The sequence below is a fragment of the Rossellomorea sp. ABR4_004 genome (genome assembly GCF_056159585.1).
In genome coordinates, this window is the sequence record NZ_JBSWVM010000008.1 from 1 (window position 1) to 45,678 (window position 45,678).

Annotated in this window: 45 protein-coding genes and 1 riboswitch; of the genes, 28 read left to right on the plus strand and 17 right to left on the minus strand. The window is 40.1% G+C overall.

The genetic code is table 11. The features are described from left to right. Window positions 1-657 precede the first annotated feature (657 nt). Entirely contained in the window at window positions 658-1,476 is an 819-nt protein-coding gene (locus tag ACXAF2_RS22510) for a hypothetical protein (RefSeq protein ID WP_475141962.1), read from the plus strand. A 47-nt stretch (window positions 1,477-1,523) separates the two neighbouring features. Further along, window positions 1,524-8,216 (plus strand): carboxypeptidase regulatory-like domain-containing protein, encoded by a 6,693-nt coding sequence (locus ACXAF2_RS22515; RefSeq protein WP_475141963.1) that lies wholly within the window; start codon window positions 1,524-1,526, stop codon window positions 8,214-8,216. A 73-nt stretch (window positions 8,217-8,289) separates the two neighbouring features. Here the strand turns inward: ACXAF2_RS22515 and ACXAF2_RS22520 are convergent, their stop codons facing one another. Next, complete coding sequence (locus tag ACXAF2_RS22520) at window positions 8,290-8,724, minus strand: VOC family protein (protein ID WP_475141965.1); 435 nt, start codon at window positions 8,722-8,724, stop codon at window positions 8,290-8,292. Window positions 8,725-8,808: 84 nt separating this feature from the next. Between ACXAF2_RS22520 and ACXAF2_RS22525 the strand changes: the two genes are divergently transcribed. The 8 genes from ACXAF2_RS22525 to ACXAF2_RS22560 all read left to right on the plus strand — a co-directional run bounded on the left by ACXAF2_RS22525 (window position 8,809) and on the right by ACXAF2_RS22560 (window position 14,616). After that, window positions 8,809-9,444, plus strand: coding sequence for an RNA polymerase sigma factor (locus tag ACXAF2_RS22525; protein ID WP_475141966.1), 636 nt, complete (start codon window positions 8,809-8,811; stop codon window positions 9,442-9,444). A 15-nt stretch (window positions 9,445-9,459) separates the two neighbouring features. Further along, window positions 9,460-9,930 carry a GyrI-like domain-containing protein gene (locus tag ACXAF2_RS22530; protein WP_475141967.1) on the plus strand — a complete coding sequence of 157 codons (471 nt, stop codon included), beginning with the start codon at window positions 9,460-9,462 and terminating at the stop codon, window positions 9,928-9,930. Between the two features lie 259 nt (window positions 9,931-10,189). Beyond that, entirely contained in the window at window positions 10,190-10,840 is a 651-nt protein-coding gene (locus ACXAF2_RS22535) for an ABC transporter permease (protein WP_324748334.1), read from the plus strand. Between the two features lie 18 nt (window positions 10,841-10,858). Next, a complete protein-coding gene (locus ACXAF2_RS22540; protein WP_475141969.1) occupies window positions 10,859-11,851 on the plus strand; it encodes an ABC transporter ATP-binding protein in 993 nt (330 codons plus the stop codon). Between the two features lie 5 nt (window positions 11,852-11,856). Then, a complete protein-coding gene (locus ACXAF2_RS22545) occupies window positions 11,857-12,594 on the plus strand; it encodes an ABC transporter permease (RefSeq protein ID WP_475141970.1) in 738 nt (245 codons plus the stop codon). Between the two features lie 24 nt (window positions 12,595-12,618). Further along, on the plus strand, window positions 12,619-13,524 hold the full coding sequence (locus ACXAF2_RS22550) for a glycine betaine ABC transporter substrate-binding protein (protein WP_475141971.1): 906 nt from the start codon (window positions 12,619-12,621) through the stop codon (window positions 13,522-13,524). Between the two features lie 121 nt (window positions 13,525-13,645). Then, window positions 13,646-14,047: a VOC family protein gene (locus ACXAF2_RS22555; protein ID WP_475141972.1), complete on the plus strand. Its 402-nt coding sequence runs from the start codon at window positions 13,646-13,648 to the stop codon at window positions 14,045-14,047. Then, window positions 14,044-14,616: a sugar O-acetyltransferase gene (locus ACXAF2_RS22560; protein ID WP_475141974.1), complete on the plus strand. Its 573-nt coding sequence runs from the start codon at window positions 14,044-14,046 to the stop codon at window positions 14,614-14,616. Before ACXAF2_RS22555 ends, ACXAF2_RS22560 begins: the two co-directional genes overlap by 4 nt. 56 nt (window positions 14,617-14,672) lie before the next feature. Here the strand turns inward: ACXAF2_RS22560 and ACXAF2_RS22565 are convergent, their stop codons facing one another. Continuing rightward, on the minus strand, window positions 14,673-15,326 hold the full coding sequence (locus tag ACXAF2_RS22565; protein WP_475141975.1) for a glycosyltransferase: 654 nt from the start codon (window positions 15,324-15,326) through the stop codon (window positions 14,673-14,675). Between the two features lie 330 nt (window positions 15,327-15,656). On the opposite strand from ACXAF2_RS22565, the gene ACXAF2_RS22570 reads away from it, so the two are divergent. The 3 genes from ACXAF2_RS22570 (at window position 15,657) to ACXAF2_RS22580 (ending at window position 17,952) form a co-directional block, all read left to right on the plus strand. Beyond that, on the plus strand, window positions 15,657-15,791 hold the full coding sequence (locus ACXAF2_RS22570; RefSeq protein ID WP_475141977.1) for a hypothetical protein: 135 nt from the start codon (window positions 15,657-15,659) through the stop codon (window positions 15,789-15,791). A 298-nt stretch (window positions 15,792-16,089) separates the two neighbouring features. After that, complete coding sequence (locus tag ACXAF2_RS22575; RefSeq protein WP_475141978.1) at window positions 16,090-17,505, plus strand: N-acetylmuramoyl-L-alanine amidase; 1,416 nt, start codon at window positions 16,090-16,092, stop codon at window positions 17,503-17,505. Between the two features lie 132 nt (window positions 17,506-17,637). Then, a complete protein-coding gene (locus ACXAF2_RS22580; RefSeq protein ID WP_475141980.1) occupies window positions 17,638-17,952 on the plus strand; it encodes a DUF3892 domain-containing protein in 315 nt (104 codons plus the stop codon). 85 nt (window positions 17,953-18,037) lie between these two features. On the opposite strand, the gene ACXAF2_RS22585 is transcribed toward ACXAF2_RS22580, so the two are convergent. Together ACXAF2_RS22585 and ACXAF2_RS22590 are read right to left on the minus strand one after the other, a co-directional pair. Continuing rightward, on the minus strand, window positions 18,038-18,799 hold the full coding sequence (locus tag ACXAF2_RS22585; protein WP_475141981.1) for an AAA family ATPase: 762 nt from the start codon (window positions 18,797-18,799) through the stop codon (window positions 18,038-18,040). Window positions 18,800-18,899: 100 nt separating this feature from the next. Further along, window positions 18,900-19,136 carry a hypothetical protein gene (locus ACXAF2_RS22590; protein ID WP_475141982.1) on the minus strand — a complete coding sequence of 79 codons (237 nt, stop codon included), beginning with the start codon at window positions 19,134-19,136 and terminating at the stop codon, window positions 18,900-18,902. Window positions 19,137-19,340: 204 nt separating this feature from the next. Between ACXAF2_RS22590 and ACXAF2_RS22595 the strand changes: the two genes are divergently transcribed. The 3 genes from ACXAF2_RS22595 to spoIIP all read left to right on the plus strand — a co-directional run bounded on the left by ACXAF2_RS22595 (window position 19,341) and on the right by spoIIP (window position 22,694). Beyond that, window positions 19,341-20,816, plus strand: a complete 1,476-nt coding sequence (locus ACXAF2_RS22595) for a flavin monoamine oxidase family protein (RefSeq protein ID WP_475141984.1) — start codon at window positions 19,341-19,343, stop codon at window positions 20,814-20,816. 178 nt (window positions 20,817-20,994) lie between these two features. Next, a complete protein-coding gene (locus ACXAF2_RS22600; protein WP_475141985.1) occupies window positions 20,995-21,429 on the plus strand; it encodes a DUF2975 domain-containing protein in 435 nt (144 codons plus the stop codon). Between the two features lie 101 nt (window positions 21,430-21,530). Beyond that, the gene (gene spoIIP / locus ACXAF2_RS22605; protein WP_475141986.1) at window positions 21,531-22,694 is read left to right on the plus strand and encodes a stage II sporulation protein P; all 1,164 of its coding nucleotides are present in this window, start codon (window positions 21,531-21,533) and stop codon (window positions 22,692-22,694) included. Window positions 22,695-22,776: 82 nt separating this feature from the next. On the opposite strand, the gene ACXAF2_RS22610 is transcribed toward spoIIP, so the two are convergent. After that, entirely contained in the window at window positions 22,777-23,346 is a 570-nt protein-coding gene (locus ACXAF2_RS22610; RefSeq protein ID WP_475141988.1) for a TVP38/TMEM64 family protein, read from the minus strand. A 217-nt stretch (window positions 23,347-23,563) separates the two neighbouring features. Beyond that, the gene (locus tag ACXAF2_RS22615) at window positions 23,564-23,779 is read right to left on the minus strand and encodes a Fur-regulated basic protein FbpA (RefSeq protein ID WP_475141990.1); all 216 of its coding nucleotides are present in this window, start codon (window positions 23,777-23,779) and stop codon (window positions 23,564-23,566) included. Window positions 23,780-23,884: 105 nt separating this feature from the next. Further along, window positions 23,885-23,992, minus strand: a riboswitch (SAM riboswitch). 224 nt (window positions 23,993-24,216) lie between these two features. On the opposite strand from ACXAF2_RS22615, the gene ACXAF2_RS22620 reads away from it, so the two are divergent. Then, complete coding sequence (locus ACXAF2_RS22620; RefSeq protein ID WP_475141991.1) at window positions 24,217-25,605, plus strand: protoporphyrinogen oxidase; 1,389 nt, start codon at window positions 24,217-24,219, stop codon at window positions 25,603-25,605. 98 nt (window positions 25,606-25,703) lie between these two features. Here ACXAF2_RS22620 and ACXAF2_RS22625 read toward each other — a convergent pair whose 3' ends face one another. From ACXAF2_RS22625 to ACXAF2_RS22655, 7 genes are all read right to left on the minus strand, one after another. After that, window positions 25,704-26,618 carry an NAD-dependent epimerase/dehydratase family protein gene (locus tag ACXAF2_RS22625; protein WP_475141992.1) on the minus strand — a complete coding sequence of 305 codons (915 nt, stop codon included), beginning with the start codon at window positions 26,616-26,618 and terminating at the stop codon, window positions 25,704-25,706. 18 nt (window positions 26,619-26,636) lie between these two features. Continuing rightward, the gene (locus ACXAF2_RS22630; RefSeq protein ID WP_475142018.1) at window positions 26,637-27,935 is read right to left on the minus strand and encodes a glycosyltransferase family 4 protein; all 1,299 of its coding nucleotides are present in this window, start codon (window positions 27,933-27,935) and stop codon (window positions 26,637-26,639) included. Window positions 27,936-27,964: 29 nt separating this feature from the next. Then, the gene (locus ACXAF2_RS22635; protein ID WP_475141994.1) at window positions 27,965-29,026 is read right to left on the minus strand and encodes a phosphotransferase; all 1,062 of its coding nucleotides are present in this window, start codon (window positions 29,024-29,026) and stop codon (window positions 27,965-27,967) included. Window positions 29,027-29,028: 2 nt separating this feature from the next. After that, on the minus strand, window positions 29,029-30,207 hold the full coding sequence (locus ACXAF2_RS22640) for a carboxylate--amine ligase (RefSeq protein ID WP_475141996.1): 1,179 nt from the start codon (window positions 30,205-30,207) through the stop codon (window positions 29,029-29,031). Next, window positions 30,207-31,541, minus strand: a complete 1,335-nt coding sequence (locus ACXAF2_RS22645; RefSeq protein ID WP_475141997.1) for a glycosyltransferase family 4 protein — start codon at window positions 31,539-31,541, stop codon at window positions 30,207-30,209. The genes ACXAF2_RS22640 and ACXAF2_RS22645 overlap by 1 nt, the downstream gene beginning before the upstream one ends. Then, complete coding sequence (locus ACXAF2_RS22650; RefSeq protein WP_475141998.1) at window positions 31,538-32,194, minus strand: PIG-L deacetylase family protein; 657 nt, start codon at window positions 32,192-32,194, stop codon at window positions 31,538-31,540. The genes ACXAF2_RS22645 and ACXAF2_RS22650 overlap by 4 nt, the downstream gene beginning before the upstream one ends. A gap of 92 nt (window positions 32,195-32,286) precedes the next feature. After that, complete coding sequence (locus ACXAF2_RS22655; RefSeq protein WP_475142000.1) at window positions 32,287-34,242, minus strand: hypothetical protein; 1,956 nt, start codon at window positions 34,240-34,242, stop codon at window positions 32,287-32,289. Between the two features lie 162 nt (window positions 34,243-34,404). On the opposite strand from ACXAF2_RS22655, the gene ACXAF2_RS22660 reads away from it, so the two are divergent. The 3 genes from ACXAF2_RS22660 to ACXAF2_RS22670 all read left to right on the plus strand — a co-directional run bounded on the left by ACXAF2_RS22660 (window position 34,405) and on the right by ACXAF2_RS22670 (window position 36,188). Continuing rightward, the gene (locus ACXAF2_RS22660) at window positions 34,405-35,523 is read left to right on the plus strand and encodes a hypothetical protein (protein ID WP_475142001.1); all 1,119 of its coding nucleotides are present in this window, start codon (window positions 34,405-34,407) and stop codon (window positions 35,521-35,523) included. A gap of 112 nt (window positions 35,524-35,635) precedes the next feature. Continuing rightward, complete coding sequence (locus ACXAF2_RS22665) at window positions 35,636-35,842, plus strand: hypothetical protein (RefSeq protein ID WP_113967737.1); 207 nt, start codon at window positions 35,636-35,638, stop codon at window positions 35,840-35,842. Between the two features lie 157 nt (window positions 35,843-35,999). Next, window positions 36,000-36,188: a hypothetical protein gene (locus tag ACXAF2_RS22670; RefSeq protein WP_113967738.1), complete on the plus strand. Its 189-nt coding sequence runs from the start codon at window positions 36,000-36,002 to the stop codon at window positions 36,186-36,188. A gap of 173 nt (window positions 36,189-36,361) precedes the next feature. Here ACXAF2_RS22670 and ACXAF2_RS22675 read toward each other — a convergent pair whose 3' ends face one another. After that, complete coding sequence (locus ACXAF2_RS22675; protein WP_475142002.1) at window positions 36,362-36,910, minus strand: RIO1 family regulatory kinase/ATPase domain-containing protein; 549 nt, start codon at window positions 36,908-36,910, stop codon at window positions 36,362-36,364. 238 nt (window positions 36,911-37,148) lie between these two features. On the opposite strand from ACXAF2_RS22675, the gene ACXAF2_RS22680 reads away from it, so the two are divergent. From ACXAF2_RS22680 to ACXAF2_RS22705, 6 genes are all read left to right on the plus strand, one after another. After that, the gene (locus ACXAF2_RS22680; protein ID WP_475142004.1) at window positions 37,149-37,328 is read left to right on the plus strand and encodes a stress-induced protein, KGG, repeat-containing protein; all 180 of its coding nucleotides are present in this window, start codon (window positions 37,149-37,151) and stop codon (window positions 37,326-37,328) included. A gap of 455 nt (window positions 37,329-37,783) precedes the next feature. Continuing rightward, window positions 37,784-38,707 carry a hypothetical protein gene (locus ACXAF2_RS22685; protein ID WP_475142005.1) on the plus strand — a complete coding sequence of 308 codons (924 nt, stop codon included), beginning with the start codon at window positions 37,784-37,786 and terminating at the stop codon, window positions 38,705-38,707. Further along, window positions 38,695-39,186, plus strand: coding sequence for a hypothetical protein (locus ACXAF2_RS22690; protein WP_475142006.1), 492 nt, complete (start codon window positions 38,695-38,697; stop codon window positions 39,184-39,186). Before ACXAF2_RS22685 ends, ACXAF2_RS22690 begins: the two co-directional genes overlap by 13 nt. 241 nt (window positions 39,187-39,427) lie before the next feature. Then, window positions 39,428-40,273, plus strand: a complete 846-nt coding sequence (locus ACXAF2_RS22695) for an aminoglycoside adenylyltransferase domain-containing protein (protein ID WP_475142008.1) — start codon at window positions 39,428-39,430, stop codon at window positions 40,271-40,273. Between the two features lie 61 nt (window positions 40,274-40,334). Further along, a complete protein-coding gene (locus ACXAF2_RS22700) occupies window positions 40,335-41,222 on the plus strand; it encodes a diacylglycerol/lipid kinase family protein (protein WP_475142009.1) in 888 nt (295 codons plus the stop codon). Between the two features lie 198 nt (window positions 41,223-41,420). Next, window positions 41,421-41,795, plus strand: coding sequence for a nucleotide excision repair endonuclease (locus ACXAF2_RS22705; protein WP_475142010.1), 375 nt, complete (start codon window positions 41,421-41,423; stop codon window positions 41,793-41,795). Window positions 41,796-41,885: 90 nt separating this feature from the next. On the opposite strand, the gene ACXAF2_RS22710 is transcribed toward ACXAF2_RS22705, so the two are convergent. Beyond that, window positions 41,886-42,323 carry a hypothetical protein gene (locus ACXAF2_RS22710; protein WP_475142012.1) on the minus strand — a complete coding sequence of 146 codons (438 nt, stop codon included), beginning with the start codon at window positions 42,321-42,323 and terminating at the stop codon, window positions 41,886-41,888. Window positions 42,324-42,552: 229 nt separating this feature from the next. After that, window positions 42,553-43,110, minus strand: coding sequence for an MEDS domain-containing protein (locus tag ACXAF2_RS22715; protein ID WP_475142013.1), 558 nt, complete (start codon window positions 43,108-43,110; stop codon window positions 42,553-42,555). Between the two features lie 281 nt (window positions 43,111-43,391). Between ACXAF2_RS22715 and ACXAF2_RS22720 the strand changes: the two genes are divergently transcribed. Together ACXAF2_RS22720 and ACXAF2_RS22725 are read left to right on the plus strand one after the other, a co-directional pair. Further along, window positions 43,392-43,919 (plus strand): GNAT family N-acetyltransferase, encoded by a 528-nt coding sequence (locus ACXAF2_RS22720; protein ID WP_475142014.1) that lies wholly within the window; start codon window positions 43,392-43,394, stop codon window positions 43,917-43,919. Between the two features lie 334 nt (window positions 43,920-44,253). Next, window positions 44,254-44,979, plus strand: coding sequence for a class I SAM-dependent methyltransferase (locus ACXAF2_RS22725; protein ID WP_475142016.1), 726 nt, complete (start codon window positions 44,254-44,256; stop codon window positions 44,977-44,979). A 56-nt stretch (window positions 44,980-45,035) separates the two neighbouring features. Here the strand turns inward: ACXAF2_RS22725 and ACXAF2_RS22730 are convergent. Then, on the minus strand, window positions 45,036-45,678 hold a 643-nt coding region (locus ACXAF2_RS22730), incomplete at its 5' end, for a substrate-binding domain-containing protein (RefSeq protein ID WP_475142017.1).

The window sequence follows — 45,678 nt, forward strand, 5'->3', positions numbered from 1 at the left end:
GTAAACCTCATTAATTGTTTATGAATGCAAAAGTTTAACGGGAAACCTGATGTTCAACTATTCAGCGATCGTGGGCTTTCATGAAATACCAAAGGATCATCCAACTTGGATGGTCCATTTTTATCTTCAGTATTATTTTCTACAATGGAATTAACAACCCTTTTAGCAGTCGTGAATAAATTTATTCACGACTGCTAAAAGCGTTGTTAAAACGGATGTTAATTTGTATGCTAAAACATTCTTTTATAGTTATAAACGTTGTCATATCAATAAAAAAAGGAGGAGCGAATGAACGTGCTAATTCCACCTCCAAACGCAATATTATTTTACGTTTTCTCCCGCTCAACCGAGCGTGTTAGATAAATAGGGAAGGGGTTTTTTATTATCATTAGGAGGAAAAGATAGACTTGGAAATTTATCATCATCAAAGTTTTTTTCGAAAATGGACCTTAGATTTTCATATCCCTATCTTTCCAATTTCACCTCATTTATGACATATCGTTCATCCGGTATGGGAATAGGACATTCCCCTTCCGTTAAGATTTCCATTATAACCATGAATCGCACAACTTCAGTAGTTTTCTAGACGTTTGGTAAGACAAAACTCCTATTTTTCAATACCATAATTAAGACCATATCATTTAAAGGAGGGTTTTTATGGCATTTCCCAGTAATGCACAATACACCCCGGTTTTAGTTGGGGGAACACCATTATTTGACGTCTTGGGAGATGAGAGTCCAGTATCGACGGATATTGTAGGAAATTCAACATTCCCTGCAGGATTCTTTGCATACGATGGTACCAATGTCTATTTCCGGTTAAGGCTGAATGGGGATCCCCGAAACAATCAGTTAACCGGCTTCAGGAATTTCTCCTGGGGGGTTTTGATCAACACAACTGGTGTGGCCGGAACGTACGATTGGCTCTTTAATGTAGATGGGTTGAATAACCGTGTGAGTTTGATTCAGAATACGGTGAAATTAGTGAATTCGTGGAATGACCCAGCTGAAGGAACTGGCGGGGGGAAACCAAATTTCGCCCAAAAGATTACCAAATTCGACTTTGCCAGGGTAACTCCTGCTGATTCCAGCATCGGTGGGGGGCAGGATTTCTTTCTTGATTGGTTCCTGCCGGCAAGCACGGTATTCTCTTTCTTAGGCATAAATGCTTCATCGGCTATTCGTGCCGTATACTTTTCATCAGCAAACGCTAACAACTTTAACAAGGATTCCTTAAGAACAAGCGAGGGTTTTTCATTCGCAAATGCTTTGACAAATCCCATCACTCCAGAACAAGCTGATATAAGAGCAAAATTGACGTCGAATAAGGTATTGAACACCGGACCACAAACAGTAGTTCTTGGCCAGCAAGCAAATTGGACCGGCTCCATTACTGTCACAAATTCCGGGCGTTCTCAAGCAACATCTGTTTTCTGGATGATATTATCGGACCCGATGTCGTTAACACTTTTGTAGTGAACTCCTCTTCACAAGGATTAACAACGTACAATTCAGTGACTAAATTGCTTACCTGGAACGTGGGGAACCTTAACCCTGGTGCCACTGCAACATTAACATTTACATTAAATGGTGCGTTCACTACAAGTGGTACACAGAATTTAGACCGGGTACAAGCTTCAGGTTTTGATACTTCATCAGGAAATGCAATACAATCAAACACATCCGTCGTCAATATCACTGTTCAGCAGACCGCCACCATCAATGGGACAATTACCGATCAATCAACAGGATTGGTACTTCCGAATACAACGGTGTCTCTTCTTCAAGGGATGAGCACAATTGCCACAACTCAATCGAACGCAAGTGGATTTTATACGTTTACGAATGTCGTACCCGGCAACTATACTGTAGAGGCTGCCAGAGCCAATTATGTCACTGGAGCAGCTAATGTAACTGCTGTAGGGGGGACTTCAACAACAGCGAATATTGCACTTATTCCTCAGCCGAGTAATGTTTCAGGAAATGTATCAAATGGCGGTCCAATAAACAATGCAACCGTACAGCTTCTAAATAATTCTGGAACCTTAGTAGATACTACAACCACAAATGTAGCAGGAAATTATTCCTTCCCAAATGTGCCCCCGGGTCTTTATAATGTTTCTGTTATGGCAGCAGGTTTCCAATCACAATCTCAATCAGTCATGACAGAACCAAATCAGGTATCTGTCGTCAATTTTACCCTGGTTGCAAATCCCGGCTCGATTTCAGGTACGGTCCGTGATTCCACCAATAATACCGCCATCCCACTTGCTAATGTAGAGTTGTTTGATTCAAATGGAGTACCCATTGCCAGCTCGACGGCAGATGGAAGTGGACAGTATACCTTTAATAATTTAGCTCCAGGAATTTATCAAGTGAGGTCTTTTGCTAACAACTATAGTACAACGACAGTATCTTCAATGGTTATTGCCGGTAATACCACAATAACGAACATTTTCCTTGAACCAAATCCCGGCTCTATTCAAGGAACGGTAGTAGACAGCGATACCTTGACAGCCATCTCAGGAGCCTCAGTACAGGCAGTGAACAGCCAAAATATCATTGTAATCTCTACAACAACAAACGGAAGCGGTCAATATTCACTTACCAGTCTTCTGCCTGGGTCATATTCTCTCATCTTTACAGCTGATGGATATGCGACCAAAAACCTCGGAGCGGTTGTTACTTCAAACACAACTACAACTGTGGATGCGTTTTTATCCAAGCTTGCTGGGGCACTTCAAGGAACAGTACTGGATCCAAATGCCGCCGGGATACCAAGTGCAACGGTTACGATATTTCAAAATAATATTCAGATTGGTTCTGTAGTAACTGATCCAAATGGTAACTACATGATCTCCGGGCTGCCACCAGGAAGCTATACGGTTGTTGCTAGTGCACCGAATTACACCACCGAAACCGTGGCAGCAATGATTGTAAACGGTCAAACCACCACGTTAAATGTAACGTTAAACGAAGATCCGGGTACTTTAACGGGGTTTGTAAGAGACACGAATAATGACCCGATTGCCGGGGGAAATGTTACGGTTCAAATCAGTACCGGGGCAGGAATCATTGTTGCTACCACTGTCACCGCACCTGACGGATCTTATACGGTTCAGAGTATTGCCCCAGGGAATTACACAGTTGTCGCAGCAGCATCTAATTTTCAGGCAGCCAGCCAAGGTGTGACGATTGTTTCAAATATGACCTCTAACGTGAACTTTAACTTGGCAGCCGATCCAGGCTCTATATCTGGAATCGTATCAAATGCCCAAACTGGCACGCCAATTGTTGGTGCTAATGTGGAAGTAAGAATTGTTGATTCAAGTGGGGCAGTCATCGCGACTGTTTTGACAGATGAAAATGGGGAATATGTTGTAAATGGATTGGCTCCAAGTATCTACACGGTCCTGGTTGCAGCACCAGATTTTCAAACCAATGCCGCTACTGTACAAGTCACTTCAAATCAGGCAGTGGATGGAAGTATCGCACTTGAACCGGATCCCGGTCAGATAACGGGGACAGTCTTAGACAGTGTCGGGAGTAACCCTATTTCTGGAGCTAGCGTCAGCATCGTGAATAGCACAGGAACATTGATTACAACGGTATTAACGGATCCAAACGGAATATTCATGGTTGAGGGACTCGCACCTGATAACTATACAGTGAACGTATTTGCAAACGACTTCCAAAACGGGACAGTGGGAGCCCAAGTTAATTCTGGACAGACAACGCCGGTTTCGGTTTCACTGGAACCAAATCCAGGAGCGATCACGGGAACCATCAGCCCTCTTGTAACGAATACAACCATTCAACTTCGGAATGTTACAAACGTATTAATCGATTCAGTCGTGCCTAATCAGGATGGAACATTTTCTTTCAATAATTTAACACCGGGAACCTACACCGTTTTAGGCTCAGCTCCTAACTATTCAACTGCCCAGGCTGGAGTTTTCGTCCTGGCGAATCAAACTTCAACCGTGGATCTAACTCTTACCCCAAACCCAGGCACAGTGTCAGGGGGCGTGACGGATAATCTCGGAAATCCACTAGTAAACGCTATTATACAAATCTTCGATCAAAATAATAGTTTAATCGGTTCAGGATTCACTGACTCATCTGGACAATATATCGTCGGAAATCTTCCAAGCGGATCATTCAATGTTGTTGTCAATTCACCAGGGTTCGGGCAGGTCATTACAGGGATCTTTCTAGAGGTCGGTCAAGATTTAAGCGATGTAAATATTTCCTTGATACCAAATCCGGGCTCCATCAACGGCCAGATCACTAATCGAACCACAGGAGAACCGATTTCAGGCGTAACTGTAATCGTCATTGATGGAAGTTCTCAAATTCCAGTCGCAACAACAACAACTTCAGTATTTGGAAACTATTCAGTAAGTGGTTTATCACCGGGCTCATATATTGTCTCAGCAACTAAAATGAATTTTACGACAGAGCAGATTGGAGCTCTTGTTAGTAGTGACACAGATACGAGAGCTGATTTGTCACTAGGGGAAAATCCTGGTACCTTGGAAGGAACTATTGAAGATACCAATGGAAATCCTATAACAGGAAATGGTATTCAAATTTCAGTATACAATGAAAACAATGTATTGGTAGTTGCATTTCTAGCCAATTCAGACGGCACTTACACTGTTCCATCTCTCTCACCGGGTACCTACTTCATTACAGCTACGGCGCAGAACTATTCTTCCTCAACCGTTTCAGCAATCGTAGAATCCAATCAAACTACCACTGTAACAAACGTATTAGCTGCAAATCCAGTCATGTTAACCGTTCAAGTCCTGAATGAAAATACTGCGAATCCAATCCAAGGAGCAACGGTAACGGTCAGGCACGCCAATAACATTCCAATTGCAACAGGAATTACAGATGAAAGTGGATTTGTCACGTTTTTCTCTTTACCAACAGGCACATTGAATATCACAGCAGATGCATCTTCGTTTGGAACAGATACGAAGTCTGTTATCGGGGGCCCGGGGGATATTCTATTTGAATCCCTGAATCTGGCGCAAAATCCTGGTCAACTCCAAGGGTTCATTTCAAATCTTACTAACGGAAATGCCATCCCTAACGCTGTCATTCAACTTTACGATTTCACGAATGTTCTCGTCCAAACCACCTTATCTAATCAAAATGGAGAATATACCTTCTCCGGAGTCACTCCTGGAGTGTACACAGTCATTGCAAATGCAACAGATTTTGGGCCGGAGACGGCTGGTGCCATCGTAGAATCCAATCAAACCAGTTTACTCAGCTTTGCATTAAGTCCAAACCCGGGTATCGTACAAGGATTTGTCCGTGACTCGATTACGCTTAATCCGATTACAGGTGCAACCGTCGAAGTCAGGGAGCTTTCCGGATCGGGTCCAATCATTTTTACTACGATTACGGATTCGAGTGGTTTTTTCCAGACAACCACGTTATCACCATTAGTGTATGTGTTGGTTGGAAGCAGCCCTGATTTTGGCTCAAGCGCTGTATCGGCAGAAGTGATGAGTGGGGGGGTTACTGAAATTGAGATTCTTCTTACGCCAAATCCGGGGTCCCTTGTCGGGACGGCTAGAGATGCTGCGACCTTACAACCGTTGACAGATACATTAATCAGGGTCATCGACAACCAGGGAACAATAGTAGCGACCGTACAAACCTCTGTTGACGGAACATATCTTATCGAAGGTCTGGCTCAGGGAAGCTATTCAGTATCCGCCATTAACCCTGACTATCAATTGGAAATTGTTCAAACAAACATTCAGCCTAATTCAACGACATTCTTAGACTTTAATCTTCAGGGCAATCCCGCGACTCTTAGTGGGAACATCGTTGATGCATTCGATCAGTCCCCTTTAACCGGTGTAATTGTTGAAGTTTATTTAAGTGGAACCGACATTCTGGTGAGACGGGTCCTTACTGACGAAAACGGAAGCTATTTAATCGAAGGACTGCAGCAAGGAACCTTTGACGTGAAAGCTCAGCTTCAAGATTACGCCATAAATGTGAATACCGTATTTATATCATCTGGTGATAGTGAAGTGCTGAATGTTGAACTTGTTCCATTCCCTGCAATGGTTCAAGGAACGATTCGAGATGCAGACACACTTGAGCCACTTAGCGGTGCGCTTGTACAGGTGGTCATACCAAATACCGACATCGTTGTTGGAAGCATCATTACATCCAGTGACGGTACGTATTCAATCGGTAATTTACCACAGGGAAGCTATAATGTAGTCATTTCAGCAGACGGCTATGCCACTGAGGTTGTACCGGTCATCCTTGCTCCAAGTGGCACAGAAACGGTGAATGCGAATCTTGACCCGAATCCAGCGAGCATTTCAGGCGAAGTATTAAATGCTCAATCGGCTGCCGGGATACAAGGTGCGTTAGTGAGAGTTTTTAACTCTGACGGCGTGTTTATAACAAGCATTTTAACCGATGAAAATGGTTTCTACACAATTTCCGGCTTGGCAGCAGGTCAATACACTGTTATTGCGAGTGCACCCGGTTTTGCAGATGGCGTTAACATCGTTACGCTATCACCAGGTGAAACCGAATCACTGAATTTCAGCTTATCAAACCAAACCGCAACTTTAAGAGGAATTGTACGTGATAACGTGAACAATCAACCGCTTCAATCCGCTCTTGTTCAAGTTTTCAGAATAGGTACAGCGATCCCAATTGCCTCTGTCCTTACCAATGGCTCAGGTGAGTATGTGATTGAGGGGTTAGATCCTAGAGAATATCGAGTCGTCTTTTCAGCTGATGGGTACGCAAGTGAAGTCTTCAGGATTATCCTCAGCAATGGTGGAGACCGGACACTTAACGTGAATCTACTGCGTCAGCCAGCCACCATTGCAGGTAATGTAACCGATGCGACAACAGGACTGCCGATCCAAAGTGCCGGCGTCATTACGGTGATCAGTGGAAGTGGAATCGTAGTAGCGTCCACCTTGACGGACCAAGAAGGAAATTATATCTTAACTGGTCTGGCACCTGGTGATTTCAATGTGATCTTCTCAGCTGATGGATACGTCAGGTCGACGTTCATGATCACATTAAGCCCAAATGAAACAGCCGTCCTCAATGCCGCTTTAGAACCTAATCCAGCTACCATTACGGGAAATGTACGAGACGCGAATACGCTCGATCCAATTGAGAACGCAATCATCCAAGTATTCACACTCGATGGAATATTACTGGGAGTTACCCTTACAGATATGAATGGTAATTACACCATTTCTGGTTTGCCTGATGGAACAGTCGTACTGGTCGTGCGTGCACAGGGATATCAAAGTCAAATGCAAAATATCACTGTGACGAGAGGGAACACGAAGACAGTCAATTTCTTATTAGAGGATAATCCTTCAAGCATAAGTGGGATCGTCACTGACATTCGAACCGGCGAACCCATTTCCCAAGTACTTGTTCAAATCTTCCCGATAGGTTCCGATGTTCCGGTTCGTTCTACCTTAACTGATCCAAATGGATTCTATATCCTAACGGGATTACCTGCAGGAACATATGTGATTCGATTCACTGCAGAAGGTTACCCGGTCAAAGAGATTTCCATCGTACTTGGAGAAGGCGAAAACCTCCAGTTGAACGTTCAATTAGGAGAAGAAGCCCCACCTCCGCCACCAGGGAGTATAAGACCTGAATGCATCTCTGTAGAAAAAGTGTATGACTGGATCATCGCAACCCACAACACCACTCAATCCGTCAGTCTATCACCTGTTTGCAGGGCGTTCGTTGATGAACTCTTGGCAGGAGGAGATGGAATAAACATTAAGTGTCAGCTTAGTCCAAACACCGAACCGAGATGCTTGCTCATTTCGTTCGAAACAGGAACACCGGGTTATGTAGTGATTCGGGGGCAAGCTGTGGTGCTTGTGACCATCCAATCCTTATTCAATGAAGAAGATTTCTGCACCATGGAAGTACCAATCTTCTTTGATAAGAAAATAGCCGTATGCTTACCGGAAGGAATGGACGCAAGAAATGTGAACTGCTCTCTTATGGATATCAAGTGTCGTGAGAAAGAGGGAAGCCTCACACGCGAACAAGTGAAACTTCAACTCATCGCATGCCTGGAAATAGAAATACTTCATCCAGTCGTTCTAGAAGTGTTAGGAACTTTCTGTACACCAAGGACCATTGTCAAGCGTGTGGTAGAAGAAAAAGATATGTGTTAATAAAAAAAAGAGGTGCGCTTCAGTGGAGAGCACCTCTTATTATATGCGAATGATGAAAGAGGAATCAGTAACGTTACATTCCTTTTTTTGTTTCTTGAGCTTTTCTAATATTTTCTCGATGGAAGGGAGAATCTTCTTGTTCATTTACGACACTAAAGGGATTGTTGTCTAAATCAAAGAAATCAAACCCTTTCATCCCACCAAAGTCTTCAATAGGGGTAGTGACTACACCTGAACTCATCAACTTTTCATGCACAGCCTCGATATTGTCCACTATAAAATTGAAGTACACATTTTTCTTTTTGCCACTGATGACAAATTCAGTAGGTTGAGGGGAGTCCACCTGAACCAATCCTATTTGAGTGTCACTATTAGGAAAATAAAATCCTGCACCACCATCCCAAGTATCGATCTTTCTCATACCTAAATTCTCTTCATACCATTTCATCGATTCTTCCATGTTTGTCACTGGGATAAATATACTACCGACTTTAAACAAAACATTCACTCCTCCTATTTGGAATTCCTTGGTATAACGATTATACTAGAATGAAAGTTACATATGTTTTAAAATTTTTTTGAAAGGAAGAAAATGTTGATATTTGAGGAACTGGAAACTACGATTTTAAAACTATATAAGTATTGTGTGAAGCTATCTGGTTCTACTCCAGAAGCAGAAGACCTTGTTCAGGAGACTCTTTTGAAAGCGTACAGATTGATCAAATCAGATCTGGAACGAAACTTATCCATGTCCTTCCTCTATACCATCGCCAAAAACCTTTTTATCGATGGGAAAAGAAAAAGCAAAGATGTGATTTATTTTCATGAAGAGTATCATTTCGAATCACATGACTTTACCGAGTATGACTCTCTGTTGGAATGTCTATTTACAGTGTTACCCCTTAAGCAAGCTATGCTTCTCACATTGAAAGACGTGTTTGGCTACTCATCTAAAGAAATCGCCTCAGTGCTTCGAGTCAGCGATTCATCGGTCAAGACCGCTCTTCACCGTGCCAGGAATAGAATAGTGAAGGGTGCTCCATTTGCAAACTCTGATAAACAACTCCTGGTTGAAATAACAAACTCTATTAAGGAATCAAATACATTACGATTATTTCAATATTATCGACTACTTGAAACCAAGAATTACAGTGCCTCGAGAAAATCAGTGAATACTATTAGCTATGTTGTTGATCCAGATGGAAATGTGTTAGAAATCATCACTTAAGGAGGTATAATTATGATGTCGAGTAACATAAAAGTGAAGAAAATTGGTGAATTGAAATTAATAGGTTTTCGAGTCGTATGCCCCGGTGACCAGTACATAATAGAGATTCCAAAAGCTGCTTATGAGTTAAAAGAAAGGGTTCATGAGATTCAGCATCTTATAAATAAGCAGGTTCAATTTGGTGCGTTCATTGCAGAGGACACTACTGGCGACTTGGATGGATACTGGGTAGGGATGGAAGTGGAGAGGATAGACGTTATTCCCCCTGGCATGGTGTCATTAACGGTTCCGCCACAAACTTATTTAAGTACCATTTATCATGGGGCGAATGATGGAATTAGAGATGCATATCGTGACATGCATGAATGGGCAGAGATAAACGGATATGAAAGACGTAGAGATCTATGGCACGTAGAGAAATTTTATCGTTTTGATAGTGGCGAACAGGTAGAAGTGGAATTGTTGGATACAGTTGAATCGAAGTGATTGGATGGCCTACACAATTAGCTGTATCAATTACCCTCCACACCTCTCATTACACCTGTTGAGTCAACAAAATTCACTGCCCAAACTTAACCTCTTCCACCACTATTTTCCGACATAATGTTTCAAAATTCCACAAACGGGGTAAAGGAATGTTGGCGCAATTATACGGTAATACTAAATCCGTGGGTCGTCAGGACTAGAATAGATCCTGGACGGTTTTTTTTTGCCCAAAATACATAAATAAAGGAGGGTGTAAACTGTGGAGAAATGGATGAAGTTTCTGGAGGTTAATGCACCTCGAATTCTTGATTTGACGATTGAGCATGCAGTGCTCGTGGGACTTGCGATTATCGTTGCCCTTTTAATCGGGATACCTTTAGGGATATATTTAACAACCAATGATTATTTGGCGGAGACCGTGCTGCAGATTGCGTCGGTTATGCTGACTATTCCCAGCATTGCCTTATTTGGAGTGATGATTCCGATTTTTTCAATCATCAACCAGGGAATAGGATTTGTTCCGGCCTTTGTGGCATTGGTTCTCTATTCGCAGCTTCCTATTATACGGAATACATATACAGCGATTCGAAATGTGAGTCCTGAGATGCGTGATGCGGCGAAGGGGGTCGGGATGAAGACTCATCAACGTCTGCTGCGAGTTGAAATTCCAAATGCATTCCCTGTTATCATGGCCGGGATCAGAACAGCCGTCGTCTTAAACATAGGAATCGGTGTAATTGCAGCTTATATCGGAGCTGGTGGCCTTGGAGTCCTGATTACTCAAGGAATTTCAAGAGGAGACAATTATTTAATTATCAGTGGATCTGTAGCAGTGGCGATATTGGCGATGATTGCAGATGCAATCCTTTTATGGATTCAAAAGCGTTACACACCAAAAAGCATTGCATAAAGTGGAAGGGGTGAAGAGATGATCACATTTGATCATACAACAAAGACTTACGAAGGCGATGTGACAGCGGTTAAAGGTGTCGACTTTACCGTTGAGAAAGGTCACATAGTCGTATTATTAGGTCCATCAGGGTGTGGGAAAACCACCTTATTGCGAATGGTGAACAGGCTGGAATCGATTACAGGCGGAAAAATCATCATAGACGGGCAGGACTCAATGGACTTAAATCAAATTGAATTGCGTAGAAAAATCGGGTACGTCATTCAAAGTAACGGACTGTTCCCTAATATGACGATCGAGGAAAACGTTATGATTGTTCCCGACATGTTAGGTTGGAGCAAGAAGAAAAAGAAAGATAGGTTCAATAAGCTGATGGAAATGATTGGACTTAGCGGAGATAAATTCGGTAGGAGATATCCACATGAGTTATCCGGAGGTCAACAGCAAAGAATTGGTGTTATTCGTGCGCTGGCAGCAGATCCTCCAGTAATGTTGATGGACGAACCGTTTGGGGCACTTGATCCAATCATTCGTGAAAAAATACAGGATGAATTTCTGCAGATACAGCGTGAAGTGAAGAAAACGATTCTTTTTGTGAGTCATGATATCGATGAAGCGATTAAAATGGCTGATAAAATTGTTCTATTGCGTGGAGGAGAAATCATGCAGTACGACACTCCATCAGAAATGCTCGTCCGTCCCAAAAGTGATTTTGTATATGAGTTCTTTGGGAAAGATCGTGCCATCAAAAGTTTAAGTTTACATACGATTGAAAGCTTGAAGAACATTATAGGCTTAGCTGACTTTGATGAATCCATTCCTGATACGAAAACGATCAATATTCATCATGATCTTCGAAACACCTTGTCAATGCTTTTAAATCAGGAAGCTGACCAGGTCATCGTGACGGATGACTCAGGTATTAAACAAGGGGCCATTACGATTGATCTTGTACAAAAATATCTACATTATGAGATCAAAGGAAAAACGAACCTGGTTCAGAAAGGATGAATCCTGTGAATACAAAAAAGGTTGTCAGTAATGTCGTTCGGTATTTCGTATATGCACTGGTCATCCTTTTCTTTGCCTGGGCTATTAAAAATCAATACTTCGATTATATGTTCAGTCAATCGAAGACATTTCTCCTTTTATTGAAGCAGCATTTGCAGCTGGTATTTGTTTCTTCCATTTTAGCACTTATAGTTGCGGTACCAGCTGGAATTTTGATTACAAGGAAGCAGTTCAGGCGAGCAGAGTGGATCGTGTCGAACACCGTGAACTTTGGCCAAACGATTCCGAGTTTAGCGGTTCTTGCACTCATGATCAGTATATTAGGAATCGGTTTTAAAACAGCCATTTTTGCACTGTTTATTTATTCCCTTTTACCGATTTACAGAAATACAGTTGCTGGAATTGACTCGATTGATGAAAATCTTATTGATGCTGCCAGAGGAATGGGGATGAAGCCGTATCAAATCCTCCTCCGTATTGAATTACCCAATGCAGCATATTCAATCCTTGCTGGTATCCGAACAGCGGTCGTATTGAACATCGGAACAGCTGCCCTGGCTTATGTCGTCGGTGGTGGAGGATTAGGTGTATGGATTTTTACAGGTATTCAATTGTTCGATAATGGATACTTAATCTCAGGTGCCATACCTGTAACGATACTAGCGATACTGGTAGATTTACTACTGCGATTGGTGGAGAGAATCGTCGTTCCAAAAGGTACAAAACAAACATTAGGAATGTAATTCATAAAGCAGGAGGTGACGATCGTGAAACGGAATTCAAAGTGGATAGGGATTCTCATCCTGACTCTTATGCTGTGCGCCTGTTCCAACGCAGGAATAGGAGGCAAACAAATATCTGTTGGGGGAAAGAACTTTACAGAACAATATCTTCTTTCAGAGATGACCGCTTTTCTATTAAAGGAAGAGGGTTTTAAAGTAAAGCAAATGAACAACCTGGGAAGTACGGTTGTTCGTAAAGCATTGGAAAACGAGCAGGTGGATATGATGTGGGAATACACGGGAACGGCCCTTATTACATATATGGGACAAGAACCGATGTCAGACCCCGAAGAGACCTTTCAAAAAGTGAAAGAGCTTGATGCGAAAAGGGGCATTCATTGGATGAATATGTCCAATGTGAATAACACATACGCACTAGCCATGAATAAGGATCAGGCAAAAGAATTGGGTATTGTATCAATCAGTGATCTGGCTGATTATGTGAATAACAATCCTGGAGAATTAACAATGGCGTCTGATGCAGAATTCGCGAATCGTCCGGACGGTCTTCCCGGAGTAGAGGAATTGTATGGTTTCAAATTCGGTTCCGGACAGATCAAACAGATGGATCTCGGCCTGACGCAAAGAGCACTGAATAACCGCCAAGTCGATGTTTCGGTTGCCTTTGAGACTGATGCAACGATTGTAGATTATGACCTGGTGACGTTGAAGGACGATAAGAAATTCTTTCCACCGTACCAGGCAGCCGTCAGCATAAATAAAAACGTTTATGAAAAATACCCGGAAATCAAAGACATTACGGCTAAATTAGCCGATAAACTTAACAGTGATATTATGCGGGAGCTAAATTATAAAGTGGATATCGAAGGGAATAGTGTATCCGTTGTCGCGCATGACTGGCTTGTTGAGAATGAACTGATTGAGGAATAAGCGAGGACTGAATCTTAGCGGATTCAGTCTTTTTCTATGGAATCGATAAATTTTTTTATATAGGAAAATTAATATTTTCATCGAAATAGTAAACTAGAAGACAAAAAGGAGTTGAGGTTAAATGAACAGAGATCAGAAAATCACAACATTTTTCATGTTTAACGGAAAGGCGGAAGAAGCGATGACTTTTTATTCATCGATCTTTGAGGATTCAGAGATTATGAATATGATGCATCACGAAGATGGCACCGTTTTGCATGCGAGCTTCATGTTAAAAGGACAAACCTATATGGCAATCGATAATGTGAATAGGGACGATCATCCATTTTCACCTGCCATGTCTTTATTTGTAGCGTGTGATTCGGAAGAAGAAATCGACCGCGTGTATGATAAACTATCTGTAGGCGGGACTGTGCTTATGCCCTTGGAGGAGTCTCCCTTTAGTGAGAAATTTGCCTGGGTAGAGGACAGGTTCGGCGTGTCCTGGCAGTTGAATTTATCAAAGATGGAGGAAGACATATGAAAACTGAAAAACAGAAAATGCTTGATGGTGAACTGTATGAACCATGGGATCCCCAGTTAATGAAAGAGCGAAAAGAAGCACGCTATTTAACTCGAAAGCTTAATCAAACGACAGAAGAAGACGACGCGGCAAGGGTGGATGCCATAAAAAGGTTGTTCGGATCTACAGGGGATAACGTATATTTAGAGCCTGACTTCAGATGTGATTATGGATATAACATTCACGTCGGAAATCATTTCTTCGCTAATTTTAACTGTGTGATATTAGATGTGTGTGAAGTCCGCTTCGGTGAAAATTGTATGCTCGCACCTGGAGTACATATTTACACAGCGACTCATCCAGTGGATCCGGTTGAGCGAAACAAAGGACCGGAATTTGGGAAGCCTGTCAAAATCGGAGACAACTGCTGGATCGGTGGAGGCGCAATTATCAATCCCGGAGTGACGATTGGTGATAATGTGGTTATTGCTTCTGGTGCAGTTGTGACAAAGAATGTCCCGTCTAATGTAGTGGTGGGTGGAAATCCTGCCAGCATCATCAAGGAGATCGACTTGGAAGGTAAGGGATAGAGCGTATTTTTACATATAAGAGAAAAAGCAGCTGGAGTCAATCCCAGCTGCTTTAATTAAAACTTCTCCGGAAACTGCTTTACTATTCCAGCTGATAAGACATCAGACAGGTGAAGAATATGGGCTTTCCCTTTATCGAAGCTTGCAATGTTTCCTTTCCAGTTTTTCTTTATTCGTGCGACTGCTTCATCGGTGACGAATTGCAAGTGCATATATAACAGGTCTTTTAGCGCTTTTTCAGACCAGTAAGGATTTGCTTTTGCTAAAAATGCTGCAATATCATCTGCATTTCGATACCATTCTTTGTTTAATTTCTCCACCTCTGCTTGCTTTCCGTTTTTTGCGGCATCGACGATTTTTCCTGCCAATACAATATGCTCGGTTAACAAATCAGCCAGCATATTACCGGCCTTTTCACCGTAAAAAGGTTTGATTGCGTTCCCGATGTCTTTTTGATTTTGAAGTAATCTTGCAAGGACCACATCCTGATCCTCTAATCCATCAACGGCGCTAATGATATAATTACGAGTATAGATGACATGATCGGTCCATAAAATTCTCATGTCTTCTTTTGCTTTCACGTTGGCTTCACTTACACATTCAGCCTGCTTAGCTTCAGCTGAAGTACTGAGAACAGGTAAGAAAGAAAGTGTTATCATCAAAACCACCATAAGAATTCCAATCTTTTTCACTAAAACTCCTCCATTCATTTGGCTTTCGCCTCTTATTATTCGCTTCTGTTCAACATTCAATCATAAAATACTTTTTGGTAAAATGTGCTAATTGAATTGAAGTGGAAATTTACGAAAAATCAGATGTCACCTATTATTCGGCGGTGAAGAGATGACCAATTTTAGGCTGAATGAGGGTGGGAGGTAAGTAGTTTGGTAACGAATTTCTCTCTTCTTTAAGGGAAGCCATAAAACTTGAGAAGGGCTTTATTCTTGTTAAAAAAAGGCTGTCCAATTTTCTAGAAAACTCGTTGCTTGTCCTCACCTTCCGTTCACTTTCGGCATAAAGTATTCTATGGAGGTGATGCATTGGCAAGAAAATTACAAATGTATCTTTTCAGCAGTCCAACAGTAACTCACTCTAAGTATGACTTGGGATCTCCTTCTCTCTCAAATATGTACGTTGCTCAGTTTGGGGCTACTCTTCGACTCCTGACTCAGTAAAAGAACAATGGTTATAAGATCAACAGTTCATACTGAAAAAAATGAAGCGAGCATCAGTATGAACCTCCGCCGGACAATTGATACAAAATGATGAATAAGAACGAGAGTAAAGAAATAGAATAAAAACACCTATAAGAAAGTTTCCTCCATAAAAATAGAATCGTGCATAAAAAATGTTCCCTTCACTACAGGGAACATTTTTTCGTATTATCCAAGAGGAGAAAGCAGGTAAAGTCCAAGCAGGCTTGTCCATATGTGAATATAGTACTATATGTCATACTCTTAGGAGGAAATAATATTGAAAACTATAATGATTGATCCTGGTCATGGAGGTACTGATCCAGGTGCTGTTTACAATGGAAATGAAGAAAAAACCTTCAATCTCTTAACGGCCTTTATTATAAGAAACTATTTGTTGAAAAACTACAATGTGACTATTTTGATGACGAGAACTGGAAATGAAACGCTTTCTTTAACAGAAAGATCAAACTTTGCCAACCGTACGAATCCTGATTTCTACTTGTCCATCCATCATAATGCTGGGGGTGGAACGGGATTTGAGAGCTATGTGTACAATGGCAGTGTTCCTTCCCAGACGATTACCTATCAGAAAATCATTCACGATGAAGTGACATCAGCTATAAAATCATCTTATAAAGTGATTGATAGAGGGAAAAAGAAAGCGAATTTTCATGTATTACGTGAAACGAACATGTCTTCACTTCTACTGGAGATTCTATTTATTGATAATCCAAAGGATATTGCGTTGATGAACAACGCCACATTTAGAAACACTGTAGGAGTGGCAATCGCTAGGGGTGTTGCAAAGGCTTTAGGTTTACCTGCGAAAATAGTGAATGAGAAAGAACTTTTCAAAGTGATTGCCGGTTCATTTACGAAGCGTGAAAATGCTGAAGACCGGGTAAATGAATTGAAAAGAAAAGGTGTGAATTCTTTTATTGATACTGTGGTGGTCTTGGATAAAACGTATTACAGGGTCCAAACTGGTGCTTATGCAGAAAGAGTGAACGCAGAAGAACAAGTGGCCACACTTAAAAAAATGGGAATTGAAGCATTTATTTTCGTAAGAGTTGACGATGATGACCCCAAGCCGCCTGTACCGCCTCCAACTGATCCGCCAAAACCGACACAGCCGCCTAAGCCGCCGGGAATACAGTATTCGATTCTGGGTGCATCTGCATTACGAGCTGGACAATTGGATGACTTTGTGAAAACAATTAACCCGGATGCCCCACTGTTAGGGGGATTCTATCTCTTTTACGGGAAACTTTATGGAATCAGAGGAGACGTAGCTTACGCTCAAGCTATACATGAAACCAATTATTTCAGATTCACAGGACAAGTCAATCCAAATCAAAATAACTATGCAGGGATTGGTACTACCGGTCCTGGTAATGACGGAGCATCATTTAAGACTCCAGAAGAAGGGGTTCTTGCTCATATTCAGCATCTGTACGCGTATTCTTCAACTGATCCAATTCCACAAGGACAATCACTTGTCGATCCCCGTTTTTCATTAGTCACAAGAGGGAGCGCCAAAAACTGGACAGACTTGAACGGAAAATGGGCAGTACCGGGGACAACATATGGACAAAGCATCCTTTCTGTTTATAAAAGAAACATCCAAGATGCGATGAAAGCTATAGAGGAACAAAAAATTGTGTTAAATGATACTCTTGAGAAACTGAAATGATGATAGTGGAGTGCCGTGATGGATGGCACTCTTTTTTAGAGTGGAAGAGGAAGCAGTGTATATTAGTCTTTTTTTTATCATAATCCTGTGCTCCAGGGCTAATACTAAACGTATGTTCGGGAGGTGAACCAGATGGAAAAGAAGAGCTTTGAACAGGTTTATGAAGAATACAAGAAGCAAGGTGAATTTCAAGCTAAAGTAGAAATGGCTCAGGAGATTGCAACTGGCGCAGAACAGATTGTAGCCGTTCGCCGAAATGAGGATGACGATCTCATCGCTTTTAAAACCGAAAGTGGGAGGGAGTTGGATTATATCACTGCACTGGAAGAAGCAAAGTCAGGAAAACTGGCTCATGTCGATGTGATTCATCGGTATGGCAGAGATGTTCTTCGAAGTGAACCCGACGGCTTAAAAGAGAATAATCTTAGTGAACTCCCTTCTTTTTAAGTAGAAAAAACCGAGCCTAATACCGGAATTGGTATTAGGTTCGGTTTTAGTCATCACCTGTATTGATTACTTCCTCTTTCCACATTCAGTTATCTTCTTTAAGTAGATGATGAATCATTCGTTCCCGGTCATCAAAGAATTGTTTCATGATCTTATAATGGCTCGTCTCTTCCAATGAAGACTCTTCTAAACCTTCTTCTGTTAATTCAATCAGGGAAGAAGAAGGGTATGCCATCAGAATGGGTGAGTGAGTGGCAATAATGAATTGGGAGTCATCATTCACAAGTTCATGTATCCTGGAGAGCATGGATAATTGCCTTAAAGGGGAGAGTGCAGCTTCCGGCTCATCCAGTACGTAAATCCCTTTACCTCGAAAACGGTTCATAAAGGTTGAGAAAAAGGCTTCTCCGTGTGATTGCTCATGAAGAGATTTTCCTCCAAATGAATCAATCACCTTTGGCCCAAAAGAGGGCTGCTGATCCATTTCTTCAATATTTGTCGCAACATTGTAAAAGCTTTCTGCTCTCAAGAAAAAACCATCCTTAGGTCGATCGACTCCTCTCACAATCCTTAAGTACTTATCCAGATTCGAATACGAATCATACGTGGAGAATGAAAAGTTCAGTGTACCTCCTTCAGGATTAAATCCAATGGCCATTGCAATGGCTTCAAGAAGAGTTGACTTCCCCATTCCGTTTTCCCCCACAATAAATGTTACATCGGGGTGAAAGGAAAGGTCTGTCAGGCTCCGAATACTCGGAATATGAAAGGGATACGAATGAAAAGAAGGAACGTTTTCCCTATGAAGTGACACTTTTCGAATATAAGGCTGAGAAGATAAAGACATAATGTCCCTCCTTTTTATCTATAGGTTAGCATAATAAAACAGATTCCGGGTACAAAAAAATACCATCACGATTTACGTAATGGCATTCCATTTTATAATCTTATCTTGAAGGTTCGAGAAGAACGACACTTTGTATAGTTGTAGCCAAAAGGCTAATGTCTGTAAACTCTTCCACTTTCATTGAATCCATATATGTGATTTGAAAGCAATCCCTGTCCAACTGGTAGGTAACGGTCATAACAGGTGAGTGATCATGACTTGATATCGTATGAACGATCTCACTATCCTTGAATTCCTTAAGAGTCCTGAGCATGGTTACGATATTTTCTAGTGACATCTAACATGTCTCCCTTCTACTTGCTCGAGGGATTGACTAAATACAGTCTCGTAGACCCAATGAAACGTAAGTATAACACATAAACGTATAAATAGAAACGTTTGTTCTGAAAATGACCGGAAATGAGCTCTTTGTCACAGATAACATACGTATACCTCCTTTCTTGACGTCATATGATGTAAGAAAAGGTAGGCGGGTGATGAGATGGTAAACCAACGTTCAAGAGATGACCCCTCCAAATTGAGCTATCCAGAAGATATGCTGGCCATTATCCGGAATGGATTAAATCCAACTAAGTCAAAAAAAGTGATAATCATTGGAGCAGGAATGAGTGGTTTAGTCGCTGCATCTCTATTGAAAAAAGCCGGGCATGACATAACGATATTAGAAGGGAATAAACGGATCGGCGGCAGGGTATATACAGTGCGGAAGCCATTCACATCCGGTAATTATATGGACCTGGGAGCGATGAGAATTCCCGATAACCATAAGTTGGTTTTTGAGTATATCCGAAAATTCAAGCTGCCTTATCAAGAATTCATCAATAATTCCCCAAGAGATTTACTATTTGTAAACAATATCCTTACAACAAGGGAGATATATGAAAAAAATCCAGCCATTCTACAGTATCCTTTACCAGAAGGTGAACAGGGAAAAACGGCTTCGGAATTATTCCTTGAAGCAACCAGGCCCTTTATCGAATTATATAGAAACAGTGACCTTGAGGAACAGCAAAAATTAATAAAAAAATACTCTGGCTATTCGATGGGACAATTTTTAGCAAATAACCCATACGGTAAATCGTTATCTTTTAATGCAATCCGAAAAATCAATGTCATTCTTGGAATCGAAGGATTCCCTGAATTCTCGTTCGTCGACATTTTAAAAGATATCATTTTTCCTATATTCAGGAAACAAACAAAATTTTATCAAATAAAGGGCGGAAACGACCACTTACCCTATGGATTTGTCCAAGAGCTTGGGTCACATATTCTACTGAATCAAAAAGTGACTCACATTATCCAGTCCGTGGGAGGTGTAAGCGTTCGATCAGTAAACTCCGCTGACGGATTGGTGCGGGAATACAATGCCGATTATGTCATTGTCACCGTCCCTTTTACTGTATTCCAGTATATCGATGTCATACCTTATGATTCAATATCTTTTAAAAAGTGGCAGGCGATTCGCGAAGTAACGAATGTTCCATCCGTCAAAATAGGAATCGAATTTCGTCGTCGCTTCTGGGAAGACTTAAATTACGGAAACATCGTGTCAGATCTCCCCACACGCTTTACGTATATGCCGAGTCACGACAAGGGAAGTAACAAACCAGGGGTCATGTTGGCGAGTTACAGCTGGGGGCAGAATGCACTCTTATGGAACAGTAAATCGAAAGAAGTAATCATCAAAGAAGTTTTAGAAGACCTCTCTAAAATATATGGAGAACAGGTGTATACAGAAATGCTGAATTATGTAGTCTACAACTGGAGTAAAAATCCATTCTCTGCAGGATGTTTTACCCTTTATACCCCTGGTCAGGCTAGTGATATCGGGGAGTATATTAAGATACCCGAAGGCAGGATTCATTTTGCCGGAGAGCACACGTCCTCTTTTCACGGTTGGATGGAAGGGGCGATAGAGTCGGGGGTGAGGGCAGCCAATGAAGTAAATAGCAGATAAAGTTTTAAAACACATGAGTCTACTCATGTGTTTGTTTGTATAGGGATTTTTAATAGAAAATAAAAAATCGATACTATTTTATTGGAAAACAATAAATCTCATTATATAATTTAGAAAAACATGGTATTAGAGGTGTGTTATAAAACGAGGAACGACGATTTTTTTAAAAGGGGCCGTGATGGCAATAGGAGCGATTGTATTCATCCTTTGTGTTGTCTGGTTGCCAACCATGGCGAAGCATTCGGCTGATCTATTTCCCGAATTCGCTTATTTGAAATGGCCGGTTCTAATAGGGTTATACTTAACAGCGGTTCCATTTAATTTAGCGCTGTATCAAGCTTTTAAGCTTTTAACGTGTATTGAAGAGAACGCTTTTTCAGGGAAAGCAATTGTGTCTCTTCACCGAATAAAGTTGTATGCCTTATTGATTACAGCCATATATGTGGCAGGTATAGTGTTTCTTCTCATTCAACATGCTCTTCATCCGGGTATTGCTATGGTTGGGATCATTATCAGCTTTGCGTCTGTCACCATTTCCATTTTCGCAGCAGTCGTTCAAGAATTACTTCGAAATGCACTTAAACTAAAGGTTGAAAATGATTTCACGGTATAAGGCGAAATAGGAAATCCGACCGAATCCCGGAAAAAACCTTCTACTCTATCATCCCCCTGCATAAAGTTAACTATTAAATACTTTATATAGGGGTACTGATGATGTCGTATAAGTCTCGAAACAACAATAGCTTAGTCCCACTAGTATTCGTCTCTATGAAGGCCATCATTCGGGTAGTATTGATCGGTATTGTACTCATGTACTTGACCGTGTGGTTGATTTCATCAACTGCCATTAAATTGAGGGTGGATAGTTTACTGTATTCATCAATGTCGGAACTAGTCCCGAAGGAAACATTTCTTATGTTGTTGTCACAGGAAATGACAGGATTGCGTGTTACAAATGAGGCAGCATTAAACAATGATTTTGATTGGTTGGAAAGTGTCACGAATGTTTCACTCCTTGATCCGCGAAGTTTATTTGGACGGGAAATCCCAGGAATCGAAAATTATCATACTCACATAGCTGTTGCGGGGAAGGGGACGGACATTACCAACCTTCCAAATGAATCACCGGCTCCAACAGAAGATCAGTTGAAAGATCAGGAAATCGATCAGAGCCAAATTGATCAGGCAAACAACAATTCAGGAAACGGAGTTCAAGAGATTGATGAAAAATCCGTCTACATCTATCATTCACACAGCTGGGAAGCGTTCAGCCCGCTAATTAAAAATAACGATTCGAAAGATCCAGCGAGTACCAACGAGAAGGTTAACGTCATTGCTGTAGGGTCCAAATTAAAGCAAGAGCTTGAAGCAAGGGGGATTGGGGCAGTTCAGGATAAGACAGATGTAAACAAAGCACTCAAAGACAAGTCATGGACATATTTTGAATCCTATCAGTTATCAAGGGGACTAGTACAAGAAGCCATTGCCCAAAACGATGACTTAACGTACTTGATCGATATCCATCGGGATTCTCAGCCACGGAGCATCACGACCAAAACCATTAACGGTAAAAACTATGCCCGCTTATTTTTTATCGTAGGGAAAGAAAACAAAAACTTCGAAAAGAACCTTAAGATCGCAAAGGAATTGAATGCTAAACTGGAGGAAAAATATCCTGGCATCAGCCGTGGAGTTTTCATCAAAACAAGAGCAGAAGGTAACGGGGTTTACAATCAGGACCTAACCGAGAGAGCCATGTTACTTGAGTTTGGCGGAGTGGAAAATAATTTAGTGGAATTGTATAACTCTACAGAAGCGTTCGCGGAGATCTTTGCAGAATATCACAAGAAGGATGCTGTCGAGGTAAATGCACAATAAATGAAAGGGAGAAAAGACGTACGCCATGTGGTGGACGTCTTTTTTCTTTTCCCGAGGAGAGTGGTGTCCGTAACTGACACAATTATAATCTATTGTTCTTCCACCAACGATATCCCAAATATAGTATCCCAACCATCATCGAACCTGCCAATAAAATGACCGTGCCCTTATCCGCATCCAACACATTCATCACCACGAATGCCTCAATCAACAACGAAGGAATCTTTCCGACAGAACTGATCATAGAAAAGGCAACAATAGAAATAGAGCTAAAGGCAGCGGCAACGGTTACTACACTTGAAGGAACAAATGGAACCATGCGGAACAAGAATAGAAGAAAGATCCATTCCGTACCAGACGCTTCTTTTAATTTAAGAAAGTATTTGTTTGACAGAATCTGATCAATACCTGCAAACTTCATTCCTTTTCGGTACAAATAAAAACTAACAATGGCCCCTAGGGATTCACCAAGTATGGAAATACCGATTCCTGGCCAAAACCCAAATGCGGAAATATTAAAGGCCGTTAAGAAGACACTTGGCAGGAAACCAAGAATACTGATGAGTATATTAATGAAAATACTGATGAAAATGAGAGACCAACTATCTAAGCCGATGAATTCGTTCATGAAATGCTGCAGGATGGAAGTCATATATTAATTCCTTTGTAAGAGATGATAGATTATCAGAATAAGACATTTGGAATGTTTTTGAAAGAATTTTTTAAATAAGGAGTAGATCGTTTATATATGAATCAATTTTGTTAAGAAAAACTAGAATCACCACGAGGAGGATGTGCTGATGAATGCAGACATTTTGTTTAACTATAGAAAAATAAGTAAGCAGTCCACAACCTAGGATTGCTGCTTATTAACTGCTTAATTTCGCACAATTTTTCCAATGGATGGACCCAACATCACTATGCGGATGGCATTCCTTTTGAAGATATTTGTATTCATCCTCAAGTTCTTGCAACGTCAGCTCGAATAATTGTTTGTCCCCTTTTTTGAAAATGTTGTGGACAATTAATTTGTTTATTAACTCATTTTTGCGATTATGAATAGATTCCTGGAGAATTTTCCCCATGTTGGATCACTCCTCTTATTAGTATTCGAACATTGGAAGTGGCTCTTTTATTGAAAAGAGCCCTCTCCCTAATAGATAAGAAGAAGGCTTTAAGTATAAAACTTCAACTCATCTTTCAAGCACAAAGCTTGTGGAATTAGCACAGTGTTCTACGATGTAGAATCTGTTGCTGAGGCATCATCGGGCCGGTCCCTCTACCTCTCTGGATAAGTGGCTATATAGTTGTCATTGATTTCTTACATTATATATATAAGTATTCTTAGTTGTCAACTAGGAATTGAGTGATGAATCAGAAGAGGGTTAATGAAAATAATATATACATGTTGAAACTAACCTTCATACCCATATTTTTTCCCAAATCAGACACAGAATCTTTTTCTAATAAACAAAAAACATGATAATCTGTATACATAAACGCAATTATTGGAGTGAATCGTATGAAGACAGTGGTTGTCGTAGGTGGAGGAATTACAGGATTAACAGCTCTGTACCATCTTCAAAAAATGTCCAAAGAACGAGAAATAGATATCGAGTTAATCTTAATCGAGCGAGATCTGCAGCTTGGCGGCAAAATTAGAACCATAAGAGAAGGCGAATTCATTATGGAAGCAGGAGCAGATTCCATCGTAGCCCGAAATGAAGGGGTTCTGTCTCTAGTTGAAGAACTTCAACTTCAAGAGGAACTGGTCTATAATGAAACAGGCACATCCTACATATACACAAATGGCGAATTACACGAGATTCCCCAAGACACGATTTTCGGAATTCCCATGTCAGTTGATTCACTTAAAAGTAGCACCCTGGTGTCAGAAGAAGGGAAGATTAATGCCCTTAAAGACCTAGAAACGGAAAATACACATTTTACAAAAGAGAGTTCCATCGGTGAATTTCTAGAAGCATTCCTGGGTAAGGAACTTGTCGAGAAACAGATAGCTCCAGTATTATCAGGGGTTTATTCGGGGAACTTGCATAAACTTACTATGGCTTCGACACTTCCGTACTTACTAGATTATAAAAATGATTACGGCAGTATCATGAAGGGTTTATCAGCAAATAAACAAAAATTCCAAGGGGCATCCCAAAAAAAGTTCATCTCGTTTAAAAATGGTTTATCAACCATCATTGAACGTTTAGAAGAACAATGCTCCAGTACCACAATTTTAAAAGGCATAGAAACAAAAGATTTCCAAAAAACGGGCGATAAATACAAACTCACTCTTAATGGTCATGGTAGCATTCAAGCGGATTATGTAGTTTTCGCAACACCTCATGATGTAACCCAAAAGTTACTAACTCATGAACAACTGGAACCTGATTTTAATAAACTGAAAAACTCTTCACTGATTTCGATCTACCTCGGATTTAACATTCCAGATGCGGACCTTCCTGCTGATGGGACAGGCTTTATCGTATCAAACGGCAGAGATGTGAAATGCGATGCATGCACATGGACGAGTCGGAAGTGGAAGCATACATCCAATAACCAAAGACTATTATTGAGACTTTTTTATAAAAGTACAAACCTTCATTACAATGACTTGAAAGAATATAGCAAGGCAGAACTTGTAAGCACGGCACTGGAGGATATCAGAAAAAGCATAGGTATAGACTGTGACCCGGTTTCTGTTGAAGTTACGAATTGGAAAGATCTGATGCCAAATTATCATCTTGAGCACAGTCAGTCTGTCCATTCATTAGATAACAATCTGGCAAACCAGCTACCAGGCGTGAAGCTGGCCGGTTCTTCATATTATGGAGTGGGTATAGGTGCGTGCATTCAGAACGGAAAGAAAACAGCCGAATGGATTTTAGATCGTCTAGGGTAGAATACATGAGTGATATTGACATGAAGATCGCGATCTAAGGAAAAAAAGCCTGTCATACAGGCTTTTTCTTTTAACTAATGCGATTTATGATAGCATGACTACTCTTTCTTTTTGAAATATGCTGCCGTTTTCTCGAGTCCTGAGATCAGATCATATACAGGTTCCCATTTAAGGTTTTCAAGCGCTTTCGCGTTTGAAAGGTGACTGTGTAAAATATCTCCTTCCCGTTTCGCTTCGTAGTTTGGCTGTTGGGAAGAGTGGATTTGGTTTGAGAGCAGGATGTAGAGTAAATTGACGGATGTTTGGGTGTTGGTGCTGATATTGATGATTTGGTTGTCAGCATTGGTGATGGCAAGAAGATTTGCCCGGGCTACGTCTTCTACGTATACAAAGTCCCGTGTCTGATTTCCGTCCCCAAAAATGATTGGTGCCTCATTGTTTAATAGTTGCTCAATAAAAATGCTAATGACTCCGCCTTCACCATCAGATCTTTGCCTTGGTCCATATACATTGGCGTATCGCAAGATGGTGTACGGAAGGTCGTATAGCCTATTAAATAGTTTGATATAAGTTTCAGATACTAATTTGGAGGTACCGTAAAAGGAGATGGGACTAGTGGCACTCTCTTCATGAATCACCTCATTTGTATAACCATACACTGCACTCGAGGAGGAGAAGATGAATTTTTTCACATCGTATTTGATGCTGTACTCCAACAACTTTACAGTTCCCAATACATTGATCGCGGCATCTTCTGCTGGATTTTCCAACGATTTGGCTACGCTCACTTGGGCAGCGAGGTGCATGACAATGTCAGGTTTTTCTTTTTTGAAAATTCGCTCAACTTTATCAGATAATAGGTTTTTCCTATATATTTTGACTCCACTTGGCACATTCCCCTCCTGGCCATTAGAGAAGTTGTCGAGAATAACAGGTGTGTGACCTTCTGCGAGCAGTAAATCTATGAGTTGGGATCCGATAAATCCGGCACCGCCTGTAACTAATATCTTCATTTTTGATCCTGGATCCGTTTATTCTCCCTCATGATGAGTCTCCTTTCTACATATATATGCTTGATAGATCTGTTCAATTTTTCTCGTCATTTCTTGGCTTGTTAAGTGTTGACGAGCATAGGATTCAGCAGCGTATGCAAACCTATCACGTTCTTCCCTGTTTGTAATGAAACGCTTTATCGCTTGTGCAAGTTGTTCGACGTTACCTGGTTCACAAAGGATGCCTGTTTCTTCATGTTGGACCATTTCCGGGATTCCCCCACATGTGGTGGAGATGACCGCTTGCCGGGAAAACATCGCTTCCATGACGGATAGGGGAAAGTTATCATTCACAGTTGCTAACACATAGATGTCCGACATCGAAAGAATATGGGGGATATCATGTCGTTTTCCAAAAAAAATTACGTTATTCAGCTTAAGTTCTTTCGCTTTTTTCAAAAGTGTTTCCTTCATGACACCATCTCCGACAATCCATACTTCTACATTGGTCAAGTGTTCCCGAACCTTGGACAATGCTTCTAAGAGAAATCCATGACCTTTTCGTGGAGATAATCGGGAGACACATGTCAGGATGATGTTTTCATGATTTTTATGAGGAAGTGGTTTGAAATCTATCCCCGTATGAACAGTGACCATCCTGTCATCTTTTGCACCGAAGTCCATTAAGTTAGGTCTAAAGGAATCTGCAATCATCACGATTTCAGTACTTGCTCCAATACCTATTTTTTCAATCTCAGTAAAGTAGGCTTCTTCAATGGAACCTTTCACCATTTTGTCGAATTTTAAGCGGCTTTTCGTAAAGAAACCGTGTGGAGTAAAGAATAAAGGCTTTTTGTACGTTTGATTTAAATGTCCCAGAATGAAAATGGCAAATAGGTCTTGTGCGTGAATGATGTCATATTGCTGGAGATTTTTTTCTTTGAGAAAGAGTTCAAATACATGAAGGTAACTAAGATTTTTTACGATTTTTTCATTTGCGTTTCCGTAGCGATTAAGCATAAAGTTACGGGCTTCAGAGGCAGCCTGGGGAATCCATACTTTCAGCTGTTCTGAAGACATATGGTTGGGCGCAAGTACATCTACAATATGACCGACCTTTTCAAAACCTGTTTTTATTGAAGTGATGTAATGAGATAATCCCCCTGTATGAGGGTATTGAAAAAATGTAATGTATAAGATTTTCATTGGCTTTGAATCACGGCTTTTTGTCTTCAAACCGAATGGTTGGAGAGTGAGAGACTCCTTAGAGTCTCTTTTCACACCATAATACTGATCCATGATGGCAAGAAGAGAGGGATGAATGTTGAAAGGGGGCATTCGACTCAAGTTTTCTCATCCTTTCGTATCTATTTATAGATTCCCAATTCACTTCCCCAGGTTGAAATCTTTTCTAAATGGTAGGGAAGAAGCTCACCTCCGCGGTTGTCAAAGATCCGTCTCAGCTGAGTGTGTAATCCTTTTTCTAGGGTTCGTTGAAGGTACGCCATTTTGTACAGGTGAATCGGTTTGGTTTTAAACTCGATTCCATATTTCTTCAATTCATTCGTGTACACGTCGACTGCGTGGGTGCGGATTTCTTCCGCATTGTTTTGCCAATCCTTCCGAAAACCTAGTAAAATTTCTACCAGGACAATCATGTCAAACCATGTTGGGGAATATTTTGCTGATTCCCAATCGATGAATTGAATCGCCCAGGGTTCATTTTTGCTGACATCTTTAGAACAGATATTCTGCATATGAAGATCTCCATGAGTAATGGATGAGCCGCTTGCCAATAGTTCCGGAAAGAAGTCAGGACCGTTACTGTATAAGTTTTTTAGCGATTTATAATGTGGTTTGATGATATCCTTCAATTGTTTATCCTTCTTGGCACTGTCTAGAAATGTCATTGTATTTGATGTGAATTTTTCCCGGTCGCTTTTCATTTTTGCCGAATTGTATATAGGAAACCAATTTTGAAAAGTGTTTTTTTCTTTCATGAATTTTTCTTCGTACGTGTGGGCATGAAGTTTAGCAAGGGATGGGATAATATAATCAAAATGTTTGGGTGTAAAGGTCAGCTGTCCACGAATTTGGCGGACAAACTCCATGAACACCCACGTATCACTTCCATGTTTCTCAATTAAGTAGATTTCAGGAAGAAACTCTCTTAAAAAAGGGTAAGCCTGACTGTAGACATTAATCTCGACTTCATTTTTGTATTTCGTTGAATGGTAGATTTTAAAAATGATAGGGAAGGTGTCTGTGTGCTTTTGTAGCTGAAGCTGATAAATGCTGCTTCTCTTAGTTGATTTAAGGTTTTGTATTGATGAAGCAATGATGGTCACGTTATTCCCAAGGGTTGTGGAGAGTTTTTCTTCAATAGAGTGTTTATGAAACATAGAATTCAGTTCTTGTGGTGTATACATACTCAATCACTCCTTCGTTTTCTTTTCCACGCATTCCGCAGGTGAGACATGGTACTCCGGATAAAGGGCATTGGGTCATCATAGGCAAGAAGAGCGAATACCTTTTTTCCTCTGAGTCCATAAAAGAAGTCTTTTAAGCTCATTTCCCCACTTTTTCTTTTTTCAAGAAAGGTAAGGAAGTACCGTACCAGGTAAATCCATTGAACACCGTCTATTTGCTTCAGTTTCGGAGTTGGGCGTTGACCTGTAAGATACAGGTAATATTGAAGGGCGAAATCAACTCCGGAATGACCGGTTAAACTATGGGTCAGCCAGAACCTGGGATTGATTTCAATTAGCTTATATTGCCCATCCCGTGGATCTTTTTTATATTCGATCATACTTACTCCTTTTAGTCCCAACTCTTTCAATAGTGGAACCCCAACTTCGACGAGGTCAGGTACTCGTTTGCTCACGATATGTGCTCCCGTTCCGAATTGTGCAGGGAATTGGTGGTTTTTCTGCAGTGTGAAAAGGGCAAGTAATTCCATTTCATCATCGAAAAATGTGGCCACTTTATAAAAGCATTGGTTGTCTCCAGGAATGATTTCCTGAATAATAAGTTCACCGAACTTGCGGTAAATAGGATAGATTTTCTTTAATTGGATTGGGTCTTGAATATGAATGGCTTTCTTATTTACATGTTTTCTGAATTCATGTCCGAACACAGGCTTTAAAATACATGGGAATTCTAATTGAGCAATCGCCTCCTCAAGCTGCTCTTCATTTTCAACAAAAAAGGTTTTGGCTGTTGGGACATTATATTCCAATGCTAAATCATAGGTTTTCTTTTTATCTAATAAATCCATAATTAATGAGTGATCAGGATATAAAAACAAGAAGTACTGGGATAATTCGTTCCTGTATTTTGAGATGAAGACAACATAATCATCTGCACCTGCGTAGAGCACAGGTTTCATATCAAGATTTACAGCGATTCCTTTTAAAAAAGAAAGCAGCTCTGCTTCTTGGTTTAAGGGGCTTGGACATACCCCACATGTTGCAAGTCTTGATTTTCCCTTTGAATATGGACCTTCTGTATCAAATGCATATACATCAATTCCTTTTCGGGAAAGGGCATGAATGATGCCGACTCCATTCGCGCTTAAATCAAGGACAACAGCTGGATGTGATGACAACATTATTCATCCCCCAAACCTAGTAGATTTTGGTAAATCCCTTCAATCTTACCAACCATGGCTTCCCGAGTGAGATGATTTTTGGCATATTGATACGCATTGCTTCCCAGTTTCTTTCGCAATGCTTCACTCCCTATCAAGAGTTTGAGTTGAGCTGCTAACTGACTGACATTGCCTGGCTCTACAATGATTCCGGTTTGATTATGATGGACGATTTCCGTAATTCCACCGCAATTCGTTGTCAAGATCGCTGCACCGCTATGCATGGCTTCAATAATGGAAATGGGAAGGTTGTCATTGACGGTTGGAAGAACAAATATATCTGTTTTGCTTAATATGGCTGGGACATCATCGCGTTTACCTAAGAATCGAACGTTTGAGAGCCTCAACGATTTGACTTGAGCTTCAAGCGCTTCACGCATTTCCCCATCTCCGACAATTTGAACCTCAACCAGATGACTTGTTCCATTCATTCGGGAAAGGGCATTAAATAAATCCGAATGTCCCTTTCTAGGTCCAAGTCTTGCGATGCATGAAATCACAATTTTCCCACTCGTTTTACCTCGATCGATGGTTTTAAAATCAATCCCTGTATTAATGGTTGTAAGATTTGCAGGTTTTGCTCCCAGTGAACTTAATGGATCACGGAAAGAGTCACTTAAAATGACCATATGGGTCGCATATTCTATCGCTTTTTTCTCAATCTCTTTGTAATACACTTCTTCTACAGACCCTTTTTCAATTCGGTTGAATTTGACCCTGCTAAAGGTGAACATGCCATGTGGGGTGAAAAGAAGAGGTTTACCTAAATCTTCATTGAATCTCCCTAAAATATTGGCAGTGAATAAATCCTGAGCATGAAGAATATCGTATTTTTCCAGTTTTACAGATTTCATCATCTGTTCATAGATGTAGAGCAAACGGCAACTTTGTATGATTTTGCTAGTGTATGTTCCGTATCGTTGCTCAAAAAAAGTCTTTAATTCAGGGACGATCACTTCACGCAGCTTTTCTACATTCACTTGTGAAAACTGATTCGGAGCAATGACATCCACTTTGTGACCTAAAGACCGCAAGCCTTCTCGTAGAGTAGTAATGTAATTGGAAAGGCCACCCGTATGAGGATAGTCCCAAAAAGTCGCTATCAAAATGGATAGTTTCTTACTGCCGGGTTTACTTTTTTTCTTTTTCGTCTTTATTTTCTTTTTCCGTTCTTTTTTTCGTTTAGAATCTTTACCCTTATCCTTTATTTTTGCCGTTATGGGTTTTGACTTTACCCCATAATAATTATCCAGAGCAGAAACAAGGTAAGGATAAGGAAAAAATAGTTCTTTCAATTCCAGACCCTCCTTATAACTTCAAATGCTTCAGCATACGGTACCCCAACCGTCATACCTCGGACACTTGCTAAATGCTTGACTCCCTCATAGGAACGCGGATGTGGAAACTCTCGCATTTCCACTTCATAATGCTTTAAGGAAGCAATTTTCTGAACAATCACCGAAGAAATGTTCACATAATAATTCGGTTTGAATTGCTTATCATTTGTCTGGGTATTCCATTCACTCGAGGATACCGTTTCAAAAGTAATCAATTCAATCGGTTGTCTATTTGGTAGAGGACGGACTGCTGTTAATACGGCTTGAAACGTAATTTGGTGATCACGATTCACATCGCCGTAATGATGGGTAAAAATCTTAGTAGGCTGATAGATATCGATTAGTTTTTCAATTTCCTTTGTAAATAGATGAAGAGGCATCATTTCTAATTCAAGGTTAGGATGCTCCAGAAATATAACTTCTTTTATCCCAATTTCTTTGTTTGCTTTCCGGGCAAGCTGCTGAATGTGATGGGCCTCTTCCTTTCTGCCGTTTGCTGTAATGATCGAGACGACTCTACTTCCTTGATCCACTAACCTTTTTAGCGTACCAGCTGTCCCAAGTAGTTCATCATCTGGATGTGCTGCTATGACCAATACAGTTTCTTTCATTCCCTTCACCCCAATCTTATCTCTATTACATTAGTATATGTATCCTTCAATATTGTCGAAACAGACACCAGCACAGGGCTAATGTCTGTTTCTTATTTTTTCTTTTTTGTTTGACCGATACTAATTCCACCGCTGATCATTTGTAACCGTACAAATCCATCACCATCAATCCATATGAAGAAATCAGGTCCGGCTGTTAAAAATGTTCCTTGCTGATCAAGTAGTTTACTTCCCGCATATACATTGATTTTGTCACCAAGTGTGAAATATTTATTCAAAATCGTAGTATGGATGTCGTCTTTATCCTTGGTATGAGAAGAAGGTGGGACTGGCTTACTAACCTTTTCATTCGTTTTCTGTTGGATTGGTTGTGATGTTGATTCTTTAAATGGGCTGTTGTTGTGTAAGTTATCGAAATCCTGTTCTTTAGTACTTTTACCTTCGTCTTTTACGATCCTTTTTTGTTTCTGATTCCTGTATCTGATTTGGTTATTCGTACGATTTAGTTTGTATGTCACTTCATTCCCGGCTGATTTAGAGCTTAAGATATCAGATTGAACTTTTTTACTAGATGGAGTAGATTTTGTGTCGTTTTTTTTCATTTTCACACGTGATAAGTCTGTTGGCTTGACGTCCTTATTAACTTCTTTGATAGATGAAGCAGAGTGTAGGATATCAAAGTGAAATTCTGCAGTAGGTGTGGGGGAATTGGATTCATCATTTTCCGCTTCTAATGAGGAGTGAGCTTCACGTTTGACCTTATTATTTCCTTCTTTAGCTGGTTGGCTCGAGTTTAAGGTTTCATCGGCACATTTCTTAAATTCATCAACATTTTTTTTTGTTCTTAATTTAGTGCGATTTAGTTTGTATTTCATTTCTTTTCCAGGAGGGCTTGAGCTAAGGATCTCGAAGTTGAATTCAGCAGCATCCTTTTTATGTTTGCCAACGATTTTCCTAGCCTTGCTGCAAGTGCGGTTTAGTTTATATTTGACATCTTCCGCTTGCGGGATCGAGGCTGGTATGTTGGTTTCGGTAGAAGATTTTTTATTACTATCTTCGTTAACGTTTTTATCCAATTTTGATGTGTATTGGGTTGTTTGATCATACGAATTCTTGGGTTTTGTGATGTCAGTATCCATTGTTAATGATGGTGGGTTAGAAATATCTTTATCAACTTTATTTAAGCTGGTATTGAGCTGCTCATCATTTTCACCTTCTAAAAGGTCATCATGTAAAAAAGCTTTCAATTTTTCTTCCTCTTTCAACCTGATGTCACGAATACCATCTTCAATGGACGAGCCGGCAGAGGAAGTTTGTTTCGTAATATCTGATTCTAATAAGTGGGAGGGCCGCATAAATTTCATTTGCTTCTTTAGGTCATGTGGTTTTTTCTCATGAGAAACCTTATGGCTAACTGGTTCATCAACTTGACTTTTTATATAGGTTTTTTGATCATTTTGATGAATGTCTTCCCTGATCTCTTTTCTTAATACTTTCTCCTGCTCGTGCTTAATTTCGAGAAACTCTTCTTTCCTTTCTTCATTGTCGCATTGGCTGTTCGATGGATTATTTTTTTGTACATGTTGTAGAGGTGGTTCGCTTGCTTGATATTTTGATTGGGGGATACTGTTGTTGGGATCGATATAATTGAATCTTTCGAATGGTCGCACCTCTCGGGATAGTATGCGAGGACATTTGCCACGTCTTTTACGGTGCTTTGGCTTAGATACTCGAGAAAGTACTATGCTGGGTTGATCTTCAGTTGTTAGAGTAATGTCGAAAGAAGGCCGCTCAGTCGATTGATGGTGAGTATTAGTTTCGTTCAAGCTGCTCATCATACTGTGAATGATTTGTGATACCTGAGTTTGATCTAGAAAAGGAGTATCTTGCAGATGTTCTGCGGAAGAAGTAACAGGTTGTTTTTTGGATTTTTGGTAGCTCACAAAGATGGATTGATTGTGACAAGGGACCATAAAGTCATCGTAATAACAGGAGGAAAAGATCCTTGGCAATATATATTCATTAATAAAAAGATAACAATTGGGCATGTGCTTCACTCCACGTCTCTGTATCTATTAATAACCTATTCAAAAGCCCGGTTAGAGTGAGCGGAATTTGGGATATTACCATAAAAATAGGCTATACATTCCTTTTTTACATACATATATTGATTATGAATTGTAGACAAAATGTAAAGGAGTGGAAAACCTATGGTAGAAGAGTATGATGATTACACTAGAAAGTATTCCGATCATCATGACGATGAAGAGCATTGTGAGGGAGATCCCGATGAGCAAGATGAGTTGTGCTCAGAAGACGCCGGCGAGCATGAAAAATCAGGGAATCAAGATCTTCCCGAAACAGATGAGAACTGTGCACACGATCACGAAGAGCATTGTTCAAATCAGGATTTTGACGACCTTCCATGTAAATCAGTTGAAGGGGTATTAAATTCAATGTTCCAGCTTGGAGATCATCTTGAAGTATTCTTTGAGGATGAAATGATTGACAGCGGTGGAACATTCGTGGCAGCTTTCGACAATATCCTCATTTGGATGGATTATGATGCAAATGTCAATTTCACAGATTTATGCGGCCCGATCAGTGTACGAAAAATTGGCTCCAAGAGAAAGAAAAATCAGAAACACAATGACAAAAACAAAAATGAGCCTAAACATAAAGGTGATAACCAGATCAAGAAGAAGAAAAAAGGCAAATCGGAAAAGAAAGAACAAGGTACACAAAAAAAGGATGAAAAAAATATACAATCCGGCGTTAATGAAGAACTGTTGAACTTCGTAAAGCTTGAAAAAGAAGAACATGAGACTGAAGAAATGTCCCAGGACAGTCTAATTCTTCAACAAGTACACGAGGACAATGAAACAATTGAAAATGAGAGTATCACTGTAGACATTGTTGACTCCTCTGGTGATGAAGGAGAAGACTCCGATCCCGATTCAGTTGATGAAAAAGAAGGGGTAATCAATTTGCTCGTTGAAGATTACTCGAACGATTCAGATGAGGAAGAAGAGGAGTATACTCCATCATTGGAAACAGATGAAGGTCGATCTGAGGCAAAGGAGTCAGATCCAGGCAATGAAGAGAAAACTTTAGAAAACGAAAGTGACTCACAAGAGGCATCTGGGGAAGAACTAGACATCAATATCCAAGAGGGGAGCCCGGCTTCTTCACTAGGAGAAAAAAGTACAGATGTAGATGAAGAGTTCGAAAGCCAGGAGGAGACTTTATTCAGTATGGAGGAAAGCTCTTCAGAAGATAATTCGGAACATTCACCAAGCAACCGAATCCTTGAGAATGATAAAGAATAATTAATCTAGTAAATGACTAATTCGAAATATTTTTATGAAATCTAGTTATCTGCCTTTACGCATTTAACGGTTCAGCATAAAAATAGAGTAAACACCGAAAGGAGGAAACATAATGTCTAATTTGTTCAAAGACGGTAATATGGCTGATTTTCTTAATAAAATTTTATCTCTAGGTGATAAAATCGAGGTCCTATCTGGTGACGAAGAAATCGAAGAGGGTTCATACGTTTACGCAAGCGATAACTTCGTTGTATGGGCTGATGATAACGGCCATATGAACACGTCTAACTTAAATAATGTTACTGTCCGTAAAGTTTAGTTAACATTATTTAGAAACGAAAAAAATGACTGGACGCAATCCAGTCATTTTTTTTTGTGGAAAAATGAAAATGATAGGTAAAAGCCCTATCATTTTTCGTGTTTTTTAATATAAATATATAGACTGTTGAATGTTAAAAGAGAAAGGAGGAGGCATTATGGGATTTTCCGATAAACTTAATAAAGTACTCAAGCTTGGTGACAAAATCGAGGTTATTTCAGGAGCAGAAAAAATAGACTGCGACGGAACATTTATAAAGGCTGAAGATCACTATTTAGTATGGTCCAATGGTAATGGTGACGTTTTATTTACTCACCTGGATAGGGTAACGGTGAAAAAAGTATAAACATTTTGATTAAAAAATTCCAGGGATAGTACTTTATATGGGAGTACTATCCTTTTTTTGATTCCAGGTGCTTGTCCTAAACTTTTGAATAAAACATTCTTTCCTTATTGATTAAAGAAAAGAACGTTCTTGTTTCTATGATATTTTAGTGAGGAACTTCATCATGTATGGAACTACTTATATTTCTTCCAAGCATCATGGAGCTCAGGATTTAAATTCTTTACATTTTCCAGGAATTCGCCTGTTAAACCAAATTTCTTCATTCCTTTTAACAACTTCGTTGGAACAGGTGAGTCGGATGTAAATGCTCGCTTGTGATCAATCACTTTGAATTCACCATTCTCATCCATTAACATATGACGAACCTCCGTATCCCATCGAGTAAAACCTAATCGTTTGAATTCTTCTAAGACGAATAAAATTTTCTTAGTCATTTCTTCATCAATATGGCCGTGTCGTTTCATATGACGGGCAAGGGATATTCCTTGAACAAACTCCATGACAATGTAATTGTCACCAAATTCATAAAGACGAGGCATAATGGACGAAGTCTGCCCTATTTTCATCGCTTCTAGCTCCCGTTGATGTGTCTCTTCTTTAAAGAAGTACTTAACGACTTTGTCCTCTGCTACCTTGTAGATTTCCCCGTCTTTCCCATCACCAATCATTTCGAAGGCTTCCAGGTCTTTCTTTGAGATTTTCCCGTTAAAAAAGTTCTCCATTGATCATCACTCCTTTACATGGTAGACTTTCACTTTTTTATATTGTATGGAAATAGAATCAGTTTTGTAACCGAGCCAAATGCTGAAATTTCTTAGAACTTGGATAAAAATAATGCTTTCTTAGCAAAGTGTGTTGTTTTAATACATAAGATCCAGGAGTTCAGTCAATCAGTGTGCGCTTGATATTAAAACTGCGTAACTTTAATCGTATGGTAGTAACAACTGTGACAACAGCAAAATGAGATACGAAGTAGCAGGAGGAAAAACGGCAAGAACCAATGACAACAAGTTCTATAGAGAAATTGGTGAAAAAGGAGAAGAAGTTACTTCTGAAACGAATGGCATGAAATTCCTTTTAGAAATTGGACCAAAGGGAAGCAGCAATTCCAGTAACTTCAATAACTCAAAGAATAACTAAAGATAAAGAAAAAAGGAAGCTGTTACTATTTTGCCTATTCTCTTTCTCTATTAAAGAACAATAAAGCCAAAGGAATGAAATAAACTCTTTAGTATTGATATATCAAAGGCTGGCTCATCATATAGCCTGACGCTTTCTCAGCAGAGACGACCATATCATAGAATTCTTCCAATATTATAGACTATCGTTTATTTATAGAACCACAGGATGTTTGTCTACACGTACTATACATATCTTTCATAAACTATAGTAATTCTGTTTAGTTATTCATCATTTGATTAATAGGATTAAAATATTGATATATGAAAAGTAGGTGAGAAAATTGGGATCTAAAAGAGGTCATGATAAGGAAGACAAGCATAAAGTGTGTAAGAAAAAAAGCGAGAAAAGCAAAAAACGAGGAAAACGAGTACATCAAGAAGAGTTAGAATACCAAGATGTCCAAGTAATTCAAGGTGAACAAGGGCTTCAAGGCGAACAAGGGCCTCGAGGCGAACAAGGACTTCAGGGCGAACAAGGGCCTCGAGGCGAACAAGGCCCTCGAGGCGAACAAGGCCCTCAAGGTGAACAAGGCCTTCAAGGCGAACAAGGACCTCGAGGCGAACAAGGCCTTCAAGGCGAACAAGGACTGCAAGGTGAACAAGGCCTTCAAGGCGAACAAGGACCTCAAGGCGAACAGGGACTTCAAGGGGAACAGGGACTTCAAGGCGAACAAGGACCCCAAGGCGAACATGGGCCTCAAGGGGAACAGGGCCTTCAAGGGGAACAAGGACCTCAAGGCGAACAAGGACTTCAAGGCGAACAAGGGCCTCAAGGCGAACAAGGACCTCAAGGCGAACAGGGACTTCAAGGTGAACAAGGGCCTCGAGGCGAACAAGGCCTTCAAGGCGAACAAGGCCTGCAAGGCGAACAAGGACCTCGAGGCGAGCAAGGGCTTCAAGGCGAACAAGGCCTTCAAGGCGAACAAGGCCTGCAAGGCGAACAAGGACCTCGAGGCGAGCAAGGGCTTCAAGGCGAACCTGGCCTTCAAGGGGAACCAGGACCTCAAGGCGAACAAGGGCTTCAAGGCGAACAAGGGCCTCAAGGCGAACAAGGACCTCAAGGCGAACAGGGACTTCAAGGTGAACAAGGGCCTCGAGGCGAACAAGGCCTTCAAGGCGAACAAGGACCTCGAGGCGAGCAAGGGCTTCAAGGCGAACAAGGGCCTCGAGGGGAACAAGGACTTCAAGGTGAACAAGGGCCTCGAGGCGAACAAGGCCTTCAAGGCGAACAAGGACCTCGAGGCGAGCAAGGGCTTCAAGGCGAACAAGGGCCTCGAGGGGAACAAGGACTTCAAGGGGAAGCGGGACCTCCAGGAGAGCGTGGAATGCAGGGTGTAACAGGGCCTCGAGGGGAATGTACATGCAATAGTAAGTACTGTAATGTGTATAGAATTGGTGGAGATCTTATAATACCTGACCAACCTGTTTCTTTTAACCATACTGGCATTAGTTCTGCTGGGGACTTTATTCACTTGGGAACCTCGATAATCGTAGTAAATGAAGGAGACTACAAAATTAACTATAACGTTGTATTTACTAGTGGTAAAACAGGATTTAGTAGAGGAGGAGCATACGCATTATTCGTGAATGGTTCAATCGTTACATCCAGTAGGTATGGTAACCAACTAGGCATCTTCACAAGTGCTCCTGTGACCCTGGATTCCATCTTTCAAGTTAATGGAGAAGCGATTGTTACTATACCAGCAGGAGGAAAAGTAGAACTTAGAAATATTGGGCATACGACAGATAACCTCATTGGTAATGTGGATAATACTTCAACTAATAGTGCAGGATTAACAATGATAAAGCTAAATTAATAGTAGGAAATAACTATTTGAAGGGCGCTGACCGGACATGTGGAGGTCAGCGTTTTTTATACTGTTCCTATTACCTCACCGCTATTTTCCAATTATTCGTTAACCTCACACATTTATGGAATTAAATGTTAATATATGTACTGAGTGATCATCTCTCAATGCTCTTGATACTATAAGCATAATCTAGAGATGGATAATAAAGATGACGTCGTATAATTAGTTTTTCAAAGGGGGATATTCAATGGCCAGATTACCCAGGGTTGTACAAGCAGTATTAAATGACTACCTGATATTATTTAACAAATACTTGCCAAATACGATGGAAGGCGTGTATTTACACGGTTCCATCTCGTTGGATGCGTATGTGAATAATTCCAGTGATATTGACTTTATTGCGGTTACCCGCCGCCGAATGACATCTAAAGATGATGAGAGTTTACATCTTATACATAAAGAATTAGCGTTGACATACCCTAAGCCGGAAATGGATGGAGTATATATCACTCAAGAGGAGATAGGAAAACTTAGTACGAGCGACACAAACGAATATAAAGAAAATGCTTATTACAATAATGGTGAATTAAGATTTGGCGAATATTTTAATTTCAACCCAATCACTTGGTATTTGTTTAAACATAAGGGAATCAGCGTTAGGGGACCGGACACGGCTTCTTTTGATGTATCCATTTCTTTACACCAATTAAGCTCTTATGTTCATTCCAACATGAATTCGTATTGGATGGGAAGGATCAGTGGGATAGAAAAATCAATTGAGGATGTTATAAATTATCCGACTGAAATCATTGATAATGAGATAGAATGGTCTGTCCTTGGTTTGCTTCGTCAATACTATACATTAAGAGAATATGGAATTACCTCCAAGCAAGAAGCAGGAGAATATGGACTGCAACATCTTCATGATGAATGGCACAACATTATTCGGGAGGCTATGAATATTCGAAACGGTTTGAAAGGGAGTCTCTTCAACTCAGAAGAAGAAAGGATTAAACATACCCTTGGGTTTGCAAAGTATTTAATTTCTATTTGTCATGATATGTACCTCCCTACCAATTTATATCCTACATAAGGTTCCAATTCCCTAAATCAGGGTAAAGATATCGTATACATATTAAAAGGAGGATAACGCTGTGAAACAAGCCATGCTTATCGTTAACCCCTCTTCTGGGAAGGAAAAAGGGCAGGATTATAGCGAACATGCTCTTGAGACCATGACAAATATGGGGTATAAAACGGAATTGCGCATTACAGAAGGGGAAGGAGATGCCATGGATTTCGCCATGGAAGCGTGTGAGCGAAAATTTGATTTCGTCGCAGCCATGGGAGGTGACGGAACAATCAATGAAGCGATTAACGGAATAGCTGAGCAGGATCATCGTCCTCTATTTGGTCTGATCCCACTAGGAACAGTAAATGATTTCGCACGAGCTTTAAATATTCCTATGAAACCTGAAGAGGCCATCGACATATTCAGGCATAATCATGTGCAGAAGACAGATGTAGGAAAAATCAATGATCGATACTTCATTAATATCGTCGCAGTAGGCGCGTTGGCTGAAGCATCGTTCTCAACACCCGTCGAACAGAAGTCTAAGCTTGGTCCACTAGCATATATAATCGAAGGAATGAAAAAAATGAAGGAGAAGCAGCCGTTCGAGCTTAAAGTCCATTCCGATCAGGACTGGGAAGGCGACGCGCTTCTTATGCTTGTTGCCCTGACAAACTCTGTCGGAGGTATGGAAACCATTGCACCCGAGGCCAAAGTAAATGACGGTAAGCTCCATGTCTTTATCATCAAAGACGTAGCTCTTCCTCATTTTCTATTGCTCCTTCCAAAAATCCTTTCAGGAGAACTGGCAGAAAGTGAACATGTCCATTACATGAAAGTCTCAAACCTGGAAGCGTCATCTTCCTTTAAGATGATTGCCAATGTTGATGGGGACGAAGGGGACAAGCTGCCAATTACAATAGAAAACCTCAAGCAGCATCTGGACATACTTGTTCCACCTACAGAATAGGAGGAACGTACAATGAATTTGGAGAATACCCAAATTGTTTAGAAATAAAAATCAGACGTACAATAATTGAATTGGACTAAGGTGCGTGTAACATGGTGAGAGGACTTTCTTTTTTTATGGTAAGTGCTGCGTTGTATGGTAATTCTATACTTTATGTGTTACCATTATTTCTTACAGCAAACAAAGGACGTGACATTCATGATAAAAATTGAAATCCCACAAGCGGATATTTCCATAACGGAACGCAGACAACCAAGAGACTCAGAAGAACCGAAGATCAAAAGTATCCAAGGGTTCATCGATCTTCACGAAATCCCGAGAGACAAGGGTGGCATCATCTTGTTTTACAACATCAACGACGAACTTCTCTTCGTAGGGAAAGCACGTAAACTAAGACAAAGAGTCAAGAAGCATCTTGAAGATACCGTTTCACCATTACGTAACCACAGAAGCGAAATTTACCGAATCGATGTTAGCATTGTAGAAGATTCGATGGATCGTGAGATTTACGAAACGTATATCATTAACAAACTCCAATCGAAATATAACGTAGATAAAGTTTTCTATAAATAATATAAGAAGGAACTAGTGTCACAAAAAAGACGCTGGTTCCTTTTGGGTTGAAAATGAATTTCATCTGGTAGTAAGCAGCTTTCCTGTTTTTCACCTAATCACAAATTCTTGATTCCATTTAACCAACAACTCTTCTCGGACCCCATAATATGTCGTATTTGTCCGATCTGTCACTCCATAAGACACTACACATCCATCATCCGACCATGCGATGTTGATTGTTACTATGACTGAAGGTCTCTTCACTCCGGCAATCTCAATATCCACTGACTGATTTAATTCGAAAATCGTCCGAAAACTAATCTCTTCCCGATGGATCGAAGGTGGGGAAGGAGCATCTTCTACATTCACAAACTTCTTATCTCGATCATGGATGTCATACGTAATAAATGACTTCCCGGGCTTTATCCAGTACATTATTAATTCCACACGTCCTGCTCTTAATGGTGTCCCTGTAAAAGCTTCGTGAAATAAATCTTCATACTTAATGACTTCGTTCAGCTTGATGGGATTGATGGTTCCATTCACATAAGTACCTCCTTGGTATATGCCTATATATGGTCATAGTTATACATATTGGAGGTTGGGCTTCAATAGAACAGGTAGTTAACTGCAGGGAATTAACCTATCAAAGGAAGACATTCATGTAAAAGGAGGAATTGAGATGAGTATGTGCATGAGTAGATTTATACTTGTATATCCTTTCACAATAAATAAGAAGACTCGTAAAAAACGAATCTTCTTAAATAGGATATTTTTATTTACCGTATATCATTGATAAACAAAGCTCTTCATCTGTCATCACATAGTTATGAACTTTCTCAAGTGTTTCTTTCAAAACAGGAGATAAACAGTTTTTAGAATATGCACAGACAGATAGCAAGCCTTCCTGTATAACGTAATCATCTGCAGCTGATTCAAATTCGTTGAGAATGGTTGCATCTGGTTCACTGGATGTCCACTCGACATGGGCCCAGGTTCTGATGGAAGGGTTCTGCTTCTTCATGATGGAAATGTCTTTCTGGAAATGCTTAAGTATATTTTCAGTATGAAAGTCGCCATTTAAAAAATAGTAGTCAAAGTTATCAACTAAATATATGGAAGATTGTTGCTCCTCATTCAATATCCTTTTCATTCTATTTCTGACCTTGGTGATATTTCTCATGCTTTCAATAACCAGGATATGCTGGTTATTCTCCAATCCAGAACGAATAAACAACATAAGGTTGCTAAGGTAGGTTTCTTCTGACTGAAATTGATAAAAGACATGGCCTTTGTGTAACGTTACTAATTTCACTTCATTTAACGCTTCCATTACCTCACCTCTCATCCATTAGGAACCGGAACTTCTAAGGCTGGAATGCATGAGCCTTAAGAAATTTGATTATATAAATCATACCATAACTATTTGTCATTCCATACACATTTTGTTACTTGATCGTTTAGTAGTTTGAAATTTCCGAATATAATTAACTGTTCAATAATAATTTTCAAGTGATACAATTGAACATAGAAATGGTTATTGAAATGAACCATTTAATACATGATACTATTAATTCAGGTGGTAAAAATAATTGAGAATAGAAAGGGAAAATAATGACTATTCGTTTTACTAAGGTAATCGAACCAAATTCGATAATTGTAGATGCCATGAATCGCTGGGAAAACAATCCAGACTTAGTTCCATTCATTCGCCCTAATAAAAACAAGAAGGAACTGGAACAACAGTGGCAGATAACTTTAGAAGAGTTCAAAAACCGTTTAGACAATCAACATTTTTATCTTATTCATATAGATAACAAGCTTGTAGGAGAAATGAATTACATGGTCGACCCAAGCCATCTTCACAAAAGAGCACCAGGAACTGCTTGGATAGGAATTACAATAGGTGAAGAGAGTGGACGTGGTAAAGGAATAGGTTTCAACGCTATCCAATATTTAGAAGAAGAGATAAAAAAGCAAGGTCTAACAAGAATTGAATTGGGTGTGTTTGAGTATAATACCCGAGCATATAAGCTTTATCAACGGTTGGGATATCAAGAAATTGCTAGAATTGCTAATTTTACTTATTGGAATAATTGTATGTGGTCTGATATCAGGATGGAGAAGTATTTAGGAGAATGAGCTTGAAAAAGATAAGAAGTCAATATTACTTTCATAAACTTCCCTTTTTGATACATATCTGTAATAAATGTAATGTTCAATCTTTATCATCTATATGCACCACCCATGCTAATGGGTTTGTGTTAAGCGAAATTGGACCTAAATGATTTTGTATACCTCCCTATTAGTATCGGGTTTAGGGGTATTCTGAACCAACAAGTTCACTTCTAGGGCCATAATAAGCATCACTTTAACCATCCTACTTCATACAAAAATACATACTTGTAAAATCGTGGTAACCTTTCTTTTGTTGTAATCAAGTAAAATGAAATTAGCTTTAAAAGGGGGGAACCACATGCAAGAAAACATTCTTAATTATGAAGATTTACTGGAAATGCTGGATTCGTTTCTAAGGGAACCTGCTCACTTTTGGGATGAATTTTTTTCTGATCGTGACAAATCAGTTCCCATATTTGTGAATGCACCTGACGAAAATTTAGTATCATACGTGGAAACGGGAAGGATTTCGGCTGGAAAAGTACTGGAACTCGGTTGTGGGCCAGGCAGGAATTCGATTTATTTAGCGGAACATGGCTTTGAGGTAGATGCAGTTGATTTATCAAAAACGTCCCTCGATTGGGCAAAGGAACGCGCAGATGAAAGGAATCTTACCATCAACTTTATACACCAAAATATTTTCGATTTCACTAGTGAACAGGGGAAATATGAATTCATTTACGATTCAGGTTGTTTTCATCATATTGCACCTCATCGAAGAATGAGTTACATAGATATTATAGAGAATTCATTAAAAGATGAGGGATATTTCGGTATTACTTGTTTTCTTCAGGGTGGAAAGTTGGGGGGCTCTGATATATCCGATTGGGAAGTATATAGAACAGGCTCACTTATGGGTGGACTAGGCTATACAGAGGAAAAATTAAAGAATGTATTTCGTTCATTAGAACCTATAGAAATTAGAATGATGATCGATAAAGCTGATTCTCAAAAATTATTTGGAGCTTCAGACTTATTGACTGGTCTTTTCAAAAAGAGGGAAACAAAAGAATGGAGCTCCTAAGAAGAACTAAAAAAGGGATGACAGGATCACTCATTAGTGATCCTGTCATCCCTTTTTCACACCCTGAAACGAGACAAGAAACGCAAAAACTCCTTTTGTACTTTATGTTGATATTTTGTAATGGCAAAGGTTTTTGCTTCTGGCATGGGAAAAGCTTTTGTTTCAACCTCCAAGAGTCTTCCTTCCAGCAGCTCTCTCCTAACTGTAGACGATGGAAGATAGGAAATGCCAAGGCCTTCTGCGATGAATCGTTTCGTAATATGTGTTTGTGAAACCCTCATCATCCTCGTTTTCGGATAGAATTGCTTAATTGTATAACGAAGATCATCCCAATAAGCAGGGTGATTGTGGGTCAATAAATAATTGGATGCTAACAACTCCTCTTCTTCCAAAGGTGGAGCTGATTCGAAATCCCGTCCATCATGAGGAGCCACCAAAATGACTTTATCGGAAAACAATAGAGTATGTTCAAGTTCAGGACTAAAGCAAGGGAGGCAGGAGAGTCCAATATTGACTCTTTCCTCTAAAACAGCCTTCTCTATCTCAGCAGATTCAATAATTTCAACAGAAATCTCGACCTTGGGATGAGTTTGTAAAAATTGTTTTAAAACAAAAGGTAGCACATTATCAGCAATCAAGGGGGATATGGCCATTTTAAGTGTTGTCGTGTATCCCTGACTAACGGATTGAAGGTCAGAG

Coding starts and splice junctions, on each gene's coding strand:
- ACXAF2_RS22650 (WP_475141998.1), bottom strand. CDS start 32,194: ATGAAAGAAACTGTATTGGTCATAGCAGCACATCCAGATGATGAACTA.
- ACXAF2_RS22690 (WP_475142006.1), top strand. CDS start 38,695: ATGCAGGGTGTAACAGGGCCTCGAGGGGAATGTACATGCAATAGTAAG.
- ACXAF2_RS22670 (WP_113967738.1), top strand. CDS start 36,000: ATGGGATTTTCCGATAAACTTAATAAAGTACTCAAGCTTGGTGACAAA.
- ACXAF2_RS22555 (WP_475141972.1), top strand. CDS start 13,646: ATGAACAGAGATCAGAAAATCACAACATTTTTCATGTTTAACGGAAAG.
- ACXAF2_RS22625 (WP_475141992.1), bottom strand. CDS start 26,618: ATGAAGATATTAGTTACAGGCGGTGCCGGATTTATCGGATCCCAACTC.
- ACXAF2_RS22565 (WP_475141975.1), bottom strand. CDS start 15,326: ATGAATGGAGGAGTTTTAGTGAAAAAGATTGGAATTCTTATGGTGGTT.
- ACXAF2_RS22705 (WP_475142010.1), top strand. CDS start 41,421: ATGATAAAAATTGAAATCCCACAAGCGGATATTTCCATAACGGAACGC.
- ACXAF2_RS22595 (WP_475141984.1), top strand. CDS start 19,341: ATGGTAAACCAACGTTCAAGAGATGACCCCTCCAAATTGAGCTATCCA.
- ACXAF2_RS22615 (WP_475141990.1), bottom strand. CDS start 23,779: ATGGGGAAAATTCTCCAGGAATCTATTCATAATCGCAAAAATGAGTTA.
- ACXAF2_RS22640 (WP_475141996.1), bottom strand. CDS start 30,207: ATGTTGTCATCACATCCAGCTGTTGTCCTTGATTTAAGCGCGAATGGA.
- ACXAF2_RS22585 (WP_475141981.1), bottom strand. CDS start 18,799: ATGTCTTTATCTTCTCAGCCTTATATTCGAAAAGTGTCACTTCATAGG.
- ACXAF2_RS22580 (WP_475141980.1), top strand. CDS start 17,638: ATGGAAAAGAAGAGCTTTGAACAGGTTTATGAAGAATACAAGAAGCAA.
- ACXAF2_RS22510 (WP_475141962.1), top strand. CDS start 658: ATGGCATTTCCCAGTAATGCACAATACACCCCGGTTTTAGTTGGGGGA.
- ACXAF2_RS22675 (WP_475142002.1), bottom strand. CDS start 36,910: ATGGAGAACTTTTTTAACGGGAAAATCTCAAAGAAAGACCTGGAAGCC.
- ACXAF2_RS22660 (WP_475142001.1), top strand. CDS start 34,405: ATGGTAGAAGAGTATGATGATTACACTAGAAAGTATTCCGATCATCAT.
- ACXAF2_RS22715 (WP_475142013.1), bottom strand. CDS start 43,110: ATGGAAGCGTTAAATGAAGTGAAATTAGTAACGTTACACAAAGGCCAT.
- ACXAF2_RS22540 (WP_475141969.1), top strand. CDS start 10,859: ATGATCACATTTGATCATACAACAAAGACTTACGAAGGCGATGTGACA.
- ACXAF2_RS22720 (WP_475142014.1), top strand. CDS start 43,392: ATGACTATTCGTTTTACTAAGGTAATCGAACCAAATTCGATAATTGTA.
- ACXAF2_RS22530 (WP_475141967.1), top strand. CDS start 9,460: ATGTCGAGTAACATAAAAGTGAAGAAAATTGGTGAATTGAAATTAATA.
- ACXAF2_RS22725 (WP_475142016.1), top strand. CDS start 44,254: ATGCAAGAAAACATTCTTAATTATGAAGATTTACTGGAAATGCTGGAT.
- ACXAF2_RS22600 (WP_475141985.1), top strand. CDS start 20,995: ATGGCAATAGGAGCGATTGTATTCATCCTTTGTGTTGTCTGGTTGCCA.
- ACXAF2_RS22610 (WP_475141988.1), bottom strand. CDS start 23,346: ATGACTTCCATCCTGCAGCATTTCATGAACGAATTCATCGGCTTAGAT.
- ACXAF2_RS22560 (WP_475141974.1), top strand. CDS start 14,044: ATGAAAACTGAAAAACAGAAAATGCTTGATGGTGAACTGTATGAACCA.
- ACXAF2_RS22680 (WP_475142004.1), top strand. CDS start 37,149: ATGAGATACGAAGTAGCAGGAGGAAAAACGGCAAGAACCAATGACAAC.
- ACXAF2_RS22695 (WP_475142008.1), top strand. CDS start 39,428: ATGGCCAGATTACCCAGGGTTGTACAAGCAGTATTAAATGACTACCTG.
- spoIIP (WP_475141986.1), top strand. CDS start 21,531: ATGTCGTATAAGTCTCGAAACAACAATAGCTTAGTCCCACTAGTATTC.
- ACXAF2_RS22620 (WP_475141991.1), top strand. CDS start 24,217: ATGAAGACAGTGGTTGTCGTAGGTGGAGGAATTACAGGATTAACAGCT.
- ACXAF2_RS22630 (WP_475142018.1), bottom strand. CDS start 27,935: ATGCCCCCTTTCAACATTCATCCCTCTCTTCTTGCCATCATGGATCAG.
- ACXAF2_RS22635 (WP_475141994.1), bottom strand. CDS start 29,026: ATGTATACACCACAAGAACTGAATTCTATGTTTCATAAACACTCTATT.
- ACXAF2_RS22655 (WP_475142000.1), bottom strand. CDS start 34,242: ATGCCCAATTGTTATCTTTTTATTAATGAATATATATTGCCAAGGATC.
- ACXAF2_RS22665 (WP_113967737.1), top strand. CDS start 35,636: ATGTCTAATTTGTTCAAAGACGGTAATATGGCTGATTTTCTTAATAAA.
- ACXAF2_RS22590 (WP_475141982.1), bottom strand. CDS start 19,136: ATGTCACTAGAAAATATCGTAACCATGCTCAGGACTCTTAAGGAATTC.
- ACXAF2_RS22525 (WP_475141966.1), top strand. CDS start 8,809: ATGTTGATATTTGAGGAACTGGAAACTACGATTTTAAAACTATATAAG.